This is a genomic window from Streptomyces anulatus (assembly GCF_014650675.1).
Lineage (GTDB): Bacteria > Actinomycetota > Actinomycetes > Streptomycetales > Streptomycetaceae > Streptomyces > Streptomyces anulatus.
Genome location: NZ_BMVK01000018.1, coordinates 57,057 through 114,727 on the forward strand (window position 1 = coordinate 57,057; position 57,671 = coordinate 114,727).

General features: G+C 71.7%; 46 protein-coding genes (2 of these 46 cut by a window edge). 31 read left to right on the forward strand and 15 right to left on the reverse strand.

Going from position 1 to position 57,671, the window contains the following annotated elements; translation table 11 throughout:
* The 4 genes from IE272_RS31875 to IE272_RS31890 all read left to right on the forward strand — a co-directional run.
* On the forward strand, positions 1 to 881 hold the 3' portion of the coding sequence (locus tag IE272_RS31875; RefSeq protein WP_098893342.1) for a JmjC domain-containing protein. 331 nt of this gene lie to the left of the window's left edge; the window shows 881 of its 1,212 coding nt (coding positions 332-1,212); the start codon falls outside the window, past its left edge; it ends in the stop codon at positions 879 to 881.
* A gap of 58 nt (positions 882 to 939) precedes the next feature.
* A complete protein-coding gene (locus tag IE272_RS31880) occupies positions 940 to 2,301 on the forward strand; it encodes a lanthionine synthetase C family protein (protein ID WP_057668094.1) in 1,362 nt (453 codons plus the stop codon).
* A 65-nt stretch (positions 2,302 to 2,366) separates the two neighbouring features.
* Positions 2,367 to 3,320 carry a 5'-nucleotidase gene (locus IE272_RS31885; protein WP_050362682.1) on the forward strand — a complete coding sequence of 318 codons (954 nt, stop codon included), beginning with the start codon at positions 2,367 to 2,369 and terminating at the stop codon, positions 3,318 to 3,320.
* 148 nt (positions 3,321 to 3,468) lie between these two features.
* Positions 3,469 to 4,254, forward strand: a complete 786-nt coding sequence (locus IE272_RS31890) for an SAM-dependent methyltransferase (RefSeq protein WP_050362681.1) — start codon at positions 3,469 to 3,471, stop codon at positions 4,252 to 4,254.
* A gap of 81 nt (positions 4,255 to 4,335) precedes the next feature.
* Here IE272_RS31890 and IE272_RS31895 read toward each other — a convergent pair whose 3' ends face one another.
* The 3 genes from IE272_RS31895 to IE272_RS31905 form a co-directional block, all read right to left on the reverse strand.
* Positions 4,336 to 5,805 (reverse strand): SulP family inorganic anion transporter, encoded by a 1,470-nt coding sequence (locus IE272_RS31895; RefSeq protein WP_056700155.1) that lies wholly within the window; start codon positions 5,803 to 5,805, stop codon positions 4,336 to 4,338.
* Positions 5,806 to 5,880: 75 nt separating this feature from the next.
* Positions 5,881 to 6,477 carry a carbonic anhydrase gene (locus tag IE272_RS31900; protein WP_190009226.1) on the reverse strand — a complete coding sequence of 199 codons (597 nt, stop codon included), beginning with the start codon at positions 6,475 to 6,477 and terminating at the stop codon, positions 5,881 to 5,883.
* A 316-nt stretch (positions 6,478 to 6,793) separates the two neighbouring features.
* Entirely contained in the window at positions 6,794 to 7,489 is a 696-nt protein-coding gene (locus IE272_RS31905; protein ID WP_057661187.1) for a class I SAM-dependent methyltransferase, read from the reverse strand.
* Positions 7,490 to 7,640: 151 nt separating this feature from the next.
* Here IE272_RS31905 and IE272_RS31910 point away from each other — a divergent pair, with 151 nt between their 5' ends.
* Positions 7,641 to 7,910: a hypothetical protein gene (locus IE272_RS31910; protein WP_050362678.1), complete on the forward strand. Its 270-nt coding sequence runs from the start codon at positions 7,641 to 7,643 to the stop codon at positions 7,908 to 7,910.
* Positions 7,911 to 7,963: 53 nt separating this feature from the next.
* Here the strand turns inward: IE272_RS31910 and IE272_RS31915 are convergent, their stop codons facing one another.
* Entirely contained in the window at positions 7,964 to 9,862 is a 1,899-nt protein-coding gene (locus tag IE272_RS31915; RefSeq protein ID WP_050362677.1) for an ABC transporter ATP-binding protein, read from the reverse strand.
* Between the two features lie 204 nt (positions 9,863 to 10,066).
* On the opposite strand from IE272_RS31915, the gene IE272_RS31920 reads away from it, so the two are divergent.
* Positions 10,067 to 10,780: a ribonuclease H family protein gene (locus IE272_RS31920; protein ID WP_050362676.1), complete on the forward strand. Its 714-nt coding sequence runs from the start codon at positions 10,067 to 10,069 to the stop codon at positions 10,778 to 10,780.
* 84 nt (positions 10,781 to 10,864) lie between these two features.
* Here the strand turns inward: IE272_RS31920 and IE272_RS31925 are convergent, their stop codons facing one another.
* Positions 10,865 to 11,230 (reverse strand): ATP-binding protein, encoded by a 366-nt coding sequence (locus IE272_RS31925; RefSeq protein WP_050362675.1) that lies wholly within the window; start codon positions 11,228 to 11,230, stop codon positions 10,865 to 10,867.
* Positions 11,231 to 11,461: 231 nt separating this feature from the next.
* Here IE272_RS31925 and IE272_RS31930 point away from each other — a divergent pair, with 231 nt between their 5' ends.
* The 4 genes from IE272_RS31930 to IE272_RS31945 all read left to right on the forward strand — a co-directional run bounded on the left by IE272_RS31930 (position 11,462) and on the right by IE272_RS31945 (position 14,279).
* Positions 11,462 to 12,295, forward strand: coding sequence for a Scr1 family TA system antitoxin-like transcriptional regulator (locus tag IE272_RS31930; protein ID WP_190009228.1), 834 nt, complete (start codon positions 11,462 to 11,464; stop codon positions 12,293 to 12,295).
* A gap of 64 nt (positions 12,296 to 12,359) precedes the next feature.
* Positions 12,360 to 13,463, forward strand: coding sequence for a PP2C family protein-serine/threonine phosphatase (locus IE272_RS31935; protein ID WP_050362673.1), 1,104 nt, complete (start codon positions 12,360 to 12,362; stop codon positions 13,461 to 13,463).
* 132 nt (positions 13,464 to 13,595) lie between these two features.
* On the forward strand, positions 13,596 to 13,862 hold the full coding sequence (locus IE272_RS31940; RefSeq protein ID WP_056700166.1) for a WhiB family transcriptional regulator: 267 nt from the start codon (positions 13,596 to 13,598) through the stop codon (positions 13,860 to 13,862).
* An 87-nt stretch (positions 13,863 to 13,949) separates the two neighbouring features.
* On the forward strand, positions 13,950 to 14,279 hold the full coding sequence (locus IE272_RS31945; RefSeq protein ID WP_050362671.1) for a YkvA family protein: 330 nt from the start codon (positions 13,950 to 13,952) through the stop codon (positions 14,277 to 14,279).
* A 48-nt stretch (positions 14,280 to 14,327) separates the two neighbouring features.
* On the opposite strand, the gene IE272_RS31950 is transcribed toward IE272_RS31945, so the two are convergent.
* Positions 14,328 to 15,689 (reverse strand): DUF6777 domain-containing protein, encoded by a 1,362-nt coding sequence (locus IE272_RS31950; protein ID WP_229897869.1) that lies wholly within the window; start codon positions 15,687 to 15,689, stop codon positions 14,328 to 14,330.
* Positions 15,690 to 15,883: 194 nt separating this feature from the next.
* Between IE272_RS31950 and IE272_RS31955 the strand changes: the two genes are divergently transcribed.
* Positions 15,884 to 17,170: a streptophobe family protein gene (locus IE272_RS31955; RefSeq protein ID WP_190009230.1), complete on the forward strand. Its 1,287-nt coding sequence runs from the start codon at positions 15,884 to 15,886 to the stop codon at positions 17,168 to 17,170.
* Between the two features lie 33 nt (positions 17,171 to 17,203).
* Here the strand turns inward: IE272_RS31955 and IE272_RS31960 are convergent, their stop codons facing one another.
* The 4 genes from IE272_RS31960 to IE272_RS31975 form a co-directional block, all read right to left on the reverse strand.
* The gene (locus tag IE272_RS31960; protein WP_190009232.1) at positions 17,204 to 18,223 is read right to left on the reverse strand and encodes a serine/threonine-protein kinase; all 1,020 of its coding nucleotides are present in this window, start codon (positions 18,221 to 18,223) and stop codon (positions 17,204 to 17,206) included.
* Between the two features lie 6 nt (positions 18,224 to 18,229).
* The gene (locus tag IE272_RS31965; RefSeq protein ID WP_308433889.1) at positions 18,230 to 19,213 is read right to left on the reverse strand and encodes a hypothetical protein; all 984 of its coding nucleotides are present in this window, start codon (positions 19,211 to 19,213) and stop codon (positions 18,230 to 18,232) included.
* A gap of 9 nt (positions 19,214 to 19,222) precedes the next feature.
* On the reverse strand, positions 19,223 to 21,604 hold the full coding sequence (locus tag IE272_RS31970) for an FHA domain-containing protein (RefSeq protein ID WP_050362666.1): 2,382 nt from the start codon (positions 21,602 to 21,604) through the stop codon (positions 19,223 to 19,225).
* Positions 21,605 to 21,734: 130 nt separating this feature from the next.
* On the reverse strand, positions 21,735 to 22,151 hold the full coding sequence (locus tag IE272_RS31975; protein ID WP_050362665.1) for an ATP-binding protein: 417 nt from the start codon (positions 22,149 to 22,151) through the stop codon (positions 21,735 to 21,737).
* A gap of 276 nt (positions 22,152 to 22,427) precedes the next feature.
* Here IE272_RS31975 and IE272_RS31980 point away from each other — a divergent pair, with 276 nt between their 5' ends.
* Positions 22,428 to 25,799, forward strand: a complete 3,372-nt coding sequence (locus tag IE272_RS31980; protein WP_190009234.1) for a LamG-like jellyroll fold domain-containing protein — start codon at positions 22,428 to 22,430, stop codon at positions 25,797 to 25,799.
* A 226-nt stretch (positions 25,800 to 26,025) separates the two neighbouring features.
* A complete protein-coding gene (locus IE272_RS31985) occupies positions 26,026 to 27,678 on the forward strand; it encodes an alpha/beta hydrolase (RefSeq protein ID WP_056700181.1) in 1,653 nt (550 codons plus the stop codon).
* A 113-nt stretch (positions 27,679 to 27,791) separates the two neighbouring features.
* Here the strand turns inward: IE272_RS31985 and IE272_RS31990 are convergent, their stop codons facing one another.
* Complete coding sequence (locus IE272_RS31990) at positions 27,792 to 30,143, reverse strand: AbfB domain-containing protein (protein WP_190009237.1); 2,352 nt, start codon at positions 30,141 to 30,143, stop codon at positions 27,792 to 27,794.
* A 74-nt stretch (positions 30,144 to 30,217) separates the two neighbouring features.
* Complete coding sequence (locus tag IE272_RS31995) at positions 30,218 to 32,662, reverse strand: RICIN domain-containing protein (RefSeq protein WP_190009239.1); 2,445 nt, start codon at positions 32,660 to 32,662, stop codon at positions 30,218 to 30,220.
* 631 nt (positions 32,663 to 33,293) lie between these two features.
* Between IE272_RS31995 and IE272_RS32000 the strand changes: the two genes are divergently transcribed.
* The 7 genes from IE272_RS32000 (at position 33,294) to IE272_RS32030 (ending at position 42,636) form a co-directional block, all read left to right on the forward strand.
* Entirely contained in the window at positions 33,294 to 34,376 is a 1,083-nt protein-coding gene (locus tag IE272_RS32000) for an ABC transporter substrate-binding protein (protein WP_190009241.1), read from the forward strand.
* 93 nt (positions 34,377 to 34,469) lie between these two features.
* Positions 34,470 to 36,143 carry a sugar ABC transporter ATP-binding protein gene (locus tag IE272_RS32005; protein WP_190009242.1) on the forward strand — a complete coding sequence of 558 codons (1,674 nt, stop codon included), beginning with the start codon at positions 34,470 to 34,472 and terminating at the stop codon, positions 36,141 to 36,143.
* Positions 36,140 to 37,117 carry an ABC transporter permease gene (locus IE272_RS32010; RefSeq protein WP_050362658.1) on the forward strand — a complete coding sequence of 326 codons (978 nt, stop codon included), beginning with the start codon at positions 36,140 to 36,142 and terminating at the stop codon, positions 37,115 to 37,117. The genes IE272_RS32005 and IE272_RS32010 overlap by 4 nt, the downstream gene beginning before the upstream one ends.
* Positions 37,114 to 38,163 carry an ABC transporter permease gene (locus tag IE272_RS32015; protein ID WP_190009244.1) on the forward strand — a complete coding sequence of 350 codons (1,050 nt, stop codon included), beginning with the start codon at positions 37,114 to 37,116 and terminating at the stop codon, positions 38,161 to 38,163. Before IE272_RS32010 ends, IE272_RS32015 begins: the two co-directional genes overlap by 4 nt.
* A 44-nt stretch (positions 38,164 to 38,207) precedes the next feature.
* Positions 38,208 to 39,218 carry a LacI family DNA-binding transcriptional regulator gene (locus IE272_RS32020; RefSeq protein WP_050362656.1) on the forward strand — a complete coding sequence of 337 codons (1,011 nt, stop codon included), beginning with the start codon at positions 38,208 to 38,210 and terminating at the stop codon, positions 39,216 to 39,218.
* Between the two features lie 249 nt (positions 39,219 to 39,467).
* Positions 39,468 to 40,562 carry an aldose epimerase family protein gene (locus tag IE272_RS32025; RefSeq protein ID WP_190009246.1) on the forward strand — a complete coding sequence of 365 codons (1,095 nt, stop codon included), beginning with the start codon at positions 39,468 to 39,470 and terminating at the stop codon, positions 40,560 to 40,562.
* Between the two features lie 106 nt (positions 40,563 to 40,668).
* Positions 40,669 to 42,636 (forward strand): elongation factor G, encoded by a 1,968-nt coding sequence (locus tag IE272_RS32030; RefSeq protein WP_190009248.1) that lies wholly within the window; start codon positions 40,669 to 40,671, stop codon positions 42,634 to 42,636.
* A 7-nt stretch (positions 42,637 to 42,643) separates the two neighbouring features.
* Here IE272_RS32030 and IE272_RS32035 read toward each other — a convergent pair whose 3' ends face one another.
* A complete protein-coding gene (locus IE272_RS32035; protein WP_190009250.1) occupies positions 42,644 to 45,673 on the reverse strand; it encodes a carbohydrate binding domain-containing protein in 3,030 nt (1,009 codons plus the stop codon).
* 198 nt (positions 45,674 to 45,871) lie between these two features.
* Between IE272_RS32035 and IE272_RS32040 the strand changes: the two genes are divergently transcribed.
* Positions 45,872 to 46,288 (forward strand): acyl-CoA thioesterase, encoded by a 417-nt coding sequence (locus tag IE272_RS32040; protein WP_050362654.1) that lies wholly within the window; start codon positions 45,872 to 45,874, stop codon positions 46,286 to 46,288.
* A gap of 42 nt (positions 46,289 to 46,330) precedes the next feature.
* Here IE272_RS32040 and IE272_RS32045 read toward each other — a convergent pair whose 3' ends face one another.
* The gene (locus tag IE272_RS32045; protein ID WP_073960392.1) at positions 46,331 to 46,996 is read right to left on the reverse strand and encodes an O-methyltransferase; all 666 of its coding nucleotides are present in this window, start codon (positions 46,994 to 46,996) and stop codon (positions 46,331 to 46,333) included.
* A 176-nt stretch (positions 46,997 to 47,172) separates the two neighbouring features.
* On the opposite strand from IE272_RS32045, the gene IE272_RS32050 reads away from it, so the two are divergent.
* On the forward strand, positions 47,173 to 47,745 hold the full coding sequence (locus IE272_RS32050) for a TetR/AcrR family transcriptional regulator (protein WP_050362652.1): 573 nt from the start codon (positions 47,173 to 47,175) through the stop codon (positions 47,743 to 47,745).
* A gap of 77 nt (positions 47,746 to 47,822) precedes the next feature.
* On the forward strand, positions 47,823 to 49,070 hold the full coding sequence (locus IE272_RS32055; RefSeq protein ID WP_050362651.1) for an MFS transporter: 1,248 nt from the start codon (positions 47,823 to 47,825) through the stop codon (positions 49,068 to 49,070).
* Between the two features lie 171 nt (positions 49,071 to 49,241).
* On the opposite strand, the gene IE272_RS39375 is transcribed toward IE272_RS32055, so the two are convergent.
* Positions 49,242 to 49,775, reverse strand: coding sequence for an EF-hand domain-containing protein (locus tag IE272_RS39375; protein WP_050362650.1), 534 nt, complete (start codon positions 49,773 to 49,775; stop codon positions 49,242 to 49,244).
* 262 nt (positions 49,776 to 50,037) lie between these two features.
* Here IE272_RS39375 and IE272_RS32065 point away from each other — a divergent pair, with 262 nt between their 5' ends.
* The 8 genes from IE272_RS32065 to IE272_RS32100 all read left to right on the forward strand — a co-directional run.
* Positions 50,038 to 50,811: a helix-turn-helix transcriptional regulator gene (locus IE272_RS32065; protein ID WP_056700205.1), complete on the forward strand. Its 774-nt coding sequence runs from the start codon at positions 50,038 to 50,040 to the stop codon at positions 50,809 to 50,811.
* A gap of 201 nt (positions 50,812 to 51,012) precedes the next feature.
* A complete protein-coding gene (locus tag IE272_RS32070; protein WP_098892392.1) occupies positions 51,013 to 52,044 on the forward strand; it encodes an iron-siderophore ABC transporter substrate-binding protein in 1,032 nt (343 codons plus the stop codon).
* The gene (locus IE272_RS32075; protein WP_050362647.1) at positions 52,041 to 53,081 is read left to right on the forward strand and encodes a FecCD family ABC transporter permease; all 1,041 of its coding nucleotides are present in this window, start codon (positions 52,041 to 52,043) and stop codon (positions 53,079 to 53,081) included. The genes IE272_RS32070 and IE272_RS32075 overlap by 4 nt, the downstream gene beginning before the upstream one ends.
* Complete coding sequence (locus tag IE272_RS32080) at positions 53,078 to 54,130, forward strand: FecCD family ABC transporter permease (protein WP_190009253.1); 1,053 nt, start codon at positions 53,078 to 53,080, stop codon at positions 54,128 to 54,130. The genes IE272_RS32075 and IE272_RS32080 overlap by 4 nt, the downstream gene beginning before the upstream one ends.
* Positions 54,127 to 54,966 (forward strand): ABC transporter ATP-binding protein, encoded by an 840-nt coding sequence (locus IE272_RS32085; RefSeq protein WP_050362644.1) that lies wholly within the window; start codon positions 54,127 to 54,129, stop codon positions 54,964 to 54,966. Before IE272_RS32080 ends, IE272_RS32085 begins: the two co-directional genes overlap by 4 nt.
* A 147-nt stretch (positions 54,967 to 55,113) precedes the next feature.
* Positions 55,114 to 56,334 (forward strand): cytochrome P450, encoded by a 1,221-nt coding sequence (locus IE272_RS32090; protein ID WP_047175212.1) that lies wholly within the window; start codon positions 55,114 to 55,116, stop codon positions 56,332 to 56,334.
* Positions 56,258 to 57,487 carry a type III polyketide synthase gene (locus IE272_RS32095; protein WP_257140500.1) on the forward strand — a complete coding sequence of 410 codons (1,230 nt, stop codon included), beginning with the start codon at positions 56,258 to 56,260 and terminating at the stop codon, positions 57,485 to 57,487. Before IE272_RS32090 ends, IE272_RS32095 begins: the two co-directional genes overlap by 77 nt.
* A gap of 99 nt (positions 57,488 to 57,586) precedes the next feature.
* Positions 57,587 to 57,671: the 5' end (the start) of a S8 family peptidase gene (locus IE272_RS32100; protein ID WP_073744066.1), read on the forward strand. 1,106 nt of this gene lie beyond the right edge of the window; 85 of the gene's 1,191 nt are visible here — the first part of the coding sequence; the start codon lies at positions 57,587 to 57,589; its stop codon lies off the right edge, out of view.

Below are 57,671 nucleotides of genomic sequence, written 5' to 3' on the forward strand. Positions count from 1 at the left end.
ACCCGCTGTGGGACCGCGCGCAACGGTTCTACGCCGGGCTGTGGGAGCGGGTCGGCCAGCCCACGCACAGCGCGGGCTCCACGATGTTCCACGGCTCCTACGAGCACAGCCCGGTCGGCGTGCACCAGGACCGCTTCGCCACCTTCATGTTCTGCGTACGCGGCACGAAGCGGATGCGGTTCTGGGCCGAGCGGCCGTGGACGGATCCGGTGCACACGGTGCTGGACTACGAGCCCTACCTGGCCTCCTCGTTCGTCGCCGAGGTCGAACCGGGCGACCTGCTCTACTGGCCCTCGCGCTACTACCACGTGGGGGAGAGTGCCGGGGACGCCCCGGCGACCAGCGTCAACGTGGGCATACCGCGCCGCGAGCACCGGCCCTACTACGAGATCAAGGACCTGTTCCGGGGCGCCCGGCCCGCCACGTCCGCCCCGCTGTTCACCCCGGACGCCGCGCCGGGCGGCCGCCTCGCCGCCGAGCTGCCCACGGCCCTCGCCGACGCGGTGGACGCCTTCGCGGCCGGCCTGGACGAGGACCGGTTCGCCGACCGGGCCACCGAGCTCGCTCTGCGGGTAAGGACGGCGGGCGGCTTCTGGCCGACCGAACCGCCCGCCGAGCCACGCCCCCTGGACGACGACACGCTCGTACGCGGCTGCGCCCCGCTGCTGCCCGCACCCGGCGAGGCCCCGCGCCGCTGGGCCACGGGCGGCCATGTCACCTCCGGCGCGACCAGCGCCGAAGCCCTCGCGGTGCTGCGCCGGCTGGACGCCGGGGAGGCGGTACGGGTCGGCGAACTGCCCGAGCCCGGCCGAGCCGAGGTCCGCCGCCTGCTGGAGGAACTGGAGAGCTTCCGTGCCGTCATCCGCGTCGACGCCCACTGACCGCACGCACCGCGAGCAGGCCGGCCCTGAGACCGCCGCCTGGAACAACCATGAGCCGGTGGGCAGCGAGGCAGCCTCCGGGAACGACCGCGAGCCGGCGCACCGGGCGGCCGCCGCCCGGGTCGTCGCCGAGGTCGCGGACCGGCTGGCCGACCCCGAGCGGGTGGCCCGGATCGCGGGTGTGCCGGACAACCTCATGCACTACCCGGGCGACCCCCAACCCGTGTGGGACCCGCTCCAGCTCTCCGACGGACACCCCGGAGTCGCCCTGCTGTTCGCCGAGTTGGCCGTCACCGACCCGGCCCTGCGCCACCGGGCCCACGCACACCTGTCCGCAGGGCTCGCGGCCGGGATCAGGCCGGTGCCCCAGTCGCTGTTCGGCGGCATGGTGGCGCTCGCGTACGCCGGGCACACGACGGCCGTCGGCTCCGGCGGATACACCGCGATGCTCGCCGGACTGGACCGGCACATCCTCGACCGGGTCCGCACCCGCGCCCGCGCCGACCTGGAGCGGACCCGCGCCGGGGATCCCGCCGGAGCGTGGAGCCGCTACGACGTCCTCGCCGGAACCGCCGGGATCGGCCGCTACCTGCTGGCCCGCCACCTGGCGGCGGACGGGCAGGAGGCGCGGCAGGCGGCCGGGGCCGCGCTGACCGAGGTGCTCACCTCCCTCGTGGCCGCGGCCACCGCCGACGACATCACCCGCCACGGCTCCCGGCTGCCCGCGTGGTGGGTCACCGACGGGCTGGACCACGGGCTCCCCGAGCACGTCAACCTCGGCCTCGCCCACGGTGTCCCCGGCCCGCTGGCCCTCCTCGCCCTCGCCTGGCGGACCGGGGTCCGGGTGGACCGCCAGGACGAGGCCGTCGAACGGATCATGGCGCTGCTGACCCGCCTGCGCACCCGTGACGAGGCGGGCCCGCGCTGGCCGCACCTGATGTCGCGGGAGCGCATCGAGAAGGGGGAGCCGCCGGAGCGCGGACGGGACTCCTGGTGCTACGGAGCGGCCGGCGCGGCCCGCGCCGTCCACCTCGCCGGAACCGCCCTGGACCGGCCGGACTGGCGCGCCGAAGCGGAGGCGGCGCTGCGCGGGACGCTGGCGGTGGCGGGCGACGCGTCGATCCGTGACTCCGCGCTGTGCCACGGCTGGGCCGGCCTCCTGCAGATCGTGCTGCGCACCGCCGAGGACACCGACGACCCGGAACTCCACGCAACCGCCGACCGCTTGGCGGCCCACGTGCTCGACGGATTCGACCCCGGGGCGCCGTTCGGCTTCCGCTACGCCCACGCGCTCGCGCGGCGCCCACTGGACCGCCCCGGCTTCCTGGAGGGGGCGGCGGGCATCGCCCTGGCCCTGCACACGTACGCCACCGGCCGTGCGCCGGTCACCTCCTGGGACAGCGCCCTGATGCTGAGCTGAGCGCGGTCGTACACCGGTGCGATAGTGGGGGCGAACCCGTCAGGCCCCGACCGGAGGAATCGCCCGTGCACTACGAACTCGCCGACCGGCTGGTCATCGGGATCGCGTCCAGCGCGCTCTTCGACCTGACCGAATCGGACGCCGTCTTCCGGGAACAGGGCGAGGAGAGCTACCGCGCCCACCAGGAGCGGCACGTGGGCGACCGGCTCCGTCCGGGGAGCGCGTTCCCCTTCATCCGGCGCCTGTTGTCGCTGAACGACCTGGGCGAGGTGAACGACCCGTTGGTCGAGGTCATCGTCCTGTCCCGGAACGACCCCGACACCGGGCTGCGGGTCATGCGCTCCATAGAGAGCCACGGCCTGCCCATCAGCAGGGCCATCTTCATGCAGGGCCGCTCGCCCCACCGGTTCATGCCCGCCCTCAACATGTCCCTGTTCCTGTCGGCGAACGAGGGGGACGTCCGGGAGGCGGTCGCCGCCGGACTGCCCGCCGGGCACGTCCTGGGCGCCCCCTACGAGGACGACGTCGACGACCACGATCTGCGGATCTCCTTCGACTTCGACGGGGTCCTGGCCACGGACGCGTCGGAGCAGGTGTTCCAGGAGGGCGGGATCGAGAAGTTCCGCGCCCACGAGGTCACCAACGCCGGGATTCCGCACGACGCCGGGCCGCTGAGGGACTTCCTGGCGAACGTGAACCGGATCCAGCAGCGGGAGGAGCAGGAGTGCCGGAAGAACCCCGACTACCGGATCCGCCTGCACGTCTCCATCGTCACGGCGCGCAACGCACCCGCGCACGAGCGGGCGGTGCAGAGCCTCAAGGGGTGGGGTGTGACCGTCAATGACGCGTTCTTCCTCGGCGGCATCGACAAGGGCCGGATCATGAAGATCCTGAAGCCGCACATCTTCTTCGACGACCAGCAGGGGCACCTGGAGAGCACCTCGCGGACCACCCCGAGCGTCCACGTTCCGTTCGGGAAGCTCAACGAGCCGGTGGAGCCCGCGGGCCCGGACGCCTGACGCCGCGCGCGGCGGTCTGCACGAGATCGCCGGCGGGTGCCCCGCCCCCGCTGCGTGCCGCCGGGCGGCGAGGTACGGTCACCATCAGGGCCCCGGCCAGTGGGAATTCGGTCAACGGCCTTGTACGGACAGTGAGTAGAGGAGAGACATGAGCGTCGACAACGACGATTTCCGCCGCCGGATCCGGTCCGACATTCCCCACTCCGCGCGCGTCTGGAACGCATGGCTGGGCGGCAAGGACCACTACCCGGTGGACCGGGAGCTGGCCGACGTGGTGAGCGCGGCCTACCCGCAGATGGTCGACATCGCCCGTGCCTCACGCGCCTTCCAGATCCGTGCGATCCACTACCTGGCCTCGGCAGGGGTACGCCAGTTCCTGGACGTCGGGACCGGGCTTCCGGTGGCGAACAGCACGCACGAGGTGGCGCAGAGCATCGCGCCCGCGTCGCGGATCGTCTACGTGGACAACGACCCGATCGTCCTCGCCCACGCCGAGGCGCTCCTGACCAGCGCCCCGGAGGGCCGCACGGCCTACGTGGACGCCGATCTGTCCGATGCGGACGCGGTCGTGGACGAGGCGGCCAAGACGCTCGACCTGTCCGAACCCGTCGCCGTTCTCCTGCTCTCGACCCTCGGTCACCTCGTTCCGGCCGAGGGCATCGACGTCGTCCAGCGGTACCTCGCCCGGATGCCCTCGGGGAGCTATCTGGTGCTCTGCGACACGGTGACGACGCCTCAGACGCTGGCCGCCCAGGAGGCGTACGCGTCGGGCGACAACCCGCCCTACCTCGTCCGGAAGCCGGAGGAGATCACCGACTGCGCCAAGGGTATGGAGCTGGTCGAGCCGGGATTCGTCTCGATCGACCGCTGGCGGCCCGAGGAGGACGACGCGGTGCCGGTCGACCAGTGGGGGCTCGTCGCGCGCAAGCCGTAACGGCTTCGAGGGACGCCGGGCGCTCGTGTGAAGCGCCCGGCGTCCCGTGCCGTTGTCCGGGTCTGCTGTCCCGGTCCCCGGCTACCGGCGGATCGTCACCGGCTCGATCTCCGCGTTGTTGTGCCGCCGCGCCCAGTTCTCCAGGGCGACCCGGCAGGCGTGGTCGAGGTGGCGCAGGCCGGTCAGGTCCAGCTCTATCGGCTGGTCCTGCGGGAGCTCCTCCAACTGCTCCAGGATGCGGGGCAGTCGCAGGAAGGTGGCGTTCCCGGTGAGGGTCACCACGACCCGGCCGCCGGTGAGCCGGCGGGTGGTGAGCTGGACGTGCGAGGTCTCCCAGGCCGACTTGACCACCGCCAGCAGCAGTCCGAGCACGACCCCCTCGAAGAGGTTGGTCACCACGATGGCGATCGCGGTGACCGCCAGCAGCACGGCCTCCCCGCGGTGTTCGCGCCACAGCGGGCCGAACTCCTTGGTGGGCACCAGCTTGCACCCGGCATGGACGAGGATCCCGGCCAGCGCGGCCAGCGGGATGATCCCGACGGCGGCGGGCAGCAGCGCGGCGAAGAGCAGCAGCCACACACCGTGGGCGATCCGGGAGAGCGCGGTGGTCGCCCCTGCCTGGACGTTGGCGGTGCTGCGGACGACGACCGCGGCCATCGGGAGCGCTCCGAGTGCCCCGCAGAGGGTGTTGCCGAACCCCTGGGCCACCAACTCCTTGTCGTAGCGGGTGCGGGGCCCGTCCTGCATCCGGTCGACGGCCGCCGCGCTGAACAGACTCTCTGCCGAGGCGACGAGGGCGATGGCCACGACGGTGCCGATGACCGTCACATCGGCGAGCCGGGCGAAATCCGCCCCGCCAGGCGGATCGATCGCGTGCAGCAGCCCGTTCACATCGGCCACCGCCGGCCGCAGCCCGGCCAGGGAGGCGACGGCGGTGACCAGGACGACCGCGACGAGAGGTGCCGGGACGAGGCGTACTCTGGCCGGGAGCTTCGGCCACACCAGCAGCACGGCGACCGTTCCGGCGCCCAGGCCGAACGCGGTCATCGCCTCGTGGTTCGTGACGATCTCGACGGCGAGACCCGGGAGTCCGGCCAGCGTGCCGAGACCGCTGCCCGGCTGTTCGGTGTCGGCCATGGCGTACACCTGGCCGAGCACGATGATCAGGCCGATGCCGGCGAGCATGCCCTGCACCACGGAGACGGAGATGGCGCGGAACCAGCGGCCGAAGCGCGCCAGGCCCAGCACCACCTGGAGCAGTCCGGCGGCCAGCACGATCGGGCCGAGCGTGCCGAGGCCGAATTCCGTGATCGCCTCGTAGACGAGCACGGCGAGTCCGGCGGTCGGACCGCTGACCTGGAGCCTGCTGCCAGGCAGGAAGCCGACGACCAGCCCGCCGACGATGCCGGTGACCAGCCCCAGCTCCGCCGGTACTCCGGAGGCGACGGCGACGCCGACGCACATCGGCAGCGCGACCAGGAAGACGACGAGTGACGCCATCAGGTCACGCCGTACGACGTGGGGGTTCTTGAGTTCCTTCGCGGAAATCACGGTGGGTTTCCCTTGTGGGTACGGTCGCGCCCGGCCCGAGGGCCGGGCGCGCGAGCGTGGGGGGAGGGAAAACCGTCAAAGGCGGGCGAACTCGGTCCCGCGCTCCGGTCGGTGGACGCTGACGGAGCCGGTGTGCACTTCGTAGTACCAGGCGTGCAGGCCGAGGGCGCCCTCGGAGAGCCGCTCGCGCACCGCGGGGTAGCCCCGCAGGGTGTCGAGCTGGGCGAGGGCGTGGGCCTGGATCGCCAGGGGGAGGTCGTCGGGGTCCGCGGCGGGGTCCCTGCCGTCCGTGGAGTGCTCCAGCCAGTGGCGGACGGCGGGCATGGCGGAGAGGTCGTCGCCGCGGAACACGGCGCCCACGGCGCCGCAGTGCGAGTGCCCGCACACGATGATGTCGCGCACCTGGAGCGCGCGCAGCGCGTACTCGACGGTCGCGGCCTCGCCCGTGGGGCGGTCCTCCGCCGGATAGGGCGGAACGATGTTGCCCGCGGTGCGGAGTTCGAAGAGCTGCCCCGGGCGGGCGCCGGTGATCAGTGAGGGGACGACACGCGAATCCGAGCACGTGACGAAGAGTGCTTCGGGGGTCTGGCCGTCCGCGAGACGTTCGAAGTGCTTTGCGTTCGCGGCGACGTGCTCGGTGAATGTCCGGGCGTGTTCTACGGGGGACTGCATGGTGGCCTGCCTCCTGCATCCGGCGGTGCCGGGGAGCGGTGTGGTCGGGTCATATTGACGAATGCGCTGTTTACTATCGGATGAATGTTCGGAATGGTGAGGGTGCCTCACCTTGCGTTTTGCCGGACGGCGGTCGCTATGAGGCCCACTCCGGTCGCTCCGTACGGATACGACTTCAGCTGAGCATATCGACCAGAACTTTGCTATCGCATTACCTTCTCGTGAAGGAACGCAAATGCGCCACCCGTGTCATTCATTCGGCTTGTTCTTTGTGATAGCCAATGGGCGGGGAGTGTCGCCGGGGGAGGCTGCGCCGTCAGTGGCGGCGGCCGTGCAGGAAGAGGTGCGGCTCGGGTGCGCCGGCCGGATGATCCGGGGTGAACAGCGCGCTGTGCTCCCACTCCACGACGACCCCCGCCCGCGTGATCAGGGCGGTGAACTCCTCCGCGCCGAAGCTGGAGACCCGGACCGGCTGCCCCATGAACACCGCGTCCACGCCCGCGGCGTCCACCGGCACCGTCGCGGCGACCAGCAGCCCGCCGGGCCGCAGCGACCGCACGAGCCGCTCCAGCAGCTCGCGCTGCTCTCCGCGCTCCATCTGCAGCAGCGAGAAGTACACACAGACCGCGTCGAACTCGCCCTCGGACAGGAGGAGATCGCGGACGTCCGCACACCGGAACTCCGCCGTCGGCACCTGCCGGGCCGCGAGCGCGGTCATCACCGGCGACACATCGACGCCCAGCACCCGGTGCCCCGCGGCCGCCAGGGTCTGTGCCGTGGGCCGGCCCGTCCCGCTGCCCACGTCCAGCACCCGGCTCCCCGGGGCCAGGTCCGCCAGCAGCCGCTCCAGCGACTCGCGGTGGGCGGCCGAAGCGGCGAAGGCCCGTTCGTACTCCGCCCCCAGCGCGTCGAACACCGCCGCGGCCGGACGTCCGCGGCCGGCCGCCGCGTCCGGAAGCCCCTGGCCTTCCCGGGGTTCCCCGCGGTCACCGAGTCCCTGGCGCTCACCCATCGAGGCGATCCTTCCGTGGTCCGGCGGCCGGCCGGGATCCGTGTACCCGGCCGCTGTGAGCGTCCCCCAGCGAGCGCCTGAGTATGCGGGTCCCGCGCCCCTGAGTACGTTCCCCGATGTTCCGGTCACCGGGCCGTTGTTCGATGACCGCATGACCTCCGAAGCGCCGCGCCGCCCCCGCATCCAGCACGTCACCACCGCAGGCTCCGCCCTGGCCGTCACGCTGGTCCCGCTGGTGGTCGGTGTGCTGCTGGCCAAGACCATGGCGGCGGACCCGATGACGTCGGTGAACGCGCTCGTCACCCATGGCACGCACCGTCCTCGGGTGTCGCCCAAGGAGTGGCGCCGGTGCGGCGGCCACGCGCTGCGGCGGCTGCGGACCGCCGAACGGGTCTCCCTCGCCCGTATCGGCATGCGCTGACGCCGTCCGACCGATGAGGTCCGGCCGGACGGCGTGGGGGGCGGGCGCCCGGGTCAGCGGACCGGCTGGGCCGTCCTGTCCCCGTCCGACGACGGCCGCTCGAACTGGGTGCGGTACAGCTCCTCGTACCTTCCGCCGGCCGCGAGCAGTTCGGTGTGCGTGCCGTTCTCGACGATCCGGCCCGCCTCCACGACCAGGATCCGGTCGGCGGCCCGTACGGTCGAGAGCCGGTGGGCGATCACCAGGGCGGTCCGGCCCGCCAGCGCTTCGGCCAGCGCCTCCTGGACGGCGGCCTCCGAGGTGGAGTCGAGGTGCGCGGTCGCCTCGTCGAGGATCACGACCCGCTGACGGGCCAGCAGCAGCCGGGCGATGGTGAGGCGCTGGCGCTCCCCGCCGGAGAGCCGGTAGCCGCGCTCGCCCACCACCGTGTCGAGCCCGTCCGGCAGCGAGGCGATCAGACCGTCGAGCCGGGAGCGGCGCAGGGCGTCCCAGACGTCCTCCTCGGAGGCGTCGGGCCGGGCGAGCAGCAGGTTGGCCCGCACCGACTCGTGGAAGAGATGCCCGTCCTGGGTGACCATGCCGAGCGTGTCCCGGATCGAGTCGGCGCTCAGATCGCGTACGTCGACACCGTTCAGCCGCACGGTGCCGGCGTCCGTGTCGTACAGCCGGGGCAGCAGCTGCGCGATCGTCGACTTGCCCGCTCCGGAGGAGCCCACCAGGGCGATCATCTGGCCCGGTTCGGCACGGAAGGAGACCTCGTGCAGGACCGGTGTGCCGCCCCGGTCGTCGAGCGTGGCGACCTCCTCCAGCGAGGCGAGGGAGACCTTCTCGGCGGAGGGGTAGCCGAAGGACACCTTGTCGAACTCCACGGAGACCGGGCCCTCCGGCACCCGGCGGGCGTCCGGCTTCTCCTCGATCAGCGGCTTGAGGTCCAGGATCTCGAAGACCCGCTCGAAGCTGACGAGCGCGCTCATCACCTCGACCCGGGCCCCGGCGAGGGCGGTGAGCGGCGCGTACAGCCGGGTCAGCAGCAGCGCCAGCGCCACGACGGCCCCCGGCTCCAGGCTGCCGCGCAGGGCGTAGTAGCCGCCGAGTCCGTAGACCAGGGCCAGCGCCAGGGCGGAGACCAGCGTGAGGGCGGTGATGAACGCCGACTGGGCCATCGCCGTACGGATGCCGATGTCACGCACCCGGTCGGCGCGGGCGGCGAATTCGGCCGACTCGTCGGAGGGGCGCCCGAAGAGCTTGACCAGCGTCGCGCCCGGGGCGGAGAACCGCTCGGTCATCTGGGTGCCCATGGCGGCGTTGTGGTCGGCGGCCTCCCGCTGGAGTCCCGCCATCCGGGCCCCCATCCGGCGGGCCGGCACGACGAACACCGGGAGCAGCACCAGTGAGAGCAGCGTGATCTGCCAGGAGATCGTGAGCATCACGGCGAGCGTCAGCAGCAGCGTGACGACGTTGGACACGACGCCGGAGAGCGTATTGCTGAAGGCCCGCTGCGCGCCGATCACATCGTTGTTGAGCCGACTGACCAGGGCGCCGGTCCGGGTCCGGGTGAAGAAGGCCACCGGCATCTTCTGCACATGGTCGAAGACGGCGGTGCGCAGGTCCAGGATGAGGCTCTCGCCCAGCGTCGCCGACAGCCAGCGGGTGAGCAGGCCGAGACCGGCCTCGACGACGGCGATGAGCGCGATGAGCAGGGCGAGCCGGGTGACCGTCCCGGTGTCCGCACCGTTGACGATCGCGTCGACGACCTTCCCGGCCAGCAGCGGGGTGGCCACCGCGAGCAGCGCCGTCAGGACGCTCAGCAGCAGGAAGCGGTAGATCCGCCGCCGGTGGGGCCGGGCGAAGACCATGATGCGGCGCAACGCCGTCCGGGAGAAGGGCCGGCGGTCCTGCTGGGCGTTCATCGCACTGTGCAGCGAATGCCACGCCGTGACTTCCATGTCCATGGGGCGCTCCGAGGTCTGACGGCCCCCGGTTCCCCCGACGGCCTGCGGATCCCGTGGGCCGTGCGGCCCCGGGTTCACTCGGAACGCTATGACCTCAGGCTTGGTTGAGGTCAAGGACGCGGGCCGGAGACGTCGTGGCGCGCCCCGGTCGCGGCGACCGCGCGGCCGTTCGGAACGGTCATGCGGGGCTGGCATGATCAGGGGATGAACGAGTGCATCATCGCCGCGTGTGACGGGGCGTCGAAGGGAAATCCGGGGCCCGCCGCCTGGGCGTGGGTGGTCGCCGACGCGCAGGGGAACCCCGTGCGCTGGGAGGCCGGTCCGCTCGGCACCGCGACGAACAACGTCGCCGAGCTCACGGCGCTGGCGGAGCTGCTGGAGTCCACCGGTCCGGCGGCGCGCGTCGAGGTGCGGATGGACTCGCAGTACGCCATGAACGCGGTGACCAAGTGGCTGCCGGGCTGGAAGCGCAACGGCTGGAAGACCTCCGGCGGCAAGCCCGTCGCCAACCGTGAGCTGGTCACGCGCATCGACGCCCTGCTCACCGACCGTTCGGTGACGTTCCGCTATGTGCCCGCACACCAGGTGGACGGCGACCCGCTCAACGCGATCGCCGACCAGGCGGCCAGCGAGGCGGCCGTGGCCCAGTGCCCGGCCGGTACGGCGCACGGTGCCACGGCGCTGCCGGTGCCGGCGCCCGCGCGGTCCACGAAGGGGCGGTCGGAGGCGTCCGGGGCTTCGGGCGGCGCGAAGGGGAGGAGTGCCGCGGGCGCGTCCCGGGGCGGGCGATCCACGGGCACGATCACGGCGCGCTTCGCGGGCCGGTGCCACTGCGGAAAGCCGTACGCGGCCAAGGAGCCGATCGCGAAGAACCCGAACGGCTGGGGCCACCCGGAGTGCCGCACCGCTCCCGCCTGATCACGCGAGGACATCGGAGGAACGCCCGGAGGGCGGTCCGGCCGGTCGCGGAGGCGTCACGGGGGCCGTGGGGAGGCCGGAGGTCTAGAGGTCGGCCCAGACGAGACGGCCCGCCAGTGCGGCGCGCGTGCCCCAGCGGGCCGCCAGCGCGTCGACGAGCAGGAGTCCCCTGCCGTCCTCCGCCAGGTGGTCGAGCATGTCGTCGTCCTCGTGGCCGTCCGTCGCCGGGACCCCGGCGACGGGAAGGCCCGCCGAGTCGCCCGGCGACGCCGGCGACGGGATCCGGGCCCGGCCGCGATTCCATACGCAGATCCGCACGCCGTCCGCGGAGCGCAGGAGCCGGCAGCGGATCTTCCGGGTGGTGGTGTGCTGTACGGCGTTGGTGACCAGCTCGGTCACTATCAGAGCCGCCGCCTCGATCCGTTCGGCCGGTTCGCCCCAGGCCCGCATGGCCTCCTGGACCCGGTGGCGGGCCTCCGGAACGCCCCCGGGCAATCGGGGAACCCACCAGCTGTGTGCACCTCGGGTACCTCCGGCACCTCGGACACCTCCGTCATCGGGAGCATGCTCCGCGCAACTGACTATTTCCGACATGTATGCACTCTCGGCGCAAAGCGCATACTTTGCAAGCGACAGAGTGTGTAGTGCTCCGCCCCGGGGCTCGACGACGAAGGCAGGCGCATGCGAGCCCGATCCGGTCCCACCGTGGAGCACCGCGTCCTCGCGGTCCGCCTCCGTATGCTGCGGGAACGCGCGGGAATCAGCCTGCGCTCCGCGGCCGAGGCGCTCGACGCCCACCCCGCCACCGTCCGGCGCATCGAACGTGCCGAGACCGGACTCGACGCCCGGCAGGTCGGCGAACTGCTGCGCTGCTACGGCGTTTCGCCCGCCGTCGCCGAGCCCATCATGGCCGGGCTCGGAGCCGCGAACCTGCCCGGCTGGTGGCATCGGTGGCGGGACGCGATGGACGGCTGGCAGCAGGACGTCATCGGAGTGGAATCCTCGGCGAGCCTCGTGCGCACCTGGCACCCCGCGCTGGTGCCCGAGCTGCTGCGCACACCCGCGTACGCCGCCGCGCTCCACCGTACGCAGTACCCCGAGGACAGCCCCGCCCGCCGGGAACGCCGCGTCGAGCTGCTCCGGGAGCGTCGCCGCCGCATGGGCGAGCGCGGGGCCGCCCTGTGGGCCCTGTTCCCGGCAGCGGCCCTGTATACGCGGGTCGGCGACCGGGAGACCATGGACGGGCAGCGGGCCGCGCTGGCCGAGGCGATGCGCGAGCAGCACGTCACCGTCCAGGTGGTGCCCATGGACCACCCGCCGCACCCCCTGACCGGAGTGCCGCCCCTGCACATCCTCCGGGTGCCCGCACCCGAGATCGGGGACCAGGCGGTGCTGGAGACCCCGGGCGTCCGGGTCGACGTCATCGACGACCCCGAGGCCGTGATGGCCCACCGCATCCGGCTGGACGCGGCGTGCGCCGCCGCACCCGGCCCCGGGACCCCGCTGCCGGGGTGACCCGCCCCGGCACCCGGCCTCCGTCCCGGATGCGGCGGGCCCCGACGCCGTACAGCGTGGGGGAGTGGTGCAGCTGCGCAGGGCCAAGTGGATCCCGTTGGGGGTCATCGTGCTGGGCGTCGTGCTGGACCTGGTCACCCCGACGGGCGTGACGTCCGCGCCCCTGCTGATGGCCGCCCCGGTCGCCGCGGCGCCGCTGCTGACCCTGCGCGGCATCATCGCGACCGGTGCCCTCGCGATGGCCGTCCACGCGGGTCTCGCCTGGTACGACGGCACCTTCGGCTGGCAGCGCGGCGTCGCCAACCAGCTCACCCTTCTGGCCGTAACCGCGCTGGCCGTCTTCATCAACCGCGCCCTGGAGGGCGGGAACGCCCGGACCCGTCGCGCGCGCCATATCGCCGCCGTGGCCCAGAGCGCCGTCCTGCCCAGGCCCCCCTCACGCCTCGGCGAGCTCCGGATCGCCGCCCGGTACGTGCCCGCCGAGAACGAGGCGATGATCGGCGGCGACCTCTACGTCGTCCAGGACACCCCGCACGGGGTGCGCGTGATGGTCGGGGACGTCCGTGGGAAGGGCCTGGGCGCGGTCAGCGCGGTCTGCGCGGATCTGGGAGCCTTCCGTTACGCGGCGGACGAGGCGGAGGACCTGCCGGGCCTGGTGACCGCGCTGGAGCGGGCCCTCCTGCGCGAGGGCGGCCGGCGCGGCGGCCAGGAACAGGACGAGGGGTTCACCACCGCGCTGATCGCCGAGTTCGCCGAAGACCTGGGCTCCGTACGCGTCGCCAACCGGGGGCATCCGCCGCCGGTGCTGCTGGACGCCGAGGGCCTGGCCACCGTCCTCGGCCCCTCCGAGGAGGCGCCCCCGCTCGGCATGAGCGCCCTGGGGACCTGGTCGTGCCCGGTCGACACGTTCCCGTTCCCGCCCGGCGCCACCCTCATCTGCTACACGGACGGGGTCACCGAGGCCCGCGACGAGTCCGGGGTCTTCTACGACGCGTCCGTCCGGCTGCCCTTCCTCGTCCGCCACCGCGCGCTGATCGGTGACCCCGCCACCCCGGCGCAGATCCTCCACCTGCTGATCGAGGACGTCGGGCACCACACCGGCGGCCGGATCCAGGACGATCAGGCACTCCTCGCGCTGCACCGCCCCCGGGCCCGCCCGTACGCGTAACGGCCGCGGCACCGCCCCACACACCCGCCCGGTTCGGGTTTGAGGAGCCGATCGTCGGTCACCCGCACGGAAGGCACGTACGGCAAGCGACGTACGACGTATCGACATCGGGAGTGAGCGGAGTTGAGCAGCATGGAGAACTGGCGCCTGCACGCCGTCTGCCGTGAGGAGGACCCGGACCTGTTCTTCCCCATCGGGAGCACGGGCCCCGCCGTCGTCCAGACCGAGGAGGCCAAGGCCGTCTGCCGGACCTGTCCGGTGCAGGCCGCCTGCCTGGAGTGGGCCCTGGAGAACAAGCAGGACTCCGGCGTCTGGGGCGGCCTGTCCGAGAACGAGCGGCGCTCCCTGAAGCGCCGCAGCCGCAGGCGGGCGGAGGCCCGGGGGCGCGGTCCGGCGTGACCCGCACCGCGGGATCCCCCGGCCCCGGAACGGCGACTGTGCCGACACGGGTTCGTCATACGCGGACAAGTGGGTACACGATGAGCCATGGACACCACCGTTTGGCTCGTTCTCGGCGTCGTGGCCGTGCTGATCATGCTGGCATCGGCCGTCGTGCTCCTGGTGCGCGTCTTCAAGGCCAGGAAGCTGCTGGTCGACGCCGGGATCCCGCTGCGCAGCAAGGCGCTCGTCTGGGCGGCCGTCATCTACACCGTGTCACCGGTCGACCTGCTGCCCGACCCCGTCTACCTCGACGACATCGGCTTCCTGCTGGTCGCCCTGCGCTCCCTCCACTCGGCGGCGTCGGCCGCCGGAGTGCGCCCGGGTACCCGGGCCGAGAACCCTCCGCTGGAGAGCCGCCCGGACGCCGTGGGCTGAGACCGGGCCCGCCGAGCTGATCCACGCGCCCGCGCGACCCCGGCCTCCTCAGCTGAACGCGGGAGCCCCCTGCGGGGCCGTCCCCGGTCCGGGGTCCTGCGGGGCCGGGGAGTCCGGCCCCGGCGGCTGCGGGGCCGACTGCGAGTCGGGCGGGGTCTCCGGCGCGGGTTCGGTCGCCGGGGCGTCGGGCGGCGGCTCCGAGGTCGCCGGGTCCTCCGGCGGGGGCGGTTCGGAGGTCGCCGGATCGTCGCCGGGCCGCGACGCCGGGTCCTCCGGCGAGGGCTCCGACGGAGTGGCCCCGGACGACGAGGGGCAGGGGCGGTCGGTTCCGGGCGGGCAGGGGGAGGCCGACGCGTCCTTCGGCGGGTCCGTCTTCTTGTCGTCGTCGCCCGTGTCGCCGGCCTGCCGTTCGAACCAGTCGCCGTTCTCCGGGTCGACCATCACGAACTCCTTCACCGGCTTCTTCGCCGGCTCCACCACGACCACGTCGGAGGCTCGATAGCCCGGCCACGCCTTGCCCGTCTGGCGCGGGTCCTCCTGCGCCACGGGCGGCAGCAGCGGGTTCCCGCACGCACAGCGGACCCGGGGCACGCCCCGGTTGTCGACGAGGACCGCCGTACCCGCCTGGAGCACCGCCTGATAGGCGTTGGCCTCGCCGTCCTGGTAACCGTGGTTGGTGACGCGGGTGTCCATCCGCAGCGTCACGGGAGTGAGCCCCCGCAGATAGCCGGGCACGGCGGACGGTTCGATGTCCTGGACCGAGGCGAACGCCCGGTTCTTGTCCGGAGCCGCCTGCAGCACCTTGATCTGCTGCTCCACATCGCAACTGGCGACCTTCCGGGTGCCCCCGTACAGCCCGGGGGCCGCGCCGTCCACGCCCCGCGTCGCCTGGGTTCCGGTCCTCGACGCGCTCGGTGCGACGGACGGGCTGGCGGTGCCGGGCTCGGGCTCGCTGTCGCGGGCCGTGGACTCCGTGAACGGATCCGGCCCGGAGTCGCCCGCCGCCTGGAGGAAGACCTCGCCGCCCGCCTTCGACCCGCCGTCGGGCCGGGTCAGGACGACGACCAGCACGACCGCGGCGACCAGGGCCGTCGCGATCGCCGCGATCCGGGGTACCGAACGCCACCAGGGGCGGCCCGGCCCGGGGCCGGGGGCGGCGCCCGAGCCGCTGCCCGGGTCGCTGGGGCCGCCGCCGGAAGCCCCGGAGCCGCCCGAATCGCCGCCGTCACCCGAGCCGCCCGAGCCCCCCGAACCGTGCGGTCCGCCGTGGTCGCCGCCGCCGCTGGGCGGGCCGGGCGGCGGGCTGGAAACGGTGGGAGGGGGCGGTGCGGGTTCGGTCTCCGACGGGCCCGAGAGCGGGCCGGACGGCGGTCCTGTGGGGCGGCCGGATGGCGGCGGTTGGACACTCACGGTTCTCTGCTCCCCGACGTCGGGTACCCGCCCCGGACGTCCCTGCCCGGTCCCGTTTCCGTACCGGACGCATCAGTCGGCAATCCAGGGCATTTCGCCTCATTGTCTGTCCCGTCCCGGTGGTCCCCGCAAGCGGAGGGAGGAACCGGTTTCCCCGGGGAGCGGAGCGTTCGGTCCCTGCTTAGCGTGGTGGCGTGAACGTCCGGGCGAGTAATGACGAGAACAGCGCACGCTCCACCCACGGCTGGCGCGACGCGCTCCTGGCGGTCCTCACCGGTGTGCTGGCCATGGTGGTGACCGCGGCGCTGGGCCTGTGGGCCGCCGGCGCCGCCGGGCTGCCCGGCGGCGCGTTCCCGGCCGTCGTCGCCGCGGTGGTGGTGATGGCGGCGGGCGGCTCCGTCGGACTCTCCGGGGGCGCCGGTTCCCTCGTGGGGACGCAGGCCGACCTCTCGGTCCTGCCGCTCTCGGTGACCCTGGTGGGCGCACTCCTGGTCGCCCGGGGATTCCTCCGCCCGCTCCACCACCGGGCCGTCGCCGGAGGCCGCGAACTGGCCGGCTGGGCGGGCCGTGTCGCCGCCCTGTGGGTCGTCGCGCTGATCGTGCTCTCGCTGATCGCCCGGCACACCTTCACCCTTTCGGTCGACGACCTCACCGACAGCGGGGCCGGGGACCTCCTCGGCGACTCCCCGAAGATCGGATTCCGGGCGGAGATCCCGCTCACCCTGGTCTTCGGGCTGCTGTGGCTGGCCGGTGTCCTCGTGCTGGCCCTGCTCGTCTCACGCGGGGCCCCGCTCCCGGCCCGGCTGCTGCGCTTCCAGGAAGCGGTGCGCCCGGCGGCGTACGCCATGGTGGCGCTGCTCCTCGCGTGCGTCGCGCTCGGCGTCGTCGCCGGACTCGTCGTGATGATCACGCGCGGGCACCCCGCCGAGACCGCCGCGGTACTCCTCCTCGGCCTGCCCAACCTGGTCTGGCTCGCGCTCACCCTCGGCCTCGGCGCGTCCTGGGAGGGCAAGGTGGAGGGCCCCTTCGGGCTGCCCATGCCCCAGGTGCTCGACTCCGTCCTGCGCACCCCCGACCTCTCCACCCTGAACCTGAGCACCCTCGCCGAACAGGACGGGCGTGTGCGCTGGCTCGTGGTCGTCGCCGCCGTGCTGGTGCTCGCCGCGGCCTTCCTCATGGCGGCCCGGTCGCCCGCCGGTACGCGGCTGTGGCAGCACGCGGTCCATATGGCGGTGGCGCTCACCCTGACGGTGCTGTTCATCTGCCTCACCGCCCGGATCTCCGCCCACTACGGACTGTCCCTGCTGGGCCTCGGGGACCTGGGAGGCGGACTCGGCGGGGAGGTGTCGCTGCGCCCGAAGCTGTGGACGGCGCTCGGGTTCGCGGCGCTGTGGGGCCTGGTCACGGGCTTCCTCGGCGGCCTCGCGGCCTCCCGCGTGCACCGGCGCGGCGAGGTCCCCGACGCGGGGTCCGGCTCCTGAGCCGACACCGCCCCCGAGGTCTCAGTCCCAGTCTCAGACTCGGCCGGCGTCCGGGAACACCGGGGCGGCCCAGCGCGGCGGCGCGGGCGGCGGTTCGGGAGCTGCCGACCAGGAACCGGCCGGTGCGTCCACCCGGGTCGGCGCGTGCTCGCCGGGCCGGAGGCCCGCCGCCGCGGCCCGCAACGCGGCGACGAACCGCAGGCAGGTCTCGTAACGGTCCTCCGGGGACTTGGCGAGCGCCTTCGCCAGTACGCCGTCGACGGCGTCGGGAAGACCGGGTCGCAGCGCGCTGGGCGGGGCCGGCGGGTCGTACTGGTGGGCCCACAGCAGCGCCATGTCGTCGTCCCGCTGGAAGGGCGGCGCACCCGTCAGGGTCTCCTGGACGACGCAGGCGAGGCTGTACACGTCGCACCGCCCGTCCACGGGCCGCCCGGAGATCTGTTCCGGCGCCACGTAGTCCAAGGTGCCGACGAACTGGCCGACCGTGGTGAACCCGGTCAGCGACAGCGACTTCTTCGTCAGCCCGAAGTCCGTGAGGTACACGTGCTCGGGATGGTCGCTGTCGGTGCCCGCCGCCACCAGGATGTTGCCGGGCTTGACGTCCCGGTGCACCAGGTCGTGGTCGTGGGCCGCGTCGAGCGCGGAGGCGACCTGCGCGGCGATCCGGACCGCGGCCGTCAGGTCCAGCGGTCCGCGCCGGTCGATCAGGACGCGCAGATCGGCGCCCGCGACGAAACGCATGGCGATGTAGAGCAGCCCCTCCGTCTCGCCCGCCTCGAACACCGGCACGATGTGGGGGTGGTCGATCGCTGCCGCCACGCGTGACTCGTGGGTGAACCGCTGCCGGAAGGTGTCGTTGCGGGCCAGTTCGGGGGCGAGCAGTTTCAGCGCGACGATCCGGTCCAGCCGCAGGTCCTTGGCGCGGTAGACGACCGCCATGCCGCCGCGGCCGATCTCGGCCTCCACCAGGTAGCTCGCGATCCGCCTGCCGACGAGATCGTCCTCGCGCCCGGTGGGCAGCCCGGCGTCGTGCGACGGAGGCGGCGGCGCCATCGGCCGTCACCGCCCCGCGTCCCCCGACGTCCCGCCGCCGGGCGGTTCGTCGGGCCCGGTGACGGTGATCGCCCGGGTGGGTTCGGCTGCGTCCGGGGTCACGACGCGGGTGGGTTCGGGCGCGTCCGGGCGGACCACACGGGTCGGCTCGGGATCGTCGGACGTGACGACGCGGGTGGGTTCGGGGCCGTCCGGGGCGACGACGCGGGTGGGTTCGGGGCCGTCCGGTGCGACGACGCGGGTGGGTTCGGGGCCGTCTGGTGCGACGACGCGGGTGGGTTCGGGGCCGTCTGGTGCGACGACGCGGGTGGGTTCGGGGCCGTCCGGGGCGACGACGCGGGTGGGTTCGGGGCCGTCCGGTGCGACCACGCGGGTGGGCTCCAGATCCGGTTCCTCACCGGCCGCCATCCGCGGGGGTTCCGCGGCGGGAGCGGGAGCGGGAGCAGGGGCGGGGGCAGGAGCCGGGGCCGGGGCCTCCCCGGACCCGGACGCCGGGCCCGCCGCTCCCGGGCCCGCCTGTGCCGCGTACGTGCTCAGCCGGGTCCCGTCGCAGAAGACCCACCGCTCGTGCTCGGCGTCGTACAGCCACACCGACTCCCCGTCCACCACCATCCCCACCCGAAGCCCCCGCGTCCGCTGCCGGAAACCCTCCCCGTCGCTGCGGCCCTCGGCCAGGTCCTGGGCGGCGCGGCGGTACTGGGTCAGCGACTCCTCCGCCCTTCCCAGCAGCGGTCGCGGATCCGCGGTGCGCGCGAGCGGCTGGCCTGCGGCCGGAGGCGGCTGCGGTACGGATACGAGGAGCCGCCCGTCGACCCAGGCCGACCAGCCGTTGGAGCAGGCGACGTACGCCCAGTCCCCGCGCCGGTCCCGCAACTCCACCGGCAGCAGGGCGTCCAGCGGATCGGTGGGACGGGCGACGTCAGGAGACTCCCAGGCGGGCAGCCCGTCCGGCGGGACGACATGCGTGGGGCGGAAGGCCGGGGTCGCCATGGAACCGCCTCACTTCCGCATGACCGCGGGCTCGTGCCGCCTCAGCAGTTTCGCGACCACGTATCCGAAGACGAGTGAGAGAACGACCATCATGCCCATGTTGAGCAGCCAGATCCCCGCCGAGTGCCCGAAGAGCGGATCGGAGGTCAGCTCGCCCGGCACGATCCGCGCCAGATCGATCGTTCCGGCCATCGCCCCGAGCGCCCACCGCGACGGCACCAGCCACGACAACTGCTCCACCCCGGGCGTCCCGTCCAGCTTCAGCAGCGCGCCGCAGAAGACGACCTGGACGATGGCGAGGAGGACCAGCAACGGCATCGTCACCTCCTCCTTGCGCACCAGCGCGGAGACCAGGAGGCCGAGCATCATCGCGGTGAAGGACAACAGGGCCACGGCCAGAGTGATCTCCACCAGCGGTGGCAGGAACACCCCTTCGTCGCCCGGCGCGTTGAGATCGACGCCCACCAGTCCCACCAGGGACAGCACCACGGCCTGGAGGACGGTGATGGTTCCGAGCACCACGATCTTCGACATCAGATACGCGGATCTGGACAGCCCGACGGCCCGTTCCCGCTGGTAGATCACCCGTTCCTTGACCAGTTCCCGTACCGCGTTGGCCGCTCCGGTCAGCACGCCGCCCACGCACAGGATCAGCAGGGCGTTCATCGCCGTCTCCTGGGTGAGCCGGCTGCCCGCCAGTGCGCGGGCCATGGCCCCCATGACGAAGGGCAGCGCGATCATGATGATCAGGAACGTCCGATCCGCGCTCAGCGCGGAGGCGTACCGGCGCACCAGCGTGCGCAGTTGCGCGCCCCAGTTACGGGTCTTCGGCGGCGGCGCGACGAGCGCCCCGGGCGCGGCGGGCGGCAGATGCGGCTGCGCCGTGGCATTGACGATGTACTGCCGGTGGAAGGGCGAATCGGCGTACGTGGCCGCCCAGTCGCGGTCGTGGTCGTTCTCGAACGCTTCGAACGCCTCCGGCCACTCCTCGAAACCGAAGAAGGCGAGGGCGTCCTCCGGGGGGCCGTAGTAGGCGATACGCCCGCCGGGTGCGAGGACGAGCAGCCGGTCGCAGACCTCCAGACTCAGGACGCTGTGCGTGACGACGATGACGGTACGGCCGTCGTCGGCCAACCCGCGCAGCATGTGCATGACCGAACGGTCCATACCGGGGTCGAGTCCCGAGGTCGGCTCGTCCAGGAAGAGCAGCGAAGGCTTCGTCAGCAGCTCCAGGGCCACACTCACCCGCTTGCGCTGGCCGCCCGAGAGCGAGTGGATCGGCTGGTCGACGCGCTGTTCCAGGCCGAGTTCCCGGATCACCTCGGCGACCCGTTCCTGCCGCTCGGCCTTCGCGGTGTCCTGCGGGAAGCGCAGCTCGGCGGCGTAACCGAGTGCCTTGCGCACGGTCAGCTGCGCATGCAGGATGTCGTCCTGCGGGACGAGGCCGATGCGCTGGCGCAGCTCGGCGAAGTCCCGGTAGAGGTCACGGCCGTCGTAGAGCACCGTGCCGCTGTCGGCCGGGCGCTGGCCGGTGAGCGCGTTGAGCAGGGTGGACTTGCCCGCGCCGCTGGGCCCCACCACGCCGAGCAGGCACTTCTCGCCGACGGGGAAGGAGACCCGGTCCAGCAGGGTCTTGCCGCCCTTGCCCTCCCGGCCGACGGTCACCTCCAGGTCCTGGACGTCCAGGGACACCTCACCGGTGTCCACGAACTCCTGGAGGGCGTCGCCGACCAGGCAGAACGCGGAGTGGCCGATGCCGACGATGTCGCCGGGGCCGACGGGCCCGCGGGCGACCGGCTGACCGTTGAGGAAGGTTCCGTTGTGGCTGCCGAGGTCGACGATCTCGTAGGTTCCGTCGGCCAGCGCCCGTAGTTCGGCGTGGTGGCGGGAGACCACCAGGTCGTCGATGACGAGGTCGTTGCCGGCGTCGCGGCCGATCCGCACGGTCTTCGCGGGCAGCGGCCGCACCGTCGTCGGCTGCCGGAACGTGCCGGTCGCCGCGGGCATCGACACGGCCGACGGCCGGTCGGCGGGGGAGGGGTGGGAGGGAGCGGCGGCGGGCGCGGGGGGTTCACGTCCCAGGAGGACGGCGCGCGGTCCGTCGCTCGGATTGCCGAAGCGGATCTCGCTACCGGCGCCGACGTCCGTGGCGCGGATGCGCCGGCCGCCGGTGTACGTGCCGTTGGTGCTGTCCTCGTCCTCGATCGTCCAGTGACCGGCCTCGGGGTGCAGGATCGCGTGGTGCCAGGAGACCCGGATGTCGTCGATGACCACATCGCTCTCGGGGTCGCGCCCGACATGGTAGTCCCGGCTCGGACTCATCACCGTGGAGCCCAGATCGGTCTCCAGTACGAGTTCGGGCGCAGTCGGCGTCGCAGGCCGCTCTCCCATGGCCTGAATTCTACCGATACGTCACGATCGGCGCCCACTGTGCCGGCGCGCACTGTCCAGGGGGCGGCGCCCACTGCCCAGGTCTGCCGCCGGGTTACCCGGGTTGCCGTCCCGTCGGGGGCCCGGAGGCTCAGCGCGGCACGGTGGCGAGAATGACCTTCCCGCCGCCCGCCGCCTCGCGGACCCGTACCTCCTGGGCCAGCCGCTGGACCATCGGCCAGCCGAATCCGCCGGTCCGGCCGGTCAGATCGGGCGTCCGGTCCTGCGGGTGCGCCGGGCTCGGGTCGGTGACCCGGACGTGGACGCCCCTGCGGTCCGCGGTCAGCCACAGCGCGGTGACGGCCCCCGCGTGCAGGACGGCGTTGGTGACCAGCTCCGACACGAGGATCAGGAGGTTCTGGACCGTGTGCGAGGTCGGCGCTGGGTGCAGCCGTGCGACGAAGGTGCTGACCGCGTCCCGCGCGTCGGCGGCCTTCTCCGGCCGGCAGACGAAGTCGGTGCGGGTCTCGCCGTCCGGTGAAAACGTCAAAAGAATACGGTCGTTCATGGCTTCCACCCCGTCGCGTGAGCTTCCTGGCTGGAGTTCGGGTACCCCCGAAACGGCATTTCATGGAAAAAGCCGGGGTGAAGAGCGCGCGGTACGCCGAACGGCTCCGTCTCCGCCGCGCGGGCCGGGGACGGGTCCCGCCGGGGGTGCTCTCCGAGGGTCCGTGACTCTGTCCGGCCCGTGGGGGCCGCCGTGGACGTGTCGGCGACGGCCGGATTTCTATCGTTGAAAATTCTGCGTGCACGACCGTTGTGCAGTGTTTGGTGTTGTGGCTCAATGTTCGACTATGTGCAGTGCCTCGCTGGTTCGAGGCACCCCCGGCTCTTCGACGAGGACGACGCCTTGAGACGACAACACCCGCGCCCCCGTGCCCTGTTCAGGGCCCTGACCTGCGCTGCGGCGCTGCTCATACCGGTCGGTGCCACCCTGGTCCCGACGGCGGCCGCCGCACCCGCCGTACCGGCCGAAGTCACCGCGAAGGCCTTCACGGCCGACGACCCGGTCACCGATGTCCACGGGCTGAAGGGCGAGTACTTCAGCATGTCCGCCCCGGGCGCCCGTGACTTCGCGGAACTCGGCGCCACCTCCCTGGACCCCGAGATCAACTTCCCCGGTCTCACGGGGACGTTCGAGTCGGCCACCGGCAGGACCGAGCACACGACGGCCCGTTGGACGGGGCAGCTGGAAGCGCCCGAGACCGGGGAGTACACCTTCTCCGCCATCGGCGACAACGGCTTCCGGCTCTTCCTCGACGGAAACGTTGTCATCGACCACTGGGAGCCCGACTGGGACAAGGAGCAGCACAGCGCTCCGATCTCCCTGAAGGCCGGGGAGAAGCACGACTTCAAGCTGGAGATGTTCCAGGACGTCGGCGGCGCCAGCATGTTCCTGCGCTGGGGGAGCGACACTCTCAAGAAGCAGATCGTGCCCGAGTCCGCGTTCACCCCGCCCGCCGACTTCGAGGTCTACCCGGTCGCCCTGAGCATCGCGGAGAACGGCAAGCGCCTCCAGGCCACCTTCCGCGACCGTGTCTCGGACTACCGGAAGGTGAAGGACCACCTCAAGATCGAGGTCGACACCTCCCCGATGCCGGTGAAGTCGGTGAACCGGGCATCGGACAACCCGAGGGCGCTGATCATCGATCTCGCCGCGCCCGTCCTGAAGGACCAGCGCGTCAAGGTCGTCTACGACGGCAAGGGCGGCCTGAAGTCGGGGACCGAGACCGTCCCGGAGATCGGCCGCACCGCCAAGAACCTCTCCACGCACCGCCTCACCACCACCTGGGGCGACAAGCTGGACAAGAACCACCCGCTGCCCGAGTACCCCCGGCCGCAGCAGGTCCGTGACCAGTGGAAGAACCTCAACGGCCCCTGGGAGTTCGCCGGGGCCGCCGAGGGCGAGCAGCCGGTCTTCGGCAAGAAGCTCGACGAGAAGATCATCGTGCCGTTCCCGGTCGAGTCCCAGCTCTCCGGCCTGGAGCGCGACGAGGACCACATGTTCTACCGCAAGCTCGTCACCGTGCCGAAGAACTGGTCGATCGGCAAGGGCGGCAAAAACGGCAAGGGCGCGTCCGGCAAGGACAAGCGGCTGAAGCTCAACTTCGACGCCGTCGACTACCGGTCCACCGTCTGGGTCAACGGCACCAAGGTCGCCGAACACACCGGCGGCTACACCGGGTTCACCGCCGACATCACCGACGCGCTCCAGGGCGGCGGTCCCCAGGAGATCGTCGTCGCGGTCACCGACAAGACCGGTCCCAACCAGCCCAAGGGCAAGCAGTCCACCAACCCCGGCGGCATCGTCTACACCCCGACCTCCGGCATCTGGCAGACCGTGTGGATGGAGCCGGTCGCCCCCGCCGCGATCGACTCCCTGACCACCACCCCGGACATCGACACCGGCCGCCTCGCGGTCACCGTCAACTCCGCCGAGGCCTCCGCCGACGCCCGGATCACCGCCGTCGCCCGCGACCGCAAGGGCAAGGTCGTCGGCACGGTCACCGGCCCCGCCAACCGCAAGCTCAGCCTCCAGCTCAAGGGCCAGCGTCTCTGGTCGCCGGACGACCCCTACCTGTACGACCTCGACGTCGCCCTCGCCGACGGCCGCTCCAGGGACAGCGTCGAAAGCTACTTCGGCATGCGCCAGTTGAAGGTCGACAAGGTGGGCGGCTACCAGAAGCTCGTCCTCAACGGGAAGCCCTTCTTCTCCCTCGCCATGCTCGACCAGGGCTTCTGGCCCGACGGGCTGTACACCCAGCCCAGCGACGCCGCCCTCACCTTCGACCTGAAGGCCCAGAAGGACCTCGGCTTCAACGCCGTACGCAAGCACATCAAGGTGGAGTCGCCGCGCTGGTACTACCACGCCGACCGGCTCGGGCTGCTCGTGTGGCAGGACTTCGTCAACGCCGACATCGACAACGACACCGGCAAGAACGCCTTCCTCACCCAGGGGAAGGAGATGATGAAGCAGTTCCACAACTACCCCTCGATCAGCGGCTGGATCGTCTTCAACGAAGGCTGGGGCGAGTGGGACAGGACCGAGACGGGCAAGATCGCCGAGGACGTCAAGGCGCTGGACCCGTCCCGCGTGGTCAACGCCCACAGTGGTGTCAACTGCTGCGCCTCCAAGGGTGATTCCGGCAAGGGCGAGATCATCGACCACCACGACTACGTGAACAACGACCCGGCCTTCCCGGACGACCGTCGCGCCGCGATGGACGGCGAGCACGGAGGTTTCACGCTCCGCACCCCGGGGCACATGTGGCCCGGCGCCCCCGCCAACATCTACAGCGGGGTCGCGGACAAGGCCGCGCTCACCGCCAAGTACGTCGACAACACCCGTACCTACTACCTCGCCGCCGCCGGGGCCGAACTCTCCGGCTCCGTCTATACCCAGGTCAGCGACCTGGAGAACGAGCTGAACGGCCTGTGGACGTACGACCGGCGCGAGATCAAGGTCGACCCGAAGAAGGTCCGGGAGATCAACCGTCAGGTGATCGCCGCGGGCGCGAAGGCCGGTGAGCGCGACGAGCTGAAGGGCGGCGGCTCCTGGTCGCTCGACGAGAACACGGGCACGACCGCCCGCGACGGCGGCCCCAACAAGGCCCACCTCGCCCTGGAGGGCGGCACGTCCTGGGCCCCGGGAGTGACCGGCTCGGCGCTGAAGTTCGACGGCGAGGGGCAGTACGCGCAGAGCGCCGGCCCGGTCGTGGACACCACGAAGGACTACACGGTCTCCGCGTGGGCCTCGCTGGACGCGGTGCCGGGCAACTACGCCACCGTCGTCAGCCAGGACGGACGCCGCACCGAGAACCCCTTCTACCTCCAGTACGGACAGGGCGCGTTCGCCTTCTCCACCCCGGGCGGCAAGCGCGCCCGCCTGGAGATCACCCCGGAGACGGGTAAGTGGTACCACCTGGTCGGGGTCCGCAAGGGCGACACGATCACGCTGTACGTCGACGGGAAGCCCGCCGCCACCACGGAGGCCGGTCCGGCCGATGTGAGTACCGGCCCGCTCTCCGTGGGACGGGCCCAGTACGACGGCGCCCGGGGCGACTTCTGGAACGGCTCGGTCGATCAGGTCGGGGTGTACGACAAGGCCCTGACCGCCGAGGAGGTGGCCGCGCTGCACGGCCGTCAGAAGTCGTAACCCGCAAGGGCCGGGCCCCCTTCCGGCGCATCCGGAACCCCCGGGCGCGCCGGGAGGGGAGCGGACCCCGCAATGGCGTGAATGGTTCTCCAACTCGCGGACCATTCACGCCTTTTGCCGTCATTCCCGAGACGTAGAGGAGTTGGGGCCCCGGGAGGGATACGCAGACGTACGCAGATCCGACAAGATCCTCCTGTCCGAACATGAGACCGGAAGGATCGATATCGTGCACAGACGACGTCTCGCGCCCCTGGTGGCCGTGAGCGCCCTGGCGACGCTGGCCCCGGCGTTCGCCGCCTCGACGGCCACCGCGGCCCCGGCTGCCGCCCCCTCGGCCGGGACCCCCTCGGCCGTCTCCTCGCCCGCGGCCAAGAGCGTGCTCGACCGGTACGCGAAGCAGAAGCCCACGTGGAAGCGGTGCGACGCCGAAACCTCGGCGGCGTACCAGTGCGCCACCGTCAAGGTGCCGCTGGACTACCGGAAACCCGGTGGCAAGCGCATCGACCTGGCGATATCCAGGATCAAGACCGCCGAGCCCGGCAAGCGGCGCGGCATCCTGCTCTCCAACCCCGGCGGCCCGGGCGGCGAGGGGCTGTGGATGCCGCTGATGATGAAGGAGGAGCTGCCCAAGTCCGTTCTCAAGAGCTACGACCTGGTCGGCTTCGACCCGCGCGGTGTCGGCCGCTCCAGCCCGGTCTCCTGCAACCTGACGCCGGAGCAGGAGAACTGGCTGCGGCCGTACAAGGCGGAGACGTACGCCGAGGACGTCGCCTGGGCGCGCACGGTGGCGGACAAGTGCCGCGAGAAGATGGGGGACCGGCTCCCGCACATCACGACCCGCAACACCGCGCGCGACATGGATCTGGTGCGGGCGATCCTCGGCGAGAAGAAGCTCTCCTACTTCGGCTACTCCTACGGCACCTATCTGGGAGCTGTCTACGCCCAGCTCTTCCCGGCCCGGGCCGACCGGTTCGTGCTGGACAGCGCGGTCGACCCGCAGCGCGCCTGGCGCGGGATGATCCAGTGGTGGGCCGAGGGCGCGGAACCCGCGTTCGACCGGTGGACCGGGTGGGCCGCCGCGCGCTCGAAGACGTACGGCCTCGGCGACACCCCGAAGAAGGTCGAGGGGACCTTCTGGGACCTGGTCGCGCGGGCCGGCGAGGACCCCATCGACCTGGACGGGCAACTTGTCACCGGCGACGACATCCGCAGCGGCATGCGGGCGGCGGTCTTCAGCCCGCAGTCCGCCACCGAGGCGTTCGTCGAGCTCAAGAAGGCGGCCGACGGCAAGCCCGTCGCGACGGAGAAGCTCACGGCGTTCACCGGATCCGCGGTGCGCGGAACGGCAGGCGCGGCCGTCGGGACGCCGGCCGACAACGGGACCGCGAGCTTCTGGGCCGTGGTGTGCGGTGACAACTCGGCCGTGTGGTCGGGCGATCCGGAGACCTACCGGCGGGACGCCATCGAGGACAAGGGCCGCTACCCGCTCTTCGGGGACTTCGCGTCCAGCATCAAGCCCTGCGCCTTCTGGGGGAAGTCCGCCGAGCCGGCGACCGTGGTCAAGAACAAGGTCGGCTCCCTGGTCGTCCAGAACGAGTGGGACTCGCAGACCCCGCTGCCCAGTGGCCAGGCCCTGCACGCCCAGCTGAAGGGCTCCAAGATGGTCACCGTCCTCGGCGGCGAGGGCCACGGTGTCTACCCGAGCGGCAACGCCTGCACGGACGGCGCGGTCAACCGTTACCTGGCCACCGGCAAGCTGCCTGCGAAGGACGTGACCTGCAGGGCGACGGCCGCGTCGAACGCGCAGGCACGCCAGAACGAGAAGCCGGACGCGCTCCCGGGGTCCCCGGTCCCCGAGCGCGCCCCGAACCGCTTCTGACCCGCTGAGCCCGGCCGGCTCCCTCAGCAGGGACCGTCAGCGAAAGGGGGCCCGGCGGCGGCGGAGAGAGCACTCTCCGCCGCCGCCGGGCCCCGCCCGTGCTTCTGGTCAGTTCACGGCGCCCACGGCGCGTCCACCGCCCACGTCGTGTCCTCGGTGAACAGCGCGGGGTTGTCGAAGGCCCGCCCGCCGCCGGGGGTGGCGAGCCACACCTCGGAGTCGATGTGGCGCAGATAGCTGCCGGGCAGATTGGCGCTGGTGAACCGCACCCCGCCGTTGCCCGCGACCGCGCACCACGTCGCATCCGCCTTGAACAGCGCGGAGTTGTCGTTCGCGTCGCGGCGCACCCGGAACTCCCGGTGGCGGAGGAACTCGCCGGGGTAGTTCCGGGACTCGAAGGAGTAGCAGTTGCCGTTGGCGAGCCCGGGGACGATCTTCCAGGTGGCGTCCGCCTTCAGCACGGCCGGACTCCCGCCGTTCACCACCTCGGTGAAGGCCAGTGCGTCGTGGTGCCGCAGGTGCTTCGTCGTGTGCCCGGGGGTGGTGACCCGCAGCGACTTGTACTGCCCGGTGGGGAGGTCCACCGGGGGAGCGGGGTTCCGGGACGCCTGGATCAGGGCCTGGTTGGCGGCCCTGACCCGGGCGGTGTCGACCTTGACGACCTGCCGGTCGTAGGTCAGCAGCCCGTTCGCCTCGTTCTCGACGTCCGTGATCTCCGTGTAGACGGAAGCGGAGAGCCCGGCGGGCAGTTGGCCGATCCGGATGGCGTCGAGGAGCCCGACGAAGCGGTTGTTCAGGGCCGCGACGCTCGGCTGGTCCTCGTAGCTGAACCCGCCGCCCGGATACCACTCGTGGCCCGGCACCTTGTAGCCGAGCCCGCCGAACTCGCCCAGCACGGCGGCCCGGGTGGCGCTCGGCGCGGTGTTCCCGGGGCCGACGTAGATGTGGTTGTCGACCACGTCGCCGTTGCCGCCGTCGACCGAGCCGCAGCAGTTGACCCCGCTCATGTTGTTGACCAGGCGAGAGGGGTCCTGGGCCTTGACCTCGTCGGCGATCCTGGCCTGGTCGTACTGTCCCCAGCCCTCGTTCTGGTTGACCCACATCACCACCGAGGGCGAACTGCGGTGCTGGTCGATGACGGCGCGGTACTCCGCCTCCCACTGGGTGCGCGCGGGCCCGTCCGGCACCTTGCCGGTGTCCATCGACGGCATGTCCTGCCACACCAGGAGACCCAGCTTGTCCGCCCAGTAGAACCACCGCTGCGGCTCCACCTTGATGTGCTTGCGGACCATGTTGAACCCGAGGTCCTTGTGCGCCTGGAGGTCGTACTTCAGCGCCGCGTCGCTCGGCGCGGTGTAGATGCCGTCCGGCCAGTAGCCCTGGTCCAGGGTGCCGGTCTGGAACACGAACTTCCCGTTGAGCACCGGCCGCAGGATGTTGTCGACCTTGGCGATCCCGATCGACCGCATGCCCGTGTAGCTGCCCACGGTGTCGGTGACGGCCGAGCCGTCGAGGAGGTCCGCCCTCACGTCGTACAGGAAGGGGTCCTCGGGGGTCCACAGCCGCGGGTTCGGTACGGGTACGGAGATCTCCCCGCCCACCGCGCCGGTCGCCGAGCCCACGACCGTACCGCCGCTGGAGACGGTGATCCGGGCGCTGCGCCCTGCCGCCCCCGCCGTCTGGACCTTCACCCGCAGGGTGCTGTTCCCCAGGTTGGGCGTCATGTCGAGGCGGGTGATGTGGGCGGAGGCCACCGGCTCCAGCCAGACCGTCTGCCAGATGCCGGAGGCCGCGGTGTAGAAGATCCCGCCGCCCGGGTGCGGCTTCACGTCGTTGACGCGCTGCTTGCCGACCGCCTGGCCGCCGGTCTGGCTCGGGTCGTGGACGGAGACCACGACCGTGTTCGTACCCCCGTTGAGCTGCGGGGTGATGTCGTACGCGAACGAGTCGAAGCCGCCCTTGTGCGCGCCTACCTGGGTGCCGTTGACCCAGACGGTGGTCTGCCAGTCGGAGGCCCCGAAGTGCAGTTTCACCCGGCGGTTGTTCCAGTTCGCGGGGACGGTGAAGGTGCGCTTGTACCAGAGCTTGTCGTTCTCGGTGATGCGGCGCTGGATGCCGGAGAGCGCGGACTCGGCGACGAACGGGACCCGGATCTGCTCCGGGAACGTCGCGGGCTGCCCGGCGTCACGGCCGGTGACCGCGAAGTCCCAGATGCCGTTGAGGTTCGTCCAGTCCGGCCGGGTCAGCTGCGGGCGCGGATACTCCGGCAGAGGCTTGTCCACCGGGACCTGGTTCGTCCACGGCGTCGTCATGGGCGCCGGCTTCGGCTCCCAGGCCGCGGGCGCCGCGGCGGCCGGGGACATGCCGGTCCCCACGAGGGCGGTGGCCACCAGGGCGAGCAGGCCGGTGGTGGCCGTCAATCTCCGCCACCAGGTGCGGTGGCGGGGGGCGGGTGCTGGTCGCATGGTTCGACATCCCTTTCCTGGTCATACAGAGAGGAACTCCCCGCGCCGGGTGGTGCGGGGAGAGGGACCGGCTGTCAGAGGAGCCGCCAGAGATGGTCCGCCGTTCCGTTGTCGTCGTACTGGACGACGTGCGCGCTGTCGGCCGTGGACATGCCGTCGACGCCGAGCACCTTGTCCGAGTTCCGGTTGCGGATCCGGTACCAGCCGTCGCCGTCCGGGACGAGCTGCCACAGGTGGTCGGCGGTGTCGTTGTCGTCGAACTGCACGACGTGCGCGCTGTTCCCGGTCGACATCAGGTCGACGCCGAGCACCTTGCCGGAGTTCCGGTTGCGGATCCGGTACCAGCCGTCCCCGTTGGCCACCAGCCGCCACAGGTGATCGGCCGTGCCCGTGTCGCCGAACTGGACCACGTGCGCGCTGTTCGCGGTCGACATGCCGTCCACGCCCAGCACCTTGCCCGAGTGCCGGTTCGCGATCCGGTACCAGCGGTCCGCGAGCCACGGTTCGGCGTCCGGCGCGGCCGTCGGGAACGACGTGATCCGCAGCCGGGCCGCGCCCATGGGCACCAGGGTGACCTCCTCGACCGGCTCGGTCGAGCGCGCCGGGCTCGGTCGCAGGGGTGCGACCACCTGTTCGTCGTCCGCCGTCCACTCGGGGATGCGGCGGGCGCGGGCCGTCAGGGTGAGCGGAGTGCCCTCCAGCGTGAACGGGTCGTCGCCGGGGGACCGGCCCGTGGAGCGGTGGCGCAGGGACGCGGTGGGGCGGGCGGGGTCCAGGACGAGGCCGTAGTTCCAGGGGCTCGTGGCGTGGACCGCGTACTCCGGGAAGGTGTCGCTGCCGCCGATCCGCTCGTACCGTTCCCCGATCCGGAGCGAGTACGTGAGCGGCCCGTGGTCCACACTGACGGAGCCGTGGTTCTCCGTCCAGGTGCGTACGGCGGTCCGCTGCGGCAGCCGCAGGGTGACCTCGTCGCCGCTGGACCAGGTCCGCTCGATCCGGGTGAAGGCGGGTCCGGCGGGGGCGGTGACCCGCTGCCCGTTGACCCGGATCTCCGGGTCCGCGCACCAGGCCGGGACGCGCAGGACCAGCGGGAAGCGCAGCGGCTTCGGCGAGGTCAGGGAGAGCGTGACCGTGTCGGTGAAGGGGTAGCCGGTCTCCTCGGTGAACGTCACCTCCGTGCCGTCCGCGACCTTCGCCGTCACCTCGCTCGGCGCGTACATCGCCGCCGCCAGCCCGCCGTCCGGGGTGGCGTGCCACAGTTCCTCGGTGAAGTACGGCCAGCCCATTCCGTAGTTGTGCGGGCAGCAGCGGTACTGGTCGACGCCCGGCAGGTACGCCAGCATCGCGAAGCCGTTCTGGAACTGGCGGTCCCGCTTGGGCGCGTTGTCCAGGTCCACGCTGTTGGCGCAGGTGATGTAGTGCACCGCCCTGCCCGACGGGTCGAGCGACGCCGGGAGCGAGTTGAACGCCAGCTCCTCGCAGCGGTCCGCCCACAGCGGGTCCCCGGTGATCCGGGTGAGCAGCTGGTGGCTCGCCATGAACTCGACGATGCCGCAGGTCTCGAAGCCCTGGCGGGGGTCGCCGTGACCCGGCCGGGCGTTCTCGTCGCCGGCGAAGCCGCCGCCGGGGAACTGCCCGTAGGCGTCCATGGCCTTCGCGTACGTGCCGTAGGTGTTACGGGTGTCGGTGGCCGAGCCGCTGCGCAGCGCGAACTGGGCGGGCTCCCGGAAGCCCTGGGCGATGTTGACGTTGTGCGGATTGACGAGGTTGTCGCCCCAGTCGGCCCCGTACCGGTGGATCTTGTCGACGAGGTCCAGGAGGAACGCGTCGCCGGTCCGGTTGTAGAGCCACATGACGCTGTCCAGGCCGTCGCCCCAGCGCAGGGCGATCCAACTGGTGTCGAAGGCCCCCGGGCCCTGGGCGTTCATGTAGCGGAAGAACCTGCTGAGGAACGGGATGATCCGGGTGTCGCCGCTGTACTCCTGCCAGGAGCGCAGCGCCTGGATCAGCGGGAGGAACGGCCAGAAGTCGGGGCCGCCGTTCAGTGAGGTGCGCAGCGCCTTCGGGCCGAAGAAGCCGTCGGACTGCCCGGTGGCGAGGACGGCGTCCATCCAGCGGCGGGTGGCGGCCAGCGCGGTCGGGTCCCCGGTGACGATCGCGAGATCGGTGTATCCGCGCAGCCAGTACGGGACTTCCTCCCAGCCGCCCCTTTCCGGTCGCACCCAGCCGGTGGCCGTGAAGTCGAGGAAGTGGGAGAACTCCTCGTACCGGCCGCACAGGCCCTCCAGTTGGAGCTTCAGCTGCCCGGCCAGCCAGCCGCGCGCCTTCACCCTGCCCGGGGGGAGCTTGAGGAACGCGGTGGGGTGCAGCGGGGCCGCGTTGGGGGAGTAGTGGCCGCCCCGGGCGGCCGGCATCCGGTGGCGGTCGGGCGTCGCGGCGGTCGCCCACCGGCTCGTCGCGCCGGTGGCGACGGCGGTCGCCACCGCGGTCGTGATGAGCTGTCTGCGGTTCAGGGGCATCGGTGCGGCTCCTGCTCTCGGCCCGGCCGCCAGTGCCTCGGCCGGGCTCGGTGGGGGGATGGCCGCACGGCGCTGTGGCCGTGCGGGGCGGGGCTGCGGGGCGGTGCGCTGGGCGGTGCGCTGTACGGCTGACGTGCGGCGGAGCGGCGAACGGGCCCCTGCCGGGCGTGTGGTGGGGCCGAAGGGCGGACCGGACGCGGGGCAGTGGCGGCCGGGCGCACGCCGGAGGCCGCCATCGCGCGGCGGGGCGGTCGGACGGCAGCCGTTCTTGCAACGTTGAAAATCAGGCGTCCGGCGGTATGACAGCACGGCGTCGGGCGGGTGTCCAGACCTCGCGCAGAGCCTTTGCCGAAGGGGGAGTCGCTGACCCCGTGCGCGTTCCGGCGGTCTGCCGACACTTTTTGGAAACGCATCGACATCGCTCTTGCCGCCCGTGCCGCACCGCATATATAACGTTGTAAACCGAGCCGCCGACAGGCCGCGCAGGCTCTCACGACCACTGTTCCCGCAGTACGGAGCAGGGGAGTGAGGAATGCAGTGGCATCAGCCGCAGAACAGCCGATGCCTCGTCCCGCATGCCCGACCGCACGCCGATCAGCGTGCCGTCAACCCGCCAAGGAGCGTTCCGCGCATGATGATCCAGCGTCGATCCCGTACCCTCGCCGTGGCCTGCGTCCTCGCCGCCACCACGCTGGCCGCCGCCGGCTGCGCCAAGTCGGAGACCTCCAACAACGCGGGCGGCGACAGCAGTCAGGGAGCGCAGGAGGCCAAGACCCCCGATTCCTCGTCCGGTTCGGGCTGCAAGCTGGAGACCTACGGCGCCCCGAAGCTGGACCTGAAGGACGCCGTGGTCGGCTTCTCCCAGTCGGAGAAGGAGGCCAACCCGTTCCGGATCGCCGAGACCCAGTCCATCAAGGACGAGGCGAAGAAGATCGGCGTCAAGAAGCTCCTCACCACCAACGCCCAGTCCCAGCTGTCCAAGCAGATCAGCGACATCCAGGACATGCTGTCCCAGGGAGCCCGGTTCCTCATCGTCGCCCCGCTCAACTCCGACGGCCTGGAGCCCGCGTTGAAGGCGGCGGCCGCCAAGAAGGTCCCCGTCCTCACCATCGACCGCAAGGTCAACTCCACCGCCTGCAAGGACTACGTGGCCTTCCTCGGCTCCGACTTCGTCGAGCAGGGCAAGCGCGCCGCCGACGCGATGATCAAGGTCACCGGCGGCAAGGGCAAGGTCGCCATCCTCCTCGGCGCGTCCGGCAACAACGTCACCACCGACCGCACCAAGGGCTTCGTCGACCAGGTGAAGGCCGAGGCCCCCGGCCTGGAGATCGTCGCCCAGCAGACCGGCGAGTTCGCCCGCGACAAGGGCCAGCAGGTCATGGAGCAGCTCATCCAGTCCAAGCCCGACATCACCGCCGTCTACGCCGAGAACGACGAGATGGGCCTCGGAGCCGTCACCGCGCTGAAGGCCGCCGGCAAGAAGCCCGGCAAGGACGTCAAGATCGTCTCCGTCGACGGCACCCGCAACGCCGTCCAGGCCCTCGTCAACGGCGAGTACAACGCCGTCATCGAGTCCAACCCGCGCTTCGGCCCGCTCGCCTTCGCCACCGCGCAGAAGTTCTACGCCGGTGAGGCGATCCCCGAGAACGTGATCATCACCGACCGCGAGTACGACGAGGCCAACGCCGAGGAATCGCTCGGCGGAGCGTACTGACCCCGTCGGACGGCCGGCCGCCGCGACGCCCGGGGCACCCCGGGGCGCCCGGCGGCCCGGTCCCATTCCCGTAACACCGGAAGGCCAGGATTCATGGCACCAACCCCAGCGACACCCCAGCGCCCGGAGACCCCCGGGGCCGGTGCCGCCGCCGTGGCGGACCCCGTTCTCGAAGCCCGCTCGGTGAGCAAGCGGTTTCCGGGCGTCGTCGCCCTGGACGACGTCTCCTTCGACCTGCGCGCGGGCGAGGTCCACGCGCTCGTCGGCGAGAACGGGGCCGGCAAGTCCACCCTCATCAAGGTGCTCACCGGTGTGTACCGGAGCGACGAGGGCGAGGTGCGCGTGAGCGGCGAACCCGTCCGCTTCGCCCGCCCGTTCGAGGCGCAGCAGGCCGGGATCTCCACCATCTACCAGGAGGTGAACCTCGTCCCGCTGATGAGCGTGGCGCGCAACATCTTCCTGGGCCGGGAGCCGAAGAACCGCTTCGGGCTCATCGACTTCGCCCGGATGAACCGCGAGACCACCGAGCTCCTCGACGGCTTCGGCGTCCGGGTCGACCCCAAGCGGCCCCTGCACACGCTCGGCATCGGCACCCAGCAGATGGTCGCGCTCGCCCGCGCCGTCTCCGTACGGGCCCAGGTCGTCATCATGGACGAACCCACCTCGTCGCTGGAGCCCCGCGAGGTCGAGACCCTCTTCCGGGTCATCGAGAACCTGCGCGGCCAGGGCATCGCCGTCCTCTACGTCAGCCACCGCATGGACGAGCTCTACCGCATCTGCGACCGGGTCACCGTCCTGCGCGACGGCCGCCACATCCACACCGGCGAACTGGCCCCGCTGGAACGCATGCAACTGGTCTCGATGATGCTCGGCCGCGACATGGCCGAGGTCCGGCGCGACGGCCTCACCGGCTTCGCCGCCGAAGGACACGACGCCGCACGCACCCCCGTCCTCACCGCCACCGGCCTCGACCGCCGCCACCAACTGCACGACATATCCGTCGAGTTGTACGCCGGTGAGGTGCTGGGACTCGGCGGACTGCTGGGCTCCGGCCGCAGCGAGACCGCGAAGGCGCTGACCGGCGCGCTGCCCCTGGACGGCGGCGAGATCACCGTCGACGGCAAGCGCCTCGGCCGCCCCACCCCGGCCGCGGCCATCCGCGCGGGCATCAGCATGCTCCCCGAGGACCGCAAGGCCGAGGGCATCGTCCCCGGCCTCTCCGTCCGCGAGAACATCGTGCTCGCCGCGATGCCCCGGCTCTCCAGGGGCGGCATCGTCTCCCGCGCCCAACAGGACCGCGTCGTCGACATCTTCATGAAGCGGCTGCGGATCAAGGCCTCCAGCCCCGAGCAGAAGGTCGGCGAACTCTCCGGCGGCAACCAGCAGAAGGTGCTGCTCGCCCGCTGGCTCTGCCTGGAACCCAAGGTGCTGCTGCTCGACGAGCCCACCCGGGGCATCGACGTCGGCGCCAAGGCCGAGGTGCAGAGCCTGATCGACGAACTCGCCCGCGAAGGGCTCGCCGTCCTGCTGATCTCCTCCGACATCGAGGAGCTGATCGAGGGCGCCGACCGCATCGTCGTCCTGCGTGGCGGCGCGGTCGCCGGTGAACTCGCCGGCGACGAGGTGGACGAGAGCCGCCTGCTCGAAGTGCTCGCCGACCACACGCCCGGCGCCGTGCCCGCCGACCACACGCCCGACACGGTCCTCGCCGACCACACGCCCGATTCCGGTGGGAAGGCCCCGGCCGCCCAGGAGGACCCCCGATGACCACCCAGGCCACCCTGCCACGCCCCGCCGCGAAGCCCCTGGCCCGGCTGCGCGACCCCGCCTGGTACCAGGAGTACGGGGTGTACGCGGCCGTCGCCGTCGTGCTGCTGTTCAACGCGCTGTTCACCGAGCACTTCATGACGGCCGACAACCTGCGCACCCAGCTCGTCCAGGTCGCGCCCATCGTGATCGTTGCCCTCGGCATGGCCCTGGTCATCGGCACCGAGGGCATCGACCTCTCCGTCGGCTCCACCATGGCGCTCGCCGCCGCCCTGCTGCCGCTCTACCTCGGCTACGGGCTGGTCCCCGCACTCCTGATCGCGCTGCTCGCCGGCGCGGTCGTCGGCGCGATCAACGGGACCCTCGTCTCGCTCGTCGGACTGCAACCCATCGTGGCGACCCTCGCCCTGTTCGTCGGCGGCCGGGGCCTCGCCCTCGTGATGGCCGACGGCCAGCTCAAGCAGATCGTCAACCCGGACATCCTCGCGCTGGGCACCGGCTCCTTCCTCGGCATCCCGACGGTCGTCCTCATCGCGGGCGTCCTCGCGCTCGCCGTCGCCTTCCTGGTGCAGCGGACCACCTTCGGCCGCCAGATCGTCGCCATCGGCGGCAACCGCTCGGCCTCCGCGCTGTCCGGACTGCCCGTCAAGCGCGTCCTGATCGGCGTCTACATCCTCTGCGGGGTGATGGCCGCCCTCGCCGGCATCCTCGCCACCGCGCGGCTCACAGCCAGCGATCCGTCCTCGCTCGGCACCCTCATGGAACTCTCCGCCATCACGGCGGTCGTCGTCGGCGGGACCCCGCTGAACGGCGGCTCCATCCGGGTTCTCGGCACCGTCGCGGGCGCCCTGCTGATGCAGCTGCTGCGCGCGACCCTCGTCAAGCACGACCTGCCCGACTCCACCGCACAGATCGCCCAGGCGGCCATCATCATCGCCGCCGTCTACGTCGCCCGGGAGCGTAGGTCCCGATGAACAACACCCCACCGGCCACCGTGCCCGCGGCGAAGGCCCCGGCACCCCTCAAGAACGCCCCCTCGCGCCCCGAGCTCCGCCCCGAGCGCTCCACCGGATCCCGTATCGGCGAACTCGTCCAGCGCCAGGGCGTCCTCGCGGTCCTGCTGACCGTGATCCTCATCGCCTCGTTCGTCTACCCGACGTTCGCGAGCCTCGACAACGCCCGGGGCGTCACCGTCCAGGCCTCGTTCCTCGCGATCGTCGCCCTCGGCATGACGCTCGTCATCATCACCGGCGGCATCGACCTCTCCGTCGGCTCCGTCTTCGCCCTCGGCGGTGTGCTGGCCGCCTGGGCCTCCCAATGGGGCTTCTTCGCCGCCCTCCTCGTACCCCTGGTGGTCTGCGGCGCGATCGGGCTGCTCAACGGACTGCTCATCGCCCGCGCGAACATGGCGCCCTTCATCGTCACGCTCGCCACCCTCCTCGCGGCGCGCGGCATGCTCCTCGCGTTCACCGACGAGGGCGCCACCACCTACCTGGTGCCCAAGGACTCCGCCTTCGCCGAGCTCGGCCAGGGCAGCGTCTGGGGCTTCGGCTACCCGATCCTCATCGCCCTGGCCCTCTTCGGTGCGGGCGGACTCCTGCTCCAGCGCACCTCGTTCGGACAGACCCTGTTCGCCGTCGGCGGCAGCAGCGACGCGGCCACCCTGATGGGCCTGCCCGTCGCCCGGACGAAGATCCTCGTCTACACCCTCAGCGGACTGCTCGCCGGACTCGCCGGAGCGCTGAACGCCGCCCGCCTCTCCTCCGGCGTCACCATCGTCGGCGTCGGCATGGAACTCGACGCGATCTCCGCCGTCGTCATCGGCGGCACCCTCCTCATCGGCGGCGCGGGATCGATCAGCGGCACCCTCTGGGGCGTCCTGCTGCTCGCCGTGATCCAGAACCTCATCAACCAGATCGGCTCACTCAACTCCTCGTACCAGTCGGTGGTCAGCGGCGGCTTCCTTATCGTTGTCGTGGTGGCGCAGCGTTACCTCGCGCGCAGCCGGAGAACCACCTGAACCGTACGGACCGGGCCGAGTCGAACCAAGCAACAAGGAGTGCCGTGGGCGTCAGCCTCAAGGACGTAGCTCAACGGGCGGGCGTGTCCATCAAGACCGTGTCGAACGTGGTCAACAACTATCAGCACGTCACCCCGAAGATGCGGGCCAAGGTCCAGCAGGCGATCGACGAGCTCGGCTACCGGCCGAACCTCACCGCCCGCCATCTCCGCAAGGGCCGCACCGGCATCATCGCCCTCGCCGTCCCCGAATTCGGCAACCCGTACTTCGCGGAGCTGGCCGGCGAGGTCGTCGACGCGGCGGCCCGGCACGACTACACGGTCCTGGTCGACCACACGGCGGGCCTGCGGGAGAAGGAGCTGCTGGTCTGCCAGGGATTCCGCTCCCACGTCATCGACGGCCTCATCCTCAGCCCCATCCACCTGGAGACCGAGGACCTGATGGCCCGCACCGAGACCGCGCCCCTGGTGCTGCTCGGCGAGCGCGAGTACGAGGCCCCCTACGACCACATCGCCATCGACAACGTGGCCGCCGCCCGCGAGGCCGTCGCCCACCTCGTCGCCCTCGGCCACCGCAGGATCGCCTTCCTCGGCTCCCGCACCGGCCAGGAACGCCAGCCCGCCCACCTCCGGCTGCGCGGCTGGCGCGAGGAACTGGCCGCCTCCGGCATCGAACCCGACGAATCCCTGGTCGTCGTCACCGACGGTTACGGTCGCGAGGACGGCGCGGCGGCGATGGCCTCCCTCCTCGACCGGGGCGAGCGGCCCGACGCCGTGTTCGCGTACAACGACATGATCGCGACCGGGGCCATGCGCACCATCACCGAACGCGGCCTCGCCATCCCGGACGACATCGCCGTCGTCGGCTTCGACGACATCGAGGAGAGCCGGTACGGGGCCACCACCCTCACCACCATCGCGCCCGACAAGACGGCCATCGCCCGGCTCGCCGTCGACAGCCTCGTCGAACGCCTCGCGGGCACCCCCGTCGCCGAACCCCGGCGGCCCCGCCCCGGCTACCGGCTCGTCGTCCGCGAGTCCACCACGCCCCGCTAGGGGGTGTCTTGCCGATCAGGCCGGGCTCGCGGGGTCCGGCACCGCACCTCGCGGCGTTGTCGTCGGTCCCCGACGCTCCGCGTCGACTCCCTCCTCCGCCTTGCGATGTACGGCACCGGACCCCGCTCCCTGATCCGGCCTGATCGACAAGACACCCCCTAGGGCCTGTCGTCCACCTGCCGCCCGGCAAGCGGAAGCCGGGCGGCCGGCCCTGGCGGGCCCCCTTCCGCACTCCCCGAGGAACTCCCCATGCCCACCGTGCACCGCAAACCGTTCGGCCGCGCCCACGGGCAGAGCGAGATCGACCTCTGGACCCTCGACTCCGGCGCCGGCGTCCGGGCCGAGATCCTCACCTACGGCGGCGTCCTGCACAGCCTCACCGTGCCGGACACCGCGGGCAGCCCCGGCCCGGTCGTCCGCTCGCTGCCCGCGCTCGACGACTACACCGACAAGAACCCGTACTTCGGGGCCGTCGTCGGCCGGTACGCCAACCGCATCGCCCACGGCCGCTTCACCCTCGACGGGGCCACGCACCACATCCCCGCCAACGACCGGGGCCACGCCCTCCACGGGGGCCCCGACGGCTTCCACACCAAGGTCTGGGAGGCCACCGGGAACCGTACCGACACCGCCGCCGTCCTCCGGCTCACCCTGCACAGCCCCGACGGCGACATGGGCTTCCCCGGAGCGCTCGACGTCACCGCCACCTACACCCTGGACACCGCCGGGACCCTCGCCGTCGACTACCGGGCCGTCACCGACCGGCCCACCGTCGTCAACCTCACCAACCACTCCTACCTCAACCTCGGCGACGACGACGTCCTCGGCCACACCCTCCAGGTCGACGCCGACGCCTACCTCCCCATCGACCCCGGCTCCATCCCCGAAGGCCCGCCCGCCCCGGTGGCCGGCACCCCCTTCGACCTCACCGCCCCCCGGCGCATCGGTGAACGCCTCGACCACCCGGACGCCCAACTGCGGCGGGCCGGCGGCTTCGACCACTGCTGGGTCCTGCGCCCCGCCGCCCCCGGGACCCTGCGCCGGGCCGCCCGCCTCACCGCCCCCGGCGAGGTGCGGACCCTGGAGCTCTGGACCACCGAACCCGGCCTCCAGGTCTACACCGCCAACCAGCTCGACGGCGCGTTCACCGACGGCTCCGGCCGCCGCCACCGGCGCCACGGCTCGCTCTGCCTGGAGACCCAGCACCTGCCGGACTCGCCCAACCGCCCCGGTCACCCCACCACCGTGCTGCGCCCCGGCGAGACCCTGCGCAGCCGCACCGAATGGCGCTTCCCGCACCTGCGCGCCGCGGATAACCGGTTGCGGCCTCCGACGGCCCCCTGATTCACTCCGGCAGTCCACCGGTACGACCCAGGAGTCCGAAACATGCGCCGAGCCTTCGTGTCCCTCCCGACAGAAACTGACCTTTCTCTCAAGGACATGAAGCTCCGTGCACACGTTGAACCTGGGAATCCTGGCGCATGTCGACGCCGGTAAGACAAGCCTGACCGAGCGGCTCCTCCACACCGCCGGAGCCATCGACGCCATCGGCAGCGTCGACGACGGCAGCACACAGACCGACTCCCTCGCCCTGGAGCGCCGACGCGGCATCACCATCAAGTCCGCCGTCGTCTCCTTCACCCTCGGCGCCACCACGGTCAATCTGATCGACACCCCCGGCCACCCGGACTTCATCGCCGAGGTGGAGCGGGTCCTCGGCGTGCTCGACGGAGCCGTCCTGGTCGTGTCCTCGGTGGAGGGCGTCCAGGCGCAGACCCGCGTCCTGCTGCGCACCCTGCGCCGACTGCGCATCCCGACCCTGCTGTTCGTCAACAAGACCGACCGGCCCGGCGCACGGTACGGCTCGCTGCTGACGAGCATCACCGAACGGCTCTCCCCGGACGTCGTCGCGATGGGCTCCGCCCGGGACCTCGGCACCCGGTCCGCGACGAGCACCCCGTTCACCGGGTCCGATCCCGGCTTCACCGGTGCGCTCGCCGACCTGCTCACCCGGCACGACGACGAGCTGCTGAGCGCGTACGTCGAGGACCCGGCGGGTCTCACCCACGCCCGGCTCCTCGGGGCGCTGGCCGAACAGACCGCCCGGTGCCGCGTCCACCCGGTCTTCTTCGGCTCCGCCGCCACCGGCGCGGGCATCGACGCCCTGGTCGACGGCATCACCGGACTGCTGCCCGCCGCCACGGGGGATCCGGAGGCGCCGGCCCGGGGCACGGTGTTCAAGGTCGACCGGACCGCGAACGGCGAGCGGACCGCGTACGTCCGTATGGTGCGGGGGACCGTGCGCGCCCGCGAGGTGCTGCGTTTCCGCAGCCCGGACGGTCAGGAGGGCGAGGGCAAGGTCTCGGCGGTCAGCGTTTTCGAGAACGGCCGTGAGGTGCCGGCTCCGGCGGTCCGCGCCGGCCGGATCGGCAGGCTGAAGGGGCCGGCCGGCATCCGGATCGGCGACAGCGTCGGCGCGGACCGGGCCGAGGCCGGACGCCGGCACTTCGCCCCGCCGACCCTGGAGACGGTCGTCGTCCCGCGACGCCCCGAGGACCGGGGCGCCCTGTACGCCGCGCTCGGCCGTCTCGCCGAACAGGACCCGTTGATCGCCGTCCGCCGCGACGACCTCCGCGGGGAGATGTCCCTCTCGCTCTACGGGGAGGTGCAGAAGGAGGTCATCCAGGCGACCCTGGCCGAGGAGTTCGGCGTGGACGTGATCTTCCGGGGGACCACGACCATCTGCCTGGAACGGCCGGCCGGCACGGGGGAGGCCGCCGAGTTCATCGACACGGACCCCAACCCCTTCCTCGCCACCGTCGGACTGCGCGTCGACCCGGCCCCGTACGGCAGCGGGGTGGAATTCCGCCGCGCCGTGGAACTCGGCTCCATGCCCCCTTCCTTGATGCGGGCGGTCGAGGAGACCGTGCGTTCCACCCTGGGCCAGGGAATGCACGGCTGGCAGGTCACCGATTGCGTGGTCACCCAGACGCACTCCGGCTACAGCAGCGTGTCGAGCACGGCGGGCGATTTCCGCGGTCTGACGCCACTGGTCCTGATGGACGCGCTGCGCCGGGCCGGCACACGGGTGTACGAGCCGATGCACCGCTTCCGTCTGGAGGTGCCCGCGGACGCCTTCGGCGCACTGGTCCCGGTCCTCGCCCGGCTCCGGGCGGAGCCGGGACCGCCCGAGGCACACGGTGCTCTCTGCACCGTGGAGGGCGAGATCCCGGCGGCCCGGGTCCACGAGCTCCAGCGGCTGCTGCCGGGGTCGACCCGGGGCGAGGGGGTGCTGGAGTCCGCCTTCGCCGGCCACCGCCCGGTGACCGGCCCGGTCCCGGACCGCCCGCGCACCGACCACGACCCGCTGCACCGCAAGGACTACCTGTTGCGCACGGTGCGGCGGGTCGCGGAGTGAGCCCCCGCTACTTGAGGTAGGGGCCCGCCGCGCCGATCTTCCCCGGCGCGGCGTTCTTCCCGCCGAGGTCCAGGACGTACACGCGCAGGTTGCCCTTCCCGGGAGCCGGTACCGCGAGGGTCCCACCGGTGACGGACTTCGTGTCACCCGTCACGGCGTCCTTGTACGTGCCGTTGGGGATGCCGGTGTACGTGGCGCTGCCGGAGACCGTCACCAGGGCGAAGCTGTCGGTGCCGCTCGCCGCGTCGGTGTAGCGCCGCTTGTACGCCATGGAGCCGCTGATGCCCTCCGTGGAGTACTGGCCCATCTGGAGGGCGGGCACCGCCCGCCGGATCTCGTTGAGCCGCTGGAGGTGCCGGGCCAGCGGCGTGGCCAGGGTGTCCGCGACCTTCCCGGTGGCCGAGGACACCTTGCCGAAGTCCGAGGCCGTCACCTCACCGGCCAGGTGGTCCCCGAAGTAGGCCCGCCCGGTCGTCGCCAGGGGGCACGTCGGCCCGCAGTCGATCTTCTTCCCCTTCTGGAACTCGATCTCGGAGCCGTAATAGAGCGTCGGGATGCCCCGGAAGGTCCACATCAGGGACATGTTCTCGGCCCAGGCGTCCGTGCCGCCCGCGTAGCGCTCGCTGCTCTTGTTGGGCCCGTAGTCGTGGCTGTCGACGTAGACGACGTTGTACGTGGCGTCGTTGGTCGCGTCGTCGGAGTCCTTGCCGTTGTTGTAGGCGTTGTTCGCGTCCCCGAAGTTCATGTGCATCCGCATGTCGATGATGTTCATCCCGGAGAACCGGCTGCGGTCGGGGGCGTGGTAGGTGTTGCCCTTGAGGAAGGCGTTGTCGGAGACGGGCTGCGCCGCCGTGCCCTGCTGCTGCTCGTAGTCGTACATCTCCAGGGCGGCCTTCTCGTCGTCCGCGTTGTACTCCTTGCGTTCCTTCCAGGTGAAGAACTGCGCGGAGTGGTTGACCGAACCGCGGTTCCACTTGTCGTTGACGAAGGCGGCGACCTCACCGAAGACGAAGAAGTTCTTCGCCGCCCCGGCCCCGAACTGCTGGGTGACGCGCTCCTGGATCGCGGGCAGGAAGCGGCGGTTCCAGGTCGTGCGGGGGATGTGCACCGCCGTGTCGAGCCGGAAGCCGTCGACGCCCATGTCGATGTACTTGTTGTACGCGCCGATCAGGTAGTTCTGGACCTGCGCGTTCTCGGTGTTGAAGTCGGCGAGGTCGTCGTGCAGCCAGCAGGAGCGGGAGTCCTCGCCCTCCCAGTTGCCGATCCAGCAGTTGTGGTAGAGCGCTTTCGGGAACATGCCCGAAGTGGGGCTCGGCCACTGGCAGTTGTAGATCCGGTAGCCCTCCGGCGAGGTGTGCCCGGTGGGCGTTCCCCAGTTGAGGCAGGTGTTGCCGGACGGCTCGGCCGTGGACCACAGGTCGCCGTTGTAGTACGACTTCCCCGACTTCGGCTCGACGGTGAGGCCGTCGTACGCGAAGGCGTCGTTCTTCTCGTCGTAGAACCAGCTCCACTGGGCGTCGCGCACCCCGTAGGCCTTCGGGGTGAACAGTCCCTTGGCGCCCCAGCGCGAGGAGTGGTTGTGGACCACGTCCTGGTAGATCTTCATGCCCTTGGCGTGTGCCGCGTCGATGAGGTCCTGGTACGAGGCCCCGGCGGACTCCAGCCGGGGGTCGACCTTGTAGAAGTCGTAGCCGTGGTAGCCGTGGTAGTCGTAGTCCGAGCGGTTGAGCACGACCGGGGTGATCCAGATCGCGGAGAAGCCGAGCCCCTTGACGTAGTCGAGCTTCTGCACCAGCCCCTTGAAGTCGCCCCGGAACATGGGGTCGTCGTTGGCGGCGTTGCCGGATTTCTCGTGCTGGCTGCCGCCCCGGTTGTTCGCGCTGTCCCCGTCGTTGAAACGGGCGGTGAGCACGAAGTAGATCGGGTCCTTGCGGGGGTCGGTGCCCAGCGGTGTGCCCGTCGGCGGGGCGGTGGGCCTGTCGCCGGTGGTGGCGGAGGCCGGGGCGGATTCTGCCGAGACGTTCCCTGCGGCGTCGACGGCCCGGACGGTGTAGCGATAGGCGGTCCGCGCCTCAAGGCCGGTGTCGGAGAACACGGTCGAGGTGGTGTCGGCGACCACCGTGCCCTTGGTGCCACCAGTCCGGGTGACCTGATACTTCGTCACCCCTCGGTCGTCCGTGGCGGGTTCCCAGGTGACCACGACCGCGACCCCGTCGGCGGCGGCCTTCACCGCCGTGGGTGCGGTGGGCGCCTCGGTGTCCGGTTCCTCGGCGGCGCACGGGTCCTTGGCAGAGGCCGTCACCGTGCGGTCCTTCACCGTGGTGAGCCCGGTCGCCAGGGTGTAGTCGTTGCCGTTGTTGTTGTCCCAGACGCCGTTGCCGTTGTTGAACGTCGCCTGGAGGCCGGTGGCGCTGCCCAGGTCCACCGTGCGCTTCACCCAGCCGGTGCAGGCGGCTTCCATGCCGATGCCGGGGACGGTCGTCCAGGCTCCGCCGTGCGGCCGGTAGTGGAGGTTGACGGTGGGCCAGCCGACGGTGGAGGTCGCGTAGTAGACCGACGCCGAGTTCGGCCCTTCGGGCTCCTCCGGCTCCTCGGGGCCCGTGTCCGCGCACGGGTCGCTGTGCGCCACGACGCCGTCCTGGACGGTGATGTTCCCGGTGCCCAGGTCGTAGTTCTTGCCCGCGTTGTTGTCCCAGGTGCCCGAGCCGTCGGTGAAGGTCGCCTTCAGTCCGCCCGCGTCCCCGAGGGGGACCGTCAGCTTGACCCAGTCGGTGCAGGCGGTTTCCATCCGGGTGCCGGGGACGGTGGTCCAGGAACCGCCGTCGGGGGAGTAGTGGAGGTAGTACGCCGACCAGTCGCGGGTCTTCGTGGAGTAGAAGACGGTCGCCGTGGTCCCGGCGGCGGCCGAGGCCCCGACGGGTGCGGTGGCCGGGTCGGGAACGGCTTGCGGTGCGGCGGTGAGGAGTCCCAACAGCCCGGCTGCCGCCACGGCCGCCGCGAGCGGGCGTCGCAGCAGCCGGTGAGGGGTGCGTCTCATGCGTGTCTCCAGGGGAGGGGGAGAACCCTGACGCGCCTCGGGGTTCGGCGGGTGAACACGACCCGGCGGCAAGTTCCGCCGGAATGTTGCTGCAATTCCTTGCGGGGAGGAAGTTACCGGTGCATGACAGGTGCGTAAAGGGATCCGGCGGCACCGTTCCGCCGGAATGGACGGACGGGCGCGGGTGTTCGCACGGTCATGACCTTCTCCGTTGATGTGACCGTGCGCGGCTACGAGCTCGACACCCAGGGCCACCTGAACCAGGCCGTCTACCTCCAGTACGCGGAACACGCCCGCTGGGAGCTGCTGCGCGCCGCCGGACTGCCCCAGGAGAAGCTGCTGGCCGACGGGGTCGGCCCGGTGCAGCTGGAAGTGACGGTCAAGTACCGCCGGGAGCTGCGCGGTGGTGAGCGCGTACGGGTCACCTGCCGGTTCGACTACGGCACGGGCAAGACGTTCACGATGGAGCAGCAGATCCTCAAGGAGGACGGGGCGGTGGCCGCGGAGATCACCGGAGTGGCCGGCGTCCTCGACCTGACCGAGCGTCGGCTCGTCCCGGACCCGCAGGGCCGTCTGGCCGCGCTGGCGGGCAACCCCGGCCTGCTGACCGGATGACCGGCGGGGGAGCCCGGACCGGGTTCCCCCACGTGGGCCGGGTCAGAGGCGGCAGCTGATTTCGAGGCCGTCCTCCACGGGGAAGGTGACGCTGTGGTAGCCGTTGTCGGTGTCACGGACGTGGTCGAGGTACGGGGCAAGGGCGGGGAGGTCCACGTCGTCGGCCACGACGAGGGTGCCGGGGGTCAGGTGAGGCTCCAGGAGCCGTAGGACGGGCAGGCAGAGGTCCTTCCACCCGTCCAGGAACAGGAAGTCGATGGGCCGGCGTGGTGCGGCGAGCGTCTGCAGGGCGTTTCCCTCCAGGAGGGTGATCACGTCGTCGAGGCCGGTGGCCGTGAAGGTGTCGCGGGCTGCGGCCGCCTTGGCGGTGTTCATCTCGGTGGTGATGACGTGCCCCGAGCCGTTGTCGCGAACGGCGGCTGCCAGGTGGAGGGTGGAAATGCCGTAGGAGGTGCCGAACTCGACGACGTTGGCGGGCCTGGTGGCGCGGACGAGGTTGTAGAGGAGTTTGCCGCCGTCGGCCGAGATCGGCATGTAGATCTCCCGGTTCGCGTCGGCGAGTTCCTGCGCCGTCAGCGCTCCTCGGTCGTGGGGCCGGAGGCTCCGTACGCGTGCCGCGGCCTCGTCGTCACGGGTGGCGGCTTCGAACATGCGGGTCAGGGCGGAGCGGAGGCGCGGCTCGGCGAGGGTGTGGGTGTGCGTGGTCATGTGCGGGCTCCTGGGTGCGGGGACGGTGGGAGGGCGACCTCTGTGGGTCGGCCTCGTGGCGGCGAGCGCCGGGCCGGACTTCTGCGATGTCGGCGCGGCCCGATCGTCATTACGAGGCACCATGCACCGTAAAGGTAGCACCATTCGATACACGGTGTCTCGTTTATAGTGGAGGCATGGTTCAGGAAAGCGGCCGGGGCAGGCCCCGCAGTGAGAGCGCACGGGCTTCCGTGCTGCACGCCGTCGACGACCTCCTGGTCGAAGTCGGGTATGCGGCACTGACCATGAAGGGCATCGCGGAACGCGCCGGAGTGGGCCGCCAGACGGTGTACCGCTGGTGGTCGAACAAGGCCGAAGTCCTCTACGAGGCCAGCGTCATCGACGCCCGGCAGGAGCTCGCGGTACCCCTCACCGGGGTTCCCCGGGACGACCTCAGGGCCTACCTCGACGCCCTCACCGGCTTCCTCGCGCACTCGCACGCGGGAGCCGCCTACCGCGCCCTCCTGGGGGAGGCCCAGCACGACGCGGACGTGGCCGCCCTCCTCGCGTCCGGCGACGTCCTCGGCGAGAGCGCGGCCGCGGTGGTGGCCCCGCTGCTGGAGGCAGGCGGCGACGATCTGTCACCGGAGCAGGCGACCGCCCTGCTGATCGGCCCCGTGTTCTTCCACATCCTGTCCGGGCGGGGGCCCGAGAGCGTCGACACGAAGAAGCAGGTGGAGCAGTTCCTGCGCGCCCTGGCCGCGGACTGACGGTCCGGCCCGGCCGCCACCGCCCCGCTTCCGCTGCTCATCCCATCCCCGCACCTGAAAGGGGCAAGCCGACGCTCATGTCCGCACCCGCGAAGGAATCAGTCGTCCGGGCCCCCGGCATCCCGCACCTGCTGGTGACGGTGCTGTTCTGCTTCTCCGGATTCGCCCTCCTGCTCCCGGTCTCCCCGGCGTGGGCCGTCGAGGGAGGGGCCGACGAGTTCGGCGCCGGGCTCGTGACCGCCGTCCTGATGGCCGCCACGGTCCTGACCCAGCTGTTCGTCAGAACCGCTCTGCGCAGGCTCGGTTGGACGCGCACCCTGGTCCTGGGCGCCCTGCTGCTCGGCCTGCCCTCCCTCCTGCAAGCCCTCAGCGACCACCTGCTGCCCGTCCTGCTGACGACCGCCCTGCGCGGAGCGGGCTTCGGCATCGTCACCGTCTGCGGCGCCACCGCCGCGGCCGTACTGGCCCCGCGTGGACGCCAGGGGGCGGTCATCGGCCTCTACGGTCTGGCCATCGCCCTGCCCCAGGTCGTCCTGACCCCGGCGGCTCCCTGGCTGACCGACACGTTCGCCCTGCCCCCGGTCATCGCCTGCGGCGTGCTGCCCGTCCTCGCACTGCCCTGGACACGCGCCCTCGGCCGCGCCGTCGAGGCCCGCGCCGACAGTCCGGCGCCCCCGGACAGCCCCGCCCGGAACCCCGTCCGCGCCACCGCGCTGCTCCGACGCATCCGGCGGCCCCTCGCCGTGCTGCTCCTGGTGACGGCGGCGGGCGGAGCCGTACTCACCTTCGCCCCGCAGTTCACCGCCACTCCCGCGCTCGCCGCCACGGGACTGCTCGCCCTCACCGCCACCGCCGCACTGGCCCGTTGGGGGTGCGGAGAGCTCGCCGACCGGATCGCCCTGCGGCCCATCACGGGAATCCTCGCCCTCACCGCGTGCGCGGGCCTGGCGCTGATCGCGTACGCCATCGGGTCGGACCGCGCCGCCGTCCTGCCGGCCGGACTGCTTCTCCTGGGGGCCGCGTACGGGGGGCTCCAGAGCCTCACCCTTGTCCAGGCGTTCGACTACGCGGGCGCGGAGAACCGGCACGCCGCCTCGGTCGCGTGGAACGTCGGATACGACGCGGGCACCGGCCTCGGATCCCTCATGCTGGGAGTGGCGGCACAGGTGGCCACCTTCTCGGCCGGCTTCACCGTCCTGTCCGCGCTGATGGCACTCGCGGGCCTGGCCGTTCTCCTCACCGGTCACAACGAGCCCGCCGACTCCCCGGGGAGCCGCCGCCCGCGTACATCCGGGACGAAGCGGCCGTCCCTCGGCAAGCGCTGAGACCGGCATCCACCGCCGGGGAGCCGCAACGTGCCCGGCCCGGCGGTCCGGCGGCCCGGCGGCGAGGGTCCGGGGAAACCGCTGGGCCGGGCGGACCGTATCGGGGACGGCGGGACGGTGGACGCCCGGGAGAGGCGTCCACCGTCGTCGGCCGTATGTGTGGGCGCCCGGTCACACGGCGGTGCCGACGACCAGATGGTCGCCCGGGATGCCCGCCTTGCCCGGCGCGTAGTAGTCCTTGATCCCGGCGACCCAGGTCTCCACCCGGATCCGGTCTCCGTCGTTCGGCTCGAAGGCGTCGAAGAGCGCGTCGATGTTGGCGGGCTCGAACCCGATGGCCGTCATCAGCGCCATGAACAGCGGGCGCTCGATCAGACCGTCGCCGTCCGGGTCGCCGAGCGCGGCCAGCGCCTCGGCGAACACCCCGACGGTCGCGTCGAACCGCTCCGGCGACAGCACGCAGGCGGTGAACTCCTCGAAGCTGACCTCGCCGTCGCCATCGGCGTCGAGCTCGGTGCGCAGAGTCGTCCAGTACCGCCGGAACGCCGCGCGCATCGCGTCCTTCGCGGCCCGGTCCGACGCGTGCGCCTCCCGGACGACGCGGTCGGCCATGAGGTCGAAGTCGTCCGCCTCCAGGACGCCGTTGGCGTTGGCGTCGAACAGGGAGAAGACGAGCGTGACCCGCCTGGTGGCCTCAATGCCCATGAATCCGTCACCTTTCTCCGCATGTCACGTTCCCTCCGACCGCGGCCCGGTGCCCGGTCCGCCCACCCACTGTCCGCCGAGGAGCGGCGTCTGCGGCGAAAGCGGTGGTTCTTTCACCTGAAGGACGTAACTGACCTGCATAAACGTCAAGTTGAGGCAGTGGGAGGGGCTCGGCGGTTCCGTGCGCCCCCGGCCCTTAGGCTGGGCGGATGCGCGCCCCGTCCGCCGTCAGCGGCTCCCGTACGACCGAGGTCCACCTCTCATGACCAGGGAGACCCGGACGCTGCCCGCGTTCGCCCCCGGTTCGGTGGACACCCCCTTCGTCATCGAGGGCTACGACGAGGTCGTCTCCCACGACACGCTCTGGGACGCGCACTCCCACCCCTTCCACGAGCTGCTCTGGAACGAGCGCGGCGCCTCCACGGCGGTGGTCGGGAGCCGGATCTGGACGATCACCCCGGCCCTGGGCCTGTGGATGCCGGCGGGGACCCTGCACGCCGGATCGGCGACCGCCGGAACCTGGTTCCGGGCGAGCTTCTTCGGCTTCCGCACCACCGCGTCGATCTCCGACACGCCGGTCGCCGTCGAGATCACCCCGCTGTTGCGCCTGCTGCTGGAGCGGCTCGGCGAACCCGGCCTCACGGCCGCCTCGCGGGCCGCGACCGAGGCGCTGGTGCTCGACGTCCTCGTACCGTCGCCCCGCGAACTGCTCGTGCGGATCCCGGTCTCCGAACTGCTGCGCCCGATCGCCGACGCGGTCCGTGAGAATCCGGCCGACCGGCGGACGCTGGCGGACTGGGCGTCCGCCCTCGGTGTCAGCGCCCGCACGGTCACCCGGGCGTTCACCGCCGAGACGGGCACGAGCTTCGTGCGCTGGGTGGCGGCGGTCCGCGCCCAGCACGCCATCGGCCTGCTGACCCGCGGAGGGGACGTGGAGACCGTGGCCGAACAGGTCGGCTACCGCTCGGCGAGCGCGTTCGGCGCCGCCTTCCGGCGTACGACGGGACTCACCCCGGGGACGTTCCGGCCGGAATGACCGCCGGACCGCGTGTCCGAATCGCTACAGCGCATGTCCCAAACGGTTGATTGCGACAGTCGGGTCGATTCTCATAGGGTTCGAAGGCAAGCCTTACCTAAGCCGATGAAGCACGCGCCGCGCACCGATCCCTGACGGCTGCGCACGTCCGGACGTGCGAGAAGCGGTACCCCCGACATCCGGAAAGCCGGGTACACACCCATGTCTTCACACCGCCTCCGCCTGCTCGTCGTGGCGGCCGCCCTCGTCGGCGTCTCCGCCTGCGGCGGGACCACCGACGCCGCGAACAAGGACGACGAGAGCCGCTCCGGCGGGTTCCCCCTGACCGTCGAGCACGCCCTGGGCAAGACGACCATCCCGGCGAAGCCGAAGCGCGTCGCGACCGTCAACTGGGCCAACCACGAAGTGCCGCTCGCCCTCGGCGTCGTGCCCGTCGGCATGGCCGCGGCCAACTTCGGCGACGACAACGACGACGGCGTGCTGCCCTGGGTCGAGGAGAAGCTCGACGACCTCAAGGCGAAGACACCGGTGCTCTTCGACGAGACCGACGGCATCGACTTCGAGGCGGTCGCCGACACGAAGCCGGACGTGATCCTGGCCGCGTACTCGGGTCTGACCAAGAAGGACTACGAGACCCTCAGCGAGATCGCCCCCGTCGTCGCCTACCCGGACGCAGCCTGGGCGACGCCGTGGCGCGAGATCATCCGGACGAACAGCAAGGCGATCGGGCTGGCCGACGAGGGCGAGAAGCTGATCAAGAAGCTCGACGGCGACATAGCCACGACCGCCGCCAAGTACCCGCAGCTCAAGGGCAAGTCGGCGATGTTCATGACGCACGTCGACCCCAACGACGTGAGCCAGGTCGGCTTCTACACCGCCCACGACACCCGCACCCAGTTCTTCCAGGACCTGGGCATGACGATCCCCGGGTCCATCGCCAAGGCGTCCGAGGGCACGGACAAGTTCGCCCTCACCAAGAGCGCCGAGCAGATCGACGCCTTCGACGACGTCGACATCATCACCGGCTACGGCGACGACACCGGTGAGCTGCTGAAGACCATCACCAAGGACCCGCTGCTCTCGAAGATCCCCGCCGTCGAGCGCGGCTCCGTCTACCTCCTGCCCGGCAGCAGCCCGCTGGCCACCGCCGCCAACCCGACGCCGCTGTCGATCAGTTATGTGCTGGACGACTACGCCGCCGCCCTCGCCGAGGCCGCGGACAAGGTCAAGTGACCACGCTCGACACCCGTACCCCGCCGGACGCCGTCACCAGGCGTCCGGCAGGCGTGCGCCTGCTGTGGCTCCTGCTCTCCGTGCTCGCCCTGGCCGCCGTGATGGTCGCCTCCGTCGCCCTCGGCTCCCGCGACGTGCCCTGGTCCGACGTCGTCGCGGCGCTCGGCGGCGCGGACGACACCCTGGGACGAGCGGCGGCGACCAAACGCATCCCCCGCACGGTCCTCGCCGTCGTCATCGGCGCGGCGCTCGGCCTCGCGGGCGGCGTCATGCAGGGCGTGACCCGCAACCCGCTGGCCGACCCGGGCATCCTCGGCGTCAACATGGGGGCCTCGCTGGCCGTCGTCACGGCGGTCGCGTTCTTCGGCCTCACCTCACCGACCGGATACATCTGGACCGCCATCGCGGGCGCGGCCTTCTCCGCCCTCTTCGTCTACACCGTGGGAACGCTCGGCAGGGGAGGGGCCACCCCCCTCAAGCTGGCTCTCGCCGGGGCCGCCACCTCCGCCGCCTTCGCCTCGCTCGTCAGCGCGATCATCCTGCCGCGCAACGACATCGCCGGAAGCTTCAAGCTCTGGCAGATCGGCGGCGTCGGCGGCGCCTCCTTCGAACGCATCGGCCAGGTGATGCCGTTCCTCGCGGTCGGCTTCGCCGTCTGCCTGCTCTCGGCCCGCGCCCTCAACTCGCTCGCGCTCGGCGATGAGCTGGCGGCCGGTCTCGGCGAACGCGTCGCCGTGGCACGGGCCGTGGCCGCCCTCGGCGCCGTACTGCTCTGCGGAGCGGCCACCGCCGTCGCCGGGCCGATCGGCTTCGTCGGCCTCGTCGTCCCGCACACCTGCCGGCTGCTCGTCGGCGTCGACCACCGCTGGCTCCTGCCGCTCTCCACGGTGCTCGGCGCGATCCTGCTCACCGCCGCCGACGTCGTCGGCCGGATCGTGGCCCGCCCCTCCGAGATCGACGTCGGCATCGTCACGGCCCTGATCGGTGCCCCGTTCTTCATCTACATCGTCCGCCGACAGAAGGTACGTGCCCTGTGAGCGCGCCCGTCCTCGCCCGGCCCGCCTCCGTCGAGGCCGCCACCCGCCGCCGCGTCCGGGGCGCCTCGCGCCGCCGCCGCGTCGTCCTGGTGCTGGCACTCCTCGTCGTCGCCGCACTCGCCGTGACCCTCGTGGCGGGCCGCACCTACTACCCGCCCGGCGACGTGCTCCGGGTGATCCTCGGTGAGCAGGTGCCGGGCGCGTCGTTCACCGTGGGCCGGCTGCGGCTGCCCCGCGCGGTCCTCGCCCTGGCGGCCGGATTCAGCTTCGGCCTGGCCGGGGTCACCTTCCAGACGATGCTCCGCAACCCGCTCGCCAGCCCCGACATCATCGGCATCAGCTCCGGGGCGAGCGCCGCCGCGGCCATCGCCATCGTGACCCTGTCGCTCGGCGAGGTGCAGGTGTCCGTCCTCGCCATCGCCGCCGGCCTCGGGGTCGCCCTGCTGGTGTACTCCCTGGCCTTCAAGGGCGGCGTCGCCGGCACCCGGCTCATCCTGATCGGCATCGGGATCTCCGCGATGCTCGACAGCATCACCTCCTACGTCCTGTCCCGGGCCGCCGAATGGGACCTCCAGGAGGCGATGCGCTGGCTGACCGGCAGCCTCAACGGAGCCACCTGGGACCAGACCGTCCCCGCGCTCGTCGCGGCGGCCGTCCTCACCCCGCTGCTGCTGGGCCAGGCCCGTAACCTCTCCGCGCTCCAGCTCGGCGACGACACCGCCTCCGCGCTCGGCGTACGCGTGGAGCACACCCGGATCACCGTGATCGTCGCCGCCGTCGGGCTGATCGCCTTCGCCACGGCGGCGGCCGGCCCCATCGCGTTCGTGGCGTTCCTCTCCGGTCCCATCGCGGCCCGGATCACCGGGGCGGGCGGCTCCCTCCTGGTGCCCGCCGGACTCGTCGGCTCGCTGCTCGTCCTCGTCGCCGACTTCACCGGCCAGTTCGCCTTCGGCGAGCGCTACCCGGTCGGCGTCGTCACCGGCGTCCTCGGAGCCCCCTACCTCGTCCACCTGATCATCCGCACCAACCGGGCGGGAGGCTCGCTATGACCACGCACCACCGACTGACCGCCGAAGGACTCACCCTCGGCTACGGCGACCGCACCGTCGTCGACTCCCTCGACCTGGCCGTACCGCCCGGCCGGATCACCGTGATCGTCGGCGCCAACGCCTGCGGCAAGTCGACGCTGCTGCGTTCCATGTCCCGGCTGCTCGCCCCCCGGGCCGGCCGCGTCGTCCTGGACGGCAAGGAGGTGCACCGGCTGCCCGCCAAGGAGCTGGCCCGCACCCTCGGCCTGCTGCCGCAGTCGCCCGTCGCCCCCGAGGGCATCACCGTCTCCGACCTCGTCGGCCGCGGCCGCCACCCGCACCAGGGCATCTTCTCCCGCTGGAACGAGAAGGACGACGCCGCCGTGGCCGCCGCCCTGGAGGCCACGCACACCGAACCGCTCGCCGAGCGCGCGGTGGACGAGCTCTCCGGCGGCCAGCGCCAGCGGGTCTGGATCGCCATGGCCCTCGCCCAGCAGACCGACCTGCTGCTGCTCGACGAGCCGACCACCTTCCTCGACGCCAGCCACCAGATCGAGGTCCTGGACCTCCTGACCGATCTGAATCGCTCGCGCGGCACCACCATCGTGATGGTCCTGCACGACCTCAACCTCGCCGCCCGGTACGCGGACCACCTGATCGCCCTCGCCGACGGTGGCCTCCACGCGTCCGGCACCCCGGCCGAGGTGCTGACGGAGGAGACCGTAAGGGCCGTGTTCGACCTCGACAGCCGCATCATCGAGGACCCCGTGTCGGGCCGCCCGCTGATGCTCCCGATCGGCCGCCACCACGTCGTGGACCGGGCCGGAACGCTGCCCGTCGGGGAGCCGACCGCGTGAACGCCGGGGCGTACGCCCCCTGATCGGCTGACTGCTGTGTGTCACTGACATGTTTCGAAGAGTGACGGGGCACACAGGGTAGGTCGGGCGCCGGGCCCCGGTCCGGCACACGCCCTTTTCCTCGAAGCGGTCATTGGGAGAACCTCGGTGGAGAACACCTCGGTGCAGAACAAGGAAACCGTCCGGAACTGTCCTTTCGACTACGCGCAGCAGCTGGAGTTCGACCCCCAGCTCAGGCAATTGCTGACCGAGGAGCCGGTGTCCCGCATCCGTATGGCGTACGGAGAGGGCGAGGCCTGGCTGGTCACCCGCTACGAGGACGTCCGGACGGTCACCACCGACCGGCGGTTCAGCCGCAGCGCCGTCCTCGGCCGTGACTTCCCCCGGATGACGCCGGAACCGATCGTGCAGGCGGAGTCCATCAACCTCATGGACCCGCCCGCCAGCAGCCGGCTGCGGGGCCTGGTCGCCAAGAGCTTCACCCCGCGTCGCGTCGAGCAGATGCGCGGCGGCACCCAGCGCGTGGTGGACCGGCTGCTGGACGAGATGGAGGAGGAGGGCTCACCGGCCGACTTCGTCGCCCGGGTCTCCGCGCCACTGCCGCTGATCACCATCTGCGAGGCCCTCGACATCCCCGAGGCCGACCGCCCCTGGCTCCGCGCCCACGCCATGACCATGATGAACGTCGGTGCCGCGGGCAAGGAGGACGCGGTACGCGCCAAGGCGGAGCTGCGCGGCTACTTCCAGGAGCTGACCGCCGACCGGCGCCGCTCCCCGGGCGAGGACCTCATCAGCACCCTGGCCACCGCCCGGGACGGCGACGAACTGCTGGACGACGACGAGCTGGCCGTCATGGCGATGGTCCTGCTCATCACCGGCCAGGACACCACGACCTACCAGCTCGGCAACATCGCCTACACCCTGCTCACCCGCCCGGACCTCATGCGGTCCCTCCGGGCCGAACCGCAGCGGCTGCCCCGCACCCTGGAGGAGCTGCTGCGCCACATCCCCTTCCGCAAGGGCGTCGGCATCCCGCGCATCGCGCTGGAGGACGTGGAGCTCTCCGGAGTCCTCATCAAGGCCGGCGACGTGGTGCACGTGTCCTATCTGACGGCCAACCGGGACTCCGCCAAGTTCGACCGTCCCGACGAGCTGGATCCCGACCGGCCGACCATCCCCCACATGACGTTCGGCTGGGGCGCCCACCACTGCCTGGGCGCACCGCTGGCCACCATGGAACTGGAAGTGGCCTTCTCCACGCTGCTGACCCGCTTCCCGGCCCTGCGTCTGGATGTGCCGCCCGCGGACGTCTCGTGGAACACGACGTCCATCTGGCGTTACCCGCTCGCCCTGCCCGTCACATGGTGACGAGAGCCTTCGCTCCAGAGAACGAGGAGAACCCATGGCGACTTTGTGCCGACCGGCCATCGCTGTGCCCGAGCACGTCATCACGATGCAGCAGACCCTGGACCTGGCCCGGGAGACCCACGCCGGGCACCCGCAGCGCGACCTCGTCCTGAGGCTCATCCAGAACACCGGCGTCCAGACCCGGCACCTTGTGCAGCCCATCGAGAAGACCCTGAAGCACCCCGGATTCGAGGCGCGCAACCAGGTGTACGAGGCCGAGGCCAAGACCCGGGTCCCCGAAGTCGTCCGGCAGGCGCTCGCCAACGCCGAGACCGACCCGTCCGAGATCGACCTGATCGTCTACGTCTCCTGCACGGGCTTCATGATGCCCTCGCTGACCGCGTGGATCATCAACACCATGGGCTTCAGACCCGAGACCCGCCAACTGCCCATCGCCCAGCTGGGCTGCGCGGCGGGCGGCGCGGCGATCAACCGCGCGCACGACTTCTGCCTGGCCTACCCCGAGTCCAACGTCCTCATCGTGTCCTGCGAGTTCTGCTCGCTCTGCTACCAGCCCACCGACATCGGGGTCGGCTCGCTGCTCTCCAACGGACTCTTCGGCGACGCCATCTCGGCTGCCGTCGTGCGGGGACAGGGCGGCACGGGCATGCGCCTGGAGCGCAACGGCTCCCATCTGGTGCCCGACACCGAGGACTGGATCTCCTACGCCGTCCGGGACACCGGGTTCCACTTCCAGCTGGACAAGCGGGTCCCGGGCACCATGGAGATGCTCGCCCCGGTGCTCCTGGACCTGGTCGACCTGCACGGCTGGTCCGTCCCGAACATGGACTTCTTCATCGTCCACGCGGGCGGACCGCGCATCCTGGACGACCTCTGCCACTTCCTCGACCTGCCGCCCGAGATGTTCCGCTACAGCCGGGCCACCCTCACCGAACGCGGCAACATCGCCAGCTCCGTCGTCTTCGACGCACTGGCGCGGCTCTTCGACGACGGCGGGGCCGCCGAGTCCGCGCAAGGGCTCATCGCCGGCTTCGGGCCCGGCATCACCGCCGAGGTGGCCGTGGGCAGCTGGGCGAACGAAGACCTCCGGGCGGATGTCGGACACGACCTCGACGAGCTGGAGTTGACCGCCGGCGTTGCGCTGTCCGGCTGAACCCGCTAAGGCGACCGACGGACGGGGACGAAGGAACGGGTGTTCGCGCTTCGCGGACGCACTCGCTCCGCGACTGGATCCCCACCCCGAGGAGAATGCATGCGCCTGCCCGCCCGATGGGCCACGGCCGCCCTGCTGTTGATCGCACCGCTCGTCGGCGCACCCGCCACGGCCTCGGCCGACA

Excerpts from the sequence above, each read along its gene's own strand:
- IE272_RS31890 (WP_050362681.1), top strand. The coding sequence starts at position 3,469 with ATGAGCGTCGACAACGACGATTTCCGCCGCCGGATCCGGTCCGACATT.
- IE272_RS31900 (WP_190009226.1), bottom strand. The coding sequence starts at position 6,477 with ATGCAGTCCCCCGTAGAACACGCCCGGACATTCACCGAGCACGTCGCC.
- IE272_RS31905 (WP_057661187.1), bottom strand. The coding sequence starts at position 7,489 with ATGGGTGAGCGCCAGGGACTCGGTGACCGCGGGGAACCCCGGGAAGGC.
- IE272_RS31910 (WP_050362678.1), top strand. The coding sequence starts at position 7,641 with ATGACCTCCGAAGCGCCGCGCCGCCCCCGCATCCAGCACGTCACCACC.
- IE272_RS31915 (WP_050362677.1), bottom strand. The coding sequence starts at position 9,862 with ATGGACATGGAAGTCACGGCGTGGCATTCGCTGCACAGTGCGATGAAC.
- IE272_RS31920 (WP_050362676.1), top strand. The coding sequence starts at position 10,067 with ATGAACGAGTGCATCATCGCCGCGTGTGACGGGGCGTCGAAGGGAAAT.
- IE272_RS31925 (WP_050362675.1), bottom strand. The coding sequence starts at position 11,230 with ATGCGGGCCTGGGGCGAACCGGCCGAACGGATCGAGGCGGCGGCTCTG.
- IE272_RS31930 (WP_190009228.1), top strand. The coding sequence starts at position 11,462 with ATGCGAGCCCGATCCGGTCCCACCGTGGAGCACCGCGTCCTCGCGGTC.
- IE272_RS31940 (WP_056700166.1), top strand. The coding sequence starts at position 13,596 with ATGGAGAACTGGCGCCTGCACGCCGTCTGCCGTGAGGAGGACCCGGAC.
- IE272_RS31945 (WP_050362671.1), top strand. The coding sequence starts at position 13,950 with ATGGACACCACCGTTTGGCTCGTTCTCGGCGTCGTGGCCGTGCTGATC.
- IE272_RS31960 (WP_190009232.1), bottom strand. The coding sequence starts at position 18,223 with ATGGCGCCGCCGCCTCCGTCGCACGACGCCGGGCTGCCCACCGGGCGC.
- IE272_RS31965 (WP_308433889.1), bottom strand. The coding sequence starts at position 19,213 with ATGGCGACCCCGGCCTTCCGCCCCACGCATGTCGTCCCGCCGGACGGG.
- IE272_RS31970 (WP_050362666.1), bottom strand. The coding sequence starts at position 21,604 with ATGGGAGAGCGGCCTGCGACGCCGACTGCGCCCGAACTCGTACTGGAG.
- IE272_RS31975 (WP_050362665.1), bottom strand. The coding sequence starts at position 22,151 with ATGAACGACCGTATTCTTTTGACGTTTTCACCGGACGGCGAGACCCGC.
- IE272_RS31980 (WP_190009234.1), top strand. The coding sequence starts at position 22,428 with ATGTTCGACTATGTGCAGTGCCTCGCTGGTTCGAGGCACCCCCGGCTC.
- IE272_RS31990 (WP_190009237.1), bottom strand. The coding sequence starts at position 30,143 with ATGCGACCAGCACCCGCCCCCCGCCACCGCACCTGGTGGCGGAGATTG.
- IE272_RS31995 (WP_190009239.1), bottom strand. The coding sequence starts at position 32,662 with ATGCCCCTGAACCGCAGACAGCTCATCACGACCGCGGTGGCGACCGCC.
- IE272_RS32000 (WP_190009241.1), top strand. The coding sequence starts at position 33,294 with ATGATGATCCAGCGTCGATCCCGTACCCTCGCCGTGGCCTGCGTCCTC.
- IE272_RS32005 (WP_190009242.1), top strand. The coding sequence starts at position 34,470 with ATGGCACCAACCCCAGCGACACCCCAGCGCCCGGAGACCCCCGGGGCC.
- IE272_RS32010 (WP_050362658.1), top strand. The coding sequence starts at position 36,140 with ATGACCACCCAGGCCACCCTGCCACGCCCCGCCGCGAAGCCCCTGGCC.
- IE272_RS32015 (WP_190009244.1), top strand. The coding sequence starts at position 37,114 with ATGAACAACACCCCACCGGCCACCGTGCCCGCGGCGAAGGCCCCGGCA.
- IE272_RS32025 (WP_190009246.1), top strand. The coding sequence starts at position 39,468 with ATGCCCACCGTGCACCGCAAACCGTTCGGCCGCGCCCACGGGCAGAGC.
- IE272_RS32035 (WP_190009250.1), bottom strand. The coding sequence starts at position 45,673 with ATGAGACGCACCCCTCACCGGCTGCTGCGACGCCCGCTCGCGGCGGCC.
- IE272_RS32040 (WP_050362654.1), top strand. The coding sequence starts at position 45,872 with ATGACCTTCTCCGTTGATGTGACCGTGCGCGGCTACGAGCTCGACACC.
- IE272_RS32045 (WP_073960392.1), bottom strand. The coding sequence starts at position 46,996 with ATGACCACGCACACCCACACCCTCGCCGAGCCGCGCCTCCGCTCCGCC.
- IE272_RS32050 (WP_050362652.1), top strand. The coding sequence starts at position 47,173 with ATGGTTCAGGAAAGCGGCCGGGGCAGGCCCCGCAGTGAGAGCGCACGG.
- IE272_RS32055 (WP_050362651.1), top strand. The coding sequence starts at position 47,823 with ATGTCCGCACCCGCGAAGGAATCAGTCGTCCGGGCCCCCGGCATCCCG.
- IE272_RS39375 (WP_050362650.1), bottom strand. The coding sequence starts at position 49,775 with ATGGGCATTGAGGCCACCAGGCGGGTCACGCTCGTCTTCTCCCTGTTC.
- IE272_RS32065 (WP_056700205.1), top strand. The coding sequence starts at position 50,038 with ATGACCAGGGAGACCCGGACGCTGCCCGCGTTCGCCCCCGGTTCGGTG.
- IE272_RS32070 (WP_098892392.1), top strand. The coding sequence starts at position 51,013 with ATGTCTTCACACCGCCTCCGCCTGCTCGTCGTGGCGGCCGCCCTCGTC.
- IE272_RS32085 (WP_050362644.1), top strand. The coding sequence starts at position 54,127 with ATGACCACGCACCACCGACTGACCGCCGAAGGACTCACCCTCGGCTAC.
- IE272_RS32095 (WP_257140500.1), top strand. The coding sequence starts at position 56,258 with ATGTGCCGCCCGCGGACGTCTCGTGGAACACGACGTCCATCTGGCGTT.